This is a genomic window from Mucilaginibacter galii (assembly GCF_014635825.1).
In the GTDB taxonomy this organism is placed as follows: domain Bacteria; phylum Bacteroidota; class Bacteroidia; order Sphingobacteriales; family Sphingobacteriaceae; genus Mucilaginibacter; species Mucilaginibacter galii.
The window spans coordinates 115,344-156,219 of sequence record NZ_BMDO01000011.1; the positions used below are offsets into that span (position 1 = coordinate 115,344).

Below are 40,876 nucleotides of genomic sequence, written 5' to 3' on the forward strand. Positions count from 1 at the left end.
ATACAAAACCAGCCTGTCTTTCGATACGGCGGAACCGGTGACTTTACCCAATGCAGAGGCCAGCTTTTCGTTATCGAAAGCCGGTTGGCGAGTGCCTTGCTCGGCATTAATGTACACGTATTGCGCCAGGCTATCTTTGGATATAATGTTGCGATAAATAAACCCTTTGCCATCGGGTTTCCATACAGGCGAAACTGTCGCCTTAAATACCGTACCCTTCACGGCCGAATCCGTTAACGAGGCGTGACTGTAATTTTTCAGCATTTCATCGCGCGATGGATAATAAGCCGTTACCTTATTTTGCTGTGCCCAGGCCAGCTTACCAAAGAGGCAGAGTAAAGTCAGCATAGATAGAAACACAGCACGGCTATTTTTACAATAACTTTTCATACTTAAATTAAAGCGGTTTGATCAGGAAACTGAATTCATAATTGGTGTAGGGTAACTGGTACTGCGCCATGGGCCTCGAACGCCAGCTATCAATACCACCTACACCCATTTGCTTTAAATCGATGTTCCACTGCGTTTGAGGTCGCTTAACCAAATCGGCCGCATGCCGTTGATGCCGCTTTTCACCATCATCCAAATCACTGTCAAAGTAATGCAGCGCACTAACACTTAAAGGAACGTTAGACATTACCTGTAAACACCTGCCTTTACTATTAACTACTTTATACCAGCGCACGTCGGTTTTATTACCGGTTTCTTGCGGGGTTACGTATGGAAAGTATTGCGCATCTACCGTTTGTTTGTATAAGCCTACGTTGGCGCTAAAATTACGGTCCTGATAGTTTTCTTGCGGACCGCGGCCATAATATTCTACTGTGTTGAAACCCTGCGGTAGAATCCATTGCATACCAAAACGTGGCAACATCTCTACCTTCTTAGACGTGTCGGTAACGGTTAGCTTTTGCCGGGTTAACAATTCGCCCTTTGAGTTGAGGGTATATTCTAAAGATAACCTGGCAAATACATCAGGTAAATCGTATTCGGCTTTTATAACCGCCACATTGTTTTCAATTGCTGAAGACAAGCTTTTTAATACCGGTTTTTCTGTGGTGGTTTTCCATGCTTTAAGTTTAGTTTGCAGGCTTGCACCAAAGTCGTTATCGTTAGGAGCCCTCCAAAAGTTAGGTTTAAAGGCTGTTTTGGCATCTAAATACTGCTGCTTGTTAACTGCGTAATGAGTTAAGAAACCGGTTGCCTGATCAAAGGCTACATTTACAGTTGGCGAACTAATGGTAAGCAAACCGTTATCTTCATTTTTAGTTAAAGTCGATTGCCCTTTTACAGCGATGTTGTTTTTATACGTACCGCCCAGGCTTAACTGCTCTACCGCAATTTCGTAACCGGCAGGTACCAAAGGCTGGGCCTGTCTGGTTCTGAAAGAAAGGTTTAAAAAGGCTTCGCCTAAAGCCAGCTTTTTTATAGGCAGTATAAACGAGGCCTTTTGCTGAGGGCTTACGTTTACATTAGGTAAGCTACCCTGTTGCACCTTTTTGCCGTTAACCACTACTTCCCAATCTAATTTCACATTGCTTAGGTCGGTGAAAAACTTTTCGTTATAAATTTGCAGCGTATTGCCACTGCTAAGCGTGGTATGAATATCCTGGTAAACCTTCTTCATTTCCCAGGCATGCGGGTAAGGGGTACGGTTAGCGTAAAAAATACCCTTGGCGGCATAGTTCCAATCGGTAATGGCTTCCTTAGGTTCGTAATCGCCGCCGTAAGTGTACACGGTATCGCCTTTGGCATTTACACGCTGAAAGCACTGATCAACAAAATCCCATATAAAACCACCCTGAAAGTGCTTTTTGTTACCACGTATAACCTCCCAGTAATCGGTAAAATTACCCAGCGAGTTACCCATGGCATGCGCATACTCGCACATGATGAACGGGCGCTTAGGATCAGGGTTATTTTTTACATAAGCCAGCATACCGGCCGGCGACGGGTACATAGGGTCGATGATGTCTGAATCCCACTCCCAGATAAAGTTTTTATAATCGGCCACGGCACGCTCATACTGTATAGGGCGGCTGGGGTCGCGTTGTTTCATCCAAAGGTAACACGAGTAAAAGTTGTAGCCGTTGCCTGCCTCGTTACCCATACTCCATATTACAATAGATGCATGGTTTTTATCGCGCTCAATCATGCGCTGTACGCGCTTTAAGTGCGCCTGCATCCAGGTGGGCCGGTTGGCCATGGTTTGGGTAATATCGTAACCCATACCGTGCGATTCGATATTGGCCTCACCTACTACATAAATTCCGTACTGGTCGCACAGGTCTAACCAGGTTTCGCTGTTAGGGTAATGGCTGGTACGTACCGAGTTGATATTAAATTTCTTCATCAGCTGAATATCTTTCAGCATGGCTTCGCGGGTAATGGTTTGCCCGGTTACCGGGTCAGTTTCATGACGGTTAACCCCCTTAATAATTACCGGTTTACCGTTTACTAAAAACAGCCCGTTCTTAATTTCAATTTTACGGAAACCTACTTTTTGACGAATTACTTCTAACACTTCGCCTTTGGCATTGCGCAACCGTATAACGGCATCGTACAAATTAGGCGTTTCACCGGTCCATAGCTTGGGAGCGGCAACCGGCATGGCAAATGAAATGCTTGCCGAAGTATCAAGCTTTACAGTGCGTGAAGTGATTAAACGGGTACTATCTTTCAGCTCTATTTCGGCTGTTAGCGGCGCTGATGGCTTTTGGTTGAGTGTTAGCGTTGTTTTAAGGGTAGCATTTTTATAGAGGCTGTCCAGATCGGGAATCAGTTCTATATCGTATAAATGAACAGGATTGCGGGCAACCAGGTAACAATCGCGTGTAATACCGCTCAACCGCCACATATCCTGGTCTTCAATATAATTGGCATCGCACCAGCGCATTACACGCATTACAATCAGGTTTTTACCTTTGCTTAAGTAAGGCGACAGGTTGAACTCGGAAGGTAGCTTACTGTCTTCGCCATAACCTACGTACTTACCGTTTACCCAAACAGTTAAATTTGATTTTGCTGCGCCTACGTGTAATATCACTTCTTTACCGTCCCAGCTTTCAGGGATGGTTATCTGCCGGCGATAAATACCGGTATTGTTTACCTGCATGGGCACAAACGGCGGATTAGGCGTTTGCTTGGGCATAAGGTAGGTAAACTCAAAACCCGAGGTAGTATATATAGGAAACCCGTAACCATTCATTTCCCAGTTACCGGGTACGCTGAAATTTTTCCAGCCGGCATCATTAAAAGAAGATACCTCGAAGTTTGCAGGCAAGCCGGCTGGCGACTCGGCCCAGAAAAACTTCCAGTTACCGTTAAGGCTTTGGTAATTAACCGATTGCTTCCAGGTGTTTTTTGCAGCCTCGGCCTCGTTTGCATAAGTAAAATAAGAGGCATGCATTTTCATGCGGTTCTCCTCTATCTTTGTTTCATCGAGCCAGGCAGGAGTTTGCGCTTTCGCCGTAAAAAAACAAAGCAAAAGCAGTACGAACAGATTGCTTTTCTTAACACTATATACCCTAAACCATAATTGCATAATGGTTAAAATTAGTACTAATAAGCAATAAGTACTACAAAGATTTTGGCGTACACTAACACCATTTTAACCTTGAAACAATTTCCTGCTTATTTTTTAACAGGTGCTATACCCGTTAAAGTTGGTTTTACCTGCTTAATGCTGCCATCCGGGTTAAACTCAAGCTTATCAATACAAACCTCACGGTTATACCCTGCCGATTCGCCCATTTTTATACCATTTGGATAAGTGAACCGATGGTAAACAATGTACCATTCATCTTTACCCAGAACCTGGATTACCGAGTTATGACCGGTTGCATAAATACCAGCGCCGGCATCCTGGGTTATTACGATATTATTGGTAGGAATGGTAATTGGCCCGGTAGGCGATGTGGATGTACCATAACGCACCTTGTAGTTAGGGCTGCGGGTATCATCTTCCGACCACATGAAGTAATAGGTTCCGTTCCGGTAAATGACGTAGCATCCCTCCCTGAAAGTATTATCGGGGGTAATAATTTTAGTGGTGCCCGGCTTTAACGAAATCATATCGTCGTTAAGTTCGGCAACAGCCATATAACCGTTTCCCCAGTAAATATAGCTTTTGCCGGTTTTTGGATCGGTAAACACGGCCGGATCTATTTGCTGACCGCCTTTTGTACCTTCCGGACGTTTATCTATCAGCGGCTGTCCCGAATCTGTAAACGGACCTACAGGATCATTGGCTACGGCAACCCCTATTTTTTGTGCTGCACAGTAATAGTAGAAATATTTATACTGGCCGTTAACCAGCTTCTCGGCTATGGTTGGTGCCCAGGCATTCTTTTTGGCCCAGCTTACATCTTTAGCCAGGTCAAGTATCACGCCTTCGTCTTTCCAGTTCACCAAATCGGTTGATGAAAAGGTTTTAAAATATGTGCCCGACCAACCGGTAAAGCCATCGCTGGTTGGGTAGATATAGTATTTACCTGTCTTTTTAGAATATAGAATTTCAGGATCGGCAAAGTAGCCGTCCAATACCGGGTTGTGGTATTCTTTAACCGTTACTGCGTATGTTACAGGTGCATGGCTTTTAATGTTTATAGTGTATTTTACTGCGCCTTTAGTAAAGTTTTGCGCTGCTTTAGGTGCAATTACAACGCCGGGCAATCCTATAAACTCCGGGTCGAACTTGCTTATAACCGTACCTGGTTTAACAGGAAGCATCAGTGTTTTCAATACCGTATCCAATACGATGTTGCGTTTCTTAACTGCTGGCGATTGTACGGACTCCATAACTTCCTCGGCTGTTCCCCATTTGCTGAGCAAGGCCTCTTCCTCTTTTGATGTAATAGGCAACACCGTTCCGTGGCGGGGGTGAAAGTTCATGCTGACCTCATCATCTACCACAGTAAAATTTTCCAGGTCGGCAGTCTTGGTAAACTGGTATTTACCTTTGGTGTATAAATCATACATCAATATATAGCCTTTGCCATTGTTGAGCTTAAATACACCGGCACCTTCAACAGGGTTAGTGGTTTGCTGTACATACTTATCCTTTAGCACGTAACCTTCGGTTAACTGATCAGATACGGCTATTTTAATGCCAGCACCCGATCCTTCGGTTTTAAAGAAAAGGTAATACTTGCCATCTTTAGCAACAATGTCGCCATCAATAGTGGCGCCGTTGCCGGGGTTGAAATAAAGCTGTTTGGGCTCTGATGAAAACCCGGTAAAGTCTTTATTGGCATAGGCATAGTAGATTTTATCAGGTTCGGAGCCTGCACGCATCGACCAGTAGAGCATGTACTTACCTGCCTTAGTGTCGTATATAGTTTGAGGAGCCCAAACCCGGTTAACCGCGGCAAATTGCGGAAAGGTTTGTGGTATATTAATTTTGCTCGAATTCCAGTGAATTAAGTCATTCGATTTAAGCAGCACCATTCCCCTGTTCGAGTCCCATCCTTTGGCAGATACCATATCGGTAGCAACCATGTAAAAGCTTTTGCCATCGGCACCACGTAATATGTGCGGATCGCGCACACCACCGGTTGCGCTGATGCTTGCCGACGAAATAACGGGTTTATCATTATTAAGCGCTCTGAATCGGTATCCATCTGTACTCAATGCGAAATGAATGGCCTCTTCGTCCTTGCTGTTCCCGGTGAAATAGGTAAACAGGTAGGCGCTGTTTTTTTGTGTTGCCTTACTGTTTTGAGCCGTGGCATTAAAGCCCGTTGAAACCAGCCACAGCAAAGCAGCTTTTAGCACTATTTTTTTATTCATGACCATTACTTGTGTTGTAGCATTTGCAGCTTAATTTAAAACAATTGTAGTTACCGAACGGGGCAGCAAGCTAATAGCACCGCTAAATTTTTGCTCGGCACATGGTTTTAAGTTATCGTTTACATTGGCTGTGGTAACATAGGTACGATATTTTTTAACCGTTTTAAAATTTTTCAGTTCGGGGCTTATGTTCCTTGCCTCGTTCGTATAGTTAATTACCACCATTACCAGTTTGTCGTTACCGCCGGTAAAGGCAGCCACCATCACATCCTGCGCTACTTTAACAGGGCTAAGCCCATCGTTGCGGCTGGTGTTTATGCGTTTCATGCCCGGGCGTACAAACAGGCTGTAGTTGCCCATGGCCCACAGGTTTTTGGTGATGGTAAAACTGCCATCGGTATACTGCTCGTTGGCAGGTTTTAGGGCAAGCAGGTAATAACGGGTATCCCACTCTGCACTACCTGGTTCCCAGGCATTCCATAACTGCCAGGCGGCGGCATTACCTACGGTAATATCTTGATTGATCATTTTTGCTAAAAACAGGGCACAATCCATTTGGCTGCGCTTTTCCTTGGAGCCCTCACGAAAGCCATCGCCCAGCATAGAATACTCCGACTGCCAGTATTCAATACCATATTTACTAACCGAATCGGCCAGGTGCTGACGTACGGCAACAATACTGCTATCGCCCGAATCGGTAAAGTAGCTATGGCCGGCTATAAAGCGCGGCACGTGTTTTAATTTATTGAAGCTGTAACGGCTGGTATCGGTATAAAACTGCTGTATTTGGCTTGATGCCGACGATTTACCGCCGTACAGGTAAGTAAGCATACCCGCCTCGGTAGTTAATATTTGAGAACTAAGCTTCTTTTTTTCGAGCGAAGCATCTACCGCGGAGATTACCTTATGAATATCTGCATTACTCCAGGGGCTGCCTTCCTGGCTGGCCTGGCCGGGTTTGTTTGACCAATCCCACTGCGGCTCATTAACCGGACTAACATAATTAAAATGCAAGCCCTCTTTATCGAAGTGTTTGATTACTTCTGTTAAAAAATCGGCGTAGGCTTCGTATTTGTCGGGTTTTAAATTAGCCTTATAGTCTTTGACCGTTTTAAAGCCACGCCCGTTTTGGTTGAATTGCACCGGGGGTGTATTGGAGAAAGCAATTAAGTTTTCAACGCCGTAGGCCTTTGCTTTACGCAAAAACCACTGATAACCGGCCTGCTTGTTCCAATCATAAGTACCATCGGGGGCCAAAAAACACTCAACGCGCTTACGAAAGTCCTTTATTCCGCTGCTGTCGCCTTGCTCTGCAGTACCTCCGCCAATGTTAAACCGCCAAGCCGAGAGGCCTATACCCTTAGGGCTACCATCGGCTGCCCTTGCCTTACTAAAAAGCAGTTCGGCCATTTTCTCGCGCTTTTCAACAGGCCAGTATTTACCTATCCCTTCAGAAAACCAGCAACCCGATGCGCCAAAGTTGTGCATGGTTTGCGCCGTATTCTTGGCATCTACCGTAATAACCAGCGTATTGCCCTTTTTATTTTGCCCGCTTGAGTATAATGATAAAAGCAGTAATGCAGAGAGCGATAAGTATGATTTAAATATTTTCATTTTTGAAGCTTGACCTTATGATTTTGCAATTAAGGATTTCTTTTTCACAAAACAAGCTGCCGGAACTTGCTTCCGGACAGCTTGTACTAATTAAACTCAAAAAAACAATTCGTTTACTATGTTATTGAGGTGTTCCGCCACTTACCGATGGCCACCCCGGATTTTGATAAATAGGTGAACTGCTTGCACTACCATCGGTAGAAGTTATCACAAAATGCTGTGCAGCTATGGGATTCAAGTAATGCGCCATTATCCACTTTGCACCATTGTATGATAACGAACTGCTTCTGATTTCATTTGGCCGTAAGTATAAGCTTAATGCAGGATCGGATACGGTTGCTTTTGCATCGTTAGCGCCATAAATAATTTGATCGGCTTTGTACCAGGATTTCATTGGTCCCCATAACTTGAAGCCTTCAAAATGGTAAGGCTGAGAAATCACCTGATCCATAGCTCTCCAACGGGTTAAATCCATAAAGCGTAAGCCTTCGGCCATCATTTCACATCTGCGCTCACGTCTGATATTATACAGTGTTGGCGATATTAAATTTCCGCCGGAGTAAGCGCCCATGTCTAAAGTTTCTTTAGACATGTCGGTTGCTGCAATAGTTTTCTGAAAATCGGGGTCAACCTTAGCACGGGTTCTGATTTGTCTCCAATAGTTAGATGCCGTACCATCAATAGCTCCGGTAAGTTCGTAGCTTGCTTCAATATAATTCAAGTAAGCCTCGGTTGCCCTAAAAATAATTGAACCAGTATAAGCCTGACCATTACGAGATTGTGAGCCATCATAATTAAGTCCTTTGCGGATAGCATAGCCTGTAGAGTACTTTTGCTCATAGCTGGACAGGTAAATGTATGGAATTGGTTCCACCGGTGTTTCATGATCTCCCGTTCCAATATTGATCAACGAGTTCTTTTGTCCTGGCTCTTTCAAAAACAAGTTCAACCTGCCATCGCGGCCGCTTCTTACATCAGCAATATAATCATCACCCTTGTAACCGCTACCGGCAGCATAAATAGGCAGGCCATTGGCCATCACATAGCTTTCTACTAAGCTGCGCGTTAATCCTACCGCATAATTACCAAGTTGAGCATAAACAGGAACATTGTGTGTTACGATGGCCGGTGCATACTGACGCCATAACAGTACTTCGCTGTAACCCGACATATCCAATGCGCTAAACATATTGAAATACGGGTTTTGATTGCTGGGCGATTCGATGATACCCGTATTGTTAACCAAGGCTACATTATCGGCCACTTCTTTTGCGGCGTTCATAGATGCAGTAAGGAAAAATTGCACCTCATTATCAATACTACCCGAGGGGAACTGATAGTTAGCATTGTAAGACTTCGATTTTCCGGGCCAGTTGTTACCGTTTGGAACAAACGCTGTTCCTTTAAAGTACTTTAACCATGTACCTTCAAAGAGGCCAACTCTCGACTTCAGCAACTGCGCACACTGACGAGAGATCCGGTTTTTATTACCCACAGAGCCAGATTGCAGCAGGGTAACAGCAGAGTCTAAATCAGATAAAATGAACCTGGCTACCTCGTTACGTGGCCGCCTTTCACTCGCTTTGGTTAAAATAGTCAGGTCATCAGGAAATGCTGTTCTGATGATGGGAAAATCTCCAAGTGCCTGTAACTTACTAAAATACTCGTAAGCCCTTAAAAAGTAGATCTCCCCTACGTACTGGTTAATATTAGTGGTACTGCCTGTAATACCACCTGTACGCAATTTAGGCAAAACCTGGTCTAAAAAGTAATTGAGCTGCCTGATGTTGCTAAAGCTCCAGGCCCCACCATCAGCATCTACCCGCCATTGGCCGGGAATAAAGCGGCTGCTAAGATCGGGGGTTGCCATATTATCGGTATTGGCATCAATACCGAATGTACCAAAATTCCAGTTTTGGTGAGATGGCAATATAGCGTTATAACGTGCAATAGAATAGGCCCCAAGCTGCGACTCTTCGGTAAAAAACTTCTCCGGAATAATTTGGGAAGTAGGCGACTGATCAAGTTGCTTCTTACACGCAGTAGAAAATATAGTGATGCTTACTAATAAGCATGCTATTTGACGAATGGAAATAAATTTCATTTTGAAATATTTTAAAAGGTAGCACTTAAACCAACTGAAATTACTCGTGAAAGCGGGTAAGGACTTCCCTGACCATATTCTAAAGTTTCAGGATCAAACATTTTGGCAAGTTTGGTCCAGGTTACCAGGTTTTCTCCCGAGGCAAACAGGCGCAGTTTAGAAATACCTGCCCGCTTAGAAAGAGACAATGGCAATGAATATCCTAATTGCAGATTTTTTAGCCTTACATAAGCTGCATTTTGCAGATAACGGCTTTGTACCTGGTGATTTTTATTAGTCCCGAAGGTTGGTCGCGGATAATAACTATCAAGATTTTGGCCCAAAGGGCTATTAGCATCGGCTCTAAAGTAATCGGTATGCTGATCAAAGCCGGTTGACCACCAGATAACATCGGTAGCACCCCAAAACAGGTAACTGTCGGTCCAGTAATCTCTTTTTAAAACTCCCTGAAAGAATGCCCTGAAGTCAAAGCCTTTATAATCTAAGTTAATGTCTAAACCAACACGGTAACGCGGTGTGTTATTACCAATAATATGAACATCACCAGGGTTACTCTCGGTAGAGCTTCCATAATCCAGCTTGCCATCCTTATTATAATCGGCATACATGATATCACCAGCCGACCACTGCCCGCCTCCGGGAATAACCGATTGGCCGTTACTTAACGTTGCTAAGTGTGCATTCATTTCGGCTTGGGTTTGCGCAATGCCGACTGTTGAGAATCCCCATATTTCTCCAAGTTTCTGACCTGTTCGGTAGGTATTTAACGCGCCGTTAGGGTTAGGGTAACGGGTTACTGTTGCCTGTGCATCAGATAATAAGAACTTCACTCCATAGCCAAGTCCACCTTTCAGGCGATCATTCCAAGCTATTTCAAGTTCATAACCAACCGATTTAAGATCGGTGTTGTTTGTTGGTGGCACCCCTGTACCTAACGTTGCAGGTAGCTGCAAGGCAGGGCCTACCATGTTCAGGGTTTTTCGTGTAAACCAATCGAAAGAGCCTGATAGTTTGTTGTTAAAGAATCCAAAATCCAATCCTATGTTATAACTTTTAATTGTTTCCCAGGTAAGGCCGGTGCTAATTAAGTTTGGAGCGCTGGCGGTACTTGGTTGCAACCCGTTAACAAGCCACGAGCCGTTTGCTGCACCATAAGGAATGGTTGAATAGGTAGGGTACCAGTCATTGGTATTTTGGTTACCTAAGTTACCGTATGATCCCCTGATTTTGAAGTTGCTTACCGTATTGTTTAAGCTCTTCCAGAAATCTTCTCTCGAAATATTCCAACCTGCAGATACAGAAGGGAACCAGCCCCAGCGTTTTTCAGAACGGAAGCGTGAAGACGCATCGTAACGTAAATTACCTTCTAACAGGTATTTACCTTCATAATCATAATTCAGACGGCTAAAAAAGCCTGCCGTTGCCCATTGCTGGTACTGACCGGAAACAGACGGTGCTACCGGTTTTCCGTCGGGATCAAGCCCCGAAGTGATATTTAATACAGGAAGGTCGGCAACGATTATGCCGTTACGCAGAGCGCTTAAATCTCTGTATTTAGTCATCTCGGTTTGATAACCTAACAGTGCTTTTAAATTATGTTTACCATAACTCTTGCTGTACTCTGAATAGATATTGGCATTAAAGTAATTTTCTTTAAAAGCGTATTCGTATACATTAGATCCTCTGCCATATACGTAGGCCGTACCGTTTACATCATGGTTATAGGTTTTCTGAACATCATAGTGCCTAAAATCGTTACGGATACGGTAGTTAAATTCACCAAACGTACGCCAGCCTTTAATGGGCTCCAACACTAATTGCAGTTGATGATAGGTCCAGTCTTTTGTGGTTTTATCATTACCGCCTTCTGCCAAACCTAAGGCCGGAGAAGGTGAACTATATAAAAACCCGTTAGGATCATAAAGCGGTAAAGTTGGCCATCCCTGGCGCCCAAGGTCATTATATAAACCATCAGTCATTGCTGAAGGACGGTTAAGCTCTTCGCGTAAAAAACGGGTAGAATAATTAATGTCTAAATACTTGCTGATCTTGTTATTGATCTTGGCAGTAATGCCATACCTGTTATAACCATCGGTATTAAATTGCATCAAGCCCGACTGGTTCAAATAGTTACCTGATACATAATAAGTGGTTTTTTCTGTACCACCAGATAAGCTCATGTTGTGTTCCTGAGCAAACGAATGTTTCTTGTAAATAGTTCTATACCAGTCAATATTATCGTTACCGTTGGCATATCCATCTGCCCAAAATTGCTTATTACTTGGGTTAGGAATGATGGTTGATGTAATGCGGCCGGCTTGATAATCTTGTATACGCTGTAATTGCTCCGGTCCGAAAAAAGCACCACTGCCGCCATTTAGGCTTGCATCGTTAAAGTACAAAGCAAACGTGTAAGAATCCATCATTTTGGGTCTTACCACCGGGCTGGTGAATCGAAAGCTATTATTGTAATTTACCTGCACCTGGCCGGTTTTACCTCTTTTAGTGGTCACTAAAATTACCCCGAATGCAGCCCTTGAGCCGTAAATGGATGATGTTGAAGCATCTTTCAATACAGAGACACTTTCAATATCCTGCGGGTTTAAGGCATTCAGGTTACCCTCCATACCGTCAACCAATATAAGTGGCGCTGCAGAGGCCGAAGTACTGATACTGCCCGTTCCGCGGATGTTTATAGATGGAGAACTTTCTAAAGAACCATTGTTTTGTGCAATGTTTAATCCCGGAACCAAACCCTGTAACGCCTGGCTTACGTTTTGTACGGGGCGGTTCGCCAGATCTTTAGCCGTTACGGTTGACACCGCACCTGTAAGGTTTACTCTTTTTTGTTTACCAAAGCCCACAACCACCACCTCATTAAGGGAGTTGTCTTTAGAACTTAGGGTTACAGTAATGTTATAATCGCCGTTTTCCGAAGGTTTTAGCGTGCCCAGGCTAATTGTTTTAGGGTCGTAACCAACATAAGTAAACCTAAGGCTCGAGTTGGGCGTAACCCGTAACTGAAAGGCACCGGTAGCATCGGTTAGAGTGCCTTGTTCGGTGTCTGCAGCACGAACGCTAACGCCAATCAGGGTACCCAAGGTGTCTTTCACTATTCCGCGAACTGTAATTTGCTGCGCATGGGCATTTGTAAACGATAATACAATAAACGACATACAGAGGAGTATCCATTTGCCTTTATCAGATAAGTAATGTAAAGTTAATTTCATGTAAATTAATTAGTAGATTTTTCCGTAATAGTGGTTAATCATTAAATTGGGGGAGAGTTGAACAACTTGAAAAAGAACCAAGGAGCATCAACCTTATAAAAAGAATTTAATGCTAAGTTGGCTTTAAAGGTATTTGCATGGGCTTATGGGGGTTAGCGCAATAATTTATTACGTAAGCCCAATTTGTAATAATTTACACCAGCTTTTTAATCGGATATTGACGAATGTTTTCCTTAAATTACCCTATAAGCAACACACTTCAAGACAAGGAAATGCTAATAAGCCCATCTAAGTTGCTAAATCGAACTAAATTATTTTTTAGACTTATTGCTAATTAATTAAAAAGTAATAACCACAAGAAGACTAATGAGTTATACTATAAAAGACATCTACCTTAACCAGCTAAATATGGCTTGATACTTAATATTTAGAAATATCTTAAGCCAGCCTGTAACATGGAATATTGTGGCTAACAGTTGCTGAACATTTGCGGAAGTTTATAGGGTACAATACGATATGGCAATGGGGCTAAAAACAAAAAGCCTTCCAGTTTTCACTGAAAGGCTTTTGTATGCTCTTTTGACCGGGCTCGCGCCTGTTTGCTTGAAGAGTACTCTTTCTTAGATCTTCTATAAAATAGTTCACGAATTTCCCTTTCGGGCTATTGTATCGGTAGTAATTTAAACTTCGTATGACGAGTTGCTGGTAACATCAAAAAGTAAATCCCTGATTACTTCCAATCCGCTGTTCCAGCGTTTTAAACGATTGACTTGTTTTATATCATGCCTGTCTTTAATGGTTTGATCAGGCTGGTAATAATCCTGCATCAGGGGTTTCATTGCATCATGCACATCTATTAAGCTTCCGTTTACAATCAGACCCGGATTCGTCATGACGATATCGGCTAACGCCTTGGTCATGCTGGTTACGTAATACGGACAATCCCAATCATGCCGGTAAGGTTGATCGTCCTTAACATTTACTTTTTGCAAAGGGTGCGATAGATCTTCAATCACTTCGCTTATTGCGTCTCCAAACACATTAGCATATTCAGCAATAAAATGGGGCCACCAACGTGGATGATGAGGAAGCTCCTTAAGCAAAGTGTCGCAAACAAACACGCGTACTGGAAAATGCGGGGCCGACGGATCCATGATCACTAACGATGCCCCAAAATGACCCTCTTGTGGCGAATGCCGGCTGCAAACTACAAAATACTGATACCCTTGCGCGCCAGCCTCGTGTAACGCTATCATGCGTTGTTTAATATCTCTAAGACGATCTTCCAGAAACCCTCTTTCGAATACAACATATAAGTTGCCTGCAGACTTAACAATGCATCGCTTACTGTTTTCATCAAATACATTATCATTTGCCGGGCGGCTGGTAAAATGGTTGCCGCTGTTATACCGCAAACTCTCTGACTCGGCCGGATAGGTAGCAATGTCGGCGGTATCGCCTGCCTCGGTCTGCTTAGCCGGTTGTACCGAGCGAAACGGAACATGCATTCGTTCGCTATCCATTCGGTGAGCAAGGTTGTAAATCCGCTGTTCTGAAGGTGCTAATAGCGGATCGCCACTGATTGGGTCAAAATAAACCTCATCTGCACCTCTTCCCAAATGACACGCAATAGGACTCTGTTGCAATAATTGCGCTAACGGATGCACTGAATGCAGAAAAAAATCACGTAATGCATTGTTTGACAAGTACTCGTCTAAAGATTGATCGAACCGGAGTAACGTTTCGCTTTCATGTTGACAGATCCAGTTACGCAAAAACAGATGTACTTCAAATTCAAAATTATAATTAGTAGCCTCTGCCGTTTCCCGTGTACAAATATGTTGGTGCATAAACCTGTTTTGCTTGGATGTTCTAATTGTGTCTTTAATTTAATCGCTGATAAAAACTATTTTTCGGATTATTTATCAATAACGGCTGTTTTGAACAGGCAAGCCGTTAAAGATTATAAGCCCCAATCTCACGTATCAGTAGAAATAATTACGATACGTTCAATCATATTTAGCTGCATAATAAGTAAGAAATTAGTGATTTGGCCAAAGGATGTTTGACAGTTCCAAAATAATTAAAAAATCAGAATTTTATAAGCATTTAAAAAAATAAAAAAAATTCCTGTTTAAATTAATGCTCAGTTACATCTAAGCATGTTGCTGCTCAACAATGATGCTTTTACCATTGGGATGCGCCCATTGGTAGCCATTTTTTGAATTGAATGTTTAATGGCTTTTTAGAAATCATTTAGTTAGGTTTGGCATTTAACCGAATTTATATGCTTTGGTACGAAGATGAAATACAACGCCTTGAAAAACAACGCACTGCGTTGACTTACAAACCCAATACCTTATTTTACGGAAGTTCTTCCATCAGGCAGTGGATAAGCCTTGCCGATGATTTTAAAGGTTTACAGACGGTCAATCTTGGTTTTGGCGGTTCTACCCTGGCTGCATGTGCTTGGTTTTTTAACCGGGTAACGAATGGGTACGAGCCTGACAGACTCATTGTCTATGCCGGTGATAATGATCTGGCAGATGGCCGTCATCCTCAGGAGGTAGCAATTTCGTTTGAGTACTTAGCAAAGAGAGTAAAAGAGAGGTATAACCAACTCCCTTGTTACTTTATTTCATTGAAGCCAAGTATAGCCCGTTGGGGTCTTATTGAACAATTTAGGTATACTAATGAACTTATAGCTGCGGATATTGAAAAGAATCACCCGGATTGGCATTGGGTGGATATTTTCACACCCTTGTTAAATAACAATGGCAAACCCAATGCTGATTATTTTATTGCAGACGGTCTCCATCTTAACGAAAAAGGATATCAACTTTGGAGCAGCATTTTGCACAATGCATTAGCCTTGAAGTAACAGAATGTATAGCTTATAATTTGAAAATTTACTTGATTAACAGCATTCAAACCTATGGCTTATATGTTAGGTCTATATTTGGATCTCTATAAAAGCGAAACCAGTCATAAGCAGCATAAACTTCAACCCAAATCTCGGCAAGTGCCGGATATGCTCTTTCTACATCAATGAATCCTTATATATCCCTAGTCCAGCAAATTCGTTTATCCTTACTGCTCTCGTGACATATTAATTGTGAACCCAAGGTCAGCACTATCCAAGATTAGCTTTCATCTGATATACACTTCATGTAGCCAAAATGCAAGTGAACACTTAAAGTGATTGTTTCGTAACTTTAAAACCGTGGAGATTCTGCAGGTAAGAATGAAATAGATTCGAGATGTTTTAAAGAAAAATTTAATTATCAAGGCCTTTTTTGACTACCGCATGTTTCACTATACGAATAAGCAGATTATTGAAACTTGCGAATAAAAAAACCCCACTCGCCAGAGTGGGGTTAAATCATTGATTTTGAGGCTCCTGAGGCTGGGCTCGAACCAGCTACCCTCTGATTAACAGTCATAAACAATAACTTTTCCATGTTTATTTTTATTCTTTTATCTATTGATTTTCAATTATTTAACAATACTTAGTTTGTTGATATTTACAGATGTTTACAGTTATTTTAATGGAAAATATGCAAATAGTATGCAAATTTTAAAACTCAAAAAGCGCCTTTATTATGTTTAAAACCCACTTTTTTCGTACCTTTGAAAAATAAAGTATGCAAATTTAAGTGCAGATATGGAAAAGATAGCAAAAAAGGCGATAATTTCACTTTATCTCGATACAAGAAGAGAATTGTCAGATGGTACTTACCCGGTAAAAATTCAAGTATTTTATGGTAGACAAAAACTTTTTAACACCGGTACTTATGCATCTGCTGCTGATTTTGAAAATTCCTATAAAGCAGCTAAACCAAAAGGTGACCGTTTAAAGGAATTAAAAATAGAACTCACTTCTATTGTGGCAAGAGCCAATGAAGTGGTAGATGATTTAAAGGTCTTTACGTTTGAAAAATTCGAAAAGCAATTGTTTGCTACTAAACAATCATTAACGAATATCATTGACCACTATAAAAACTATATTGAAGAACTTGATAAAAATGATCAGACAGGTACTTCTTCCAGTTATTTATGCAGTATTAATTCTATAATAGAATTTATTAATTCCAGCCGAAAGAATCCTATAGAGGTTATTACGTTTGACATGATCACCCCGGAATTTCTTAACAAGTACGAAAACTGGATGATCGCTCAAGATAATAGTAGAACAACAGTAGGTATCTATCTGCGGGCTACACGAGCGATATTTAATCAGGCTATTGAAGCTGGAATAATCGATAAAGAAATTTATCCTTTTAAAAAATACAAAATCCCTACCGGTAAAAACACGAAGAAAGCAATTGAATCCCCCGACCTTAAAAAACTTTTCAAGGCTGATACAAGAGGAAATGACTACCAAGAAAAAGCGAAAGCCTTTTGGTTTTTCAGCTACCAGTGTAATGGGATGAATATCAGGGACATTTCCGAACTTAAGTTCAAAGATCTGCATGGCACGTATTTTTCATTTCTCAGACATAAAACGATCAGAACCACTAAAGAGGATCCGAAACCGATCATCGTACCGATGACTGACTATGTCAAGGGTGTAATGGAAAAGTATGGAAACAAAAAGGGCAGACCGAATGATTATGTATTTCCAATTTTTGTTGCAGGGATGGATGCCAAGGAACGTCATCGGGTCAATCAAAACTTTGTCCGCTTTATCAACCAACATATGAAAAAACTGGCGAATGCCAATGGCATGGATATTAAGGGAACCATGGAGGCTAGACATTCCTTTACTACTCAAGTTACTAGAAAGCAAGGGATGGAATTCGCACAGGAGGCTTTGGGTCATACTACGCTTGCAACCACCCAAAATTACTGGGCCGGATTTCAAAATGAGACCAAAAAAGAAATGGCAGATATGCTGATGAATTTTGAGGAACCGAAAACAAAAGAGAAACGGCAGGAACGAATTAGGCAACGTTAATTAGGTACCTGTGCTGATTATACAAAACTAAATTATGAGCTTAAATAAATCCCCGTTTAGACTTTTTGAAAATATAAAAGCTGTCATTACAGAAACTCAGCTCCACATAATCCGTAACGTTAACCAAGCTATGGTACTCGCCTATTTCCAAATAGGCAGAATGATTGTCGAAGACGAACAACTTGGAAGACGACGCGCCGACTATGCAAAAGAGACAATTTCACGTTTAAGCAGCGAATTAAACAACGAGTTTGGGAAGGGATATTCCGTGTCCAACCTGGAATATATGCGTAGCTTTTATTTAATTTATCAAGATCGATTTCCCCAATCGGTGCTTGGGAAAATCATGAATGATACAAAACCCCAATCACTGATTGGGATTTTAGAAAATCCATTTCATTTAAGCTGGACGCACTATATACAGTTACTTAAAATCAAGGACGAACACGAGCGGCAATTTTACGAAATCGAAGCAGCTCAGGGCAATTGGTCAGTAAGGGAATTACAGAGACAGTATAACTCTGCTTTATTTGAGCGCCTAGCTTTGAGCAAAGACAAAAAGGGCATAAAGGAACTGGCTGAGAAAGGTCAGGTCATACAAAAGCCTTCGGATGCATTGAAAAGCCACTATGTTTTGGAATTTTTAGGGCTGAAGGAAGATACTAAATATTCGGAAAGCGATCTTGAAACCGCAATCATAGACAAACTAGAGCATTTTATGCTTGAACTGGGTAAGGGTTTTTTATTTGAGGGAAGGCAAAGGAGATTTACATTTGAAGGCGACAGTTTCTTCGTTGATCTGGTTTTTTATAACAGGTTGCTAAAATGTTTCGTTCTATTTGATCTTAAAATAGGTAAACTTAACCATCAGGATATAGGACAGATGCAGATGTATGTCAACTATTACGATCGAAAAGTGAAGTTGCCAGAAGAAAACGCTACCATTGGTATCATTCTTTGCAAAGAAGAAAACAGGACGGTGATCGAATTCACTTTGCCAGAGAACAATAAGCAAATATTTTCAAAAGAATATAAAGCGGTTTTGCCAAGTAAAGACGCACTTAAAAAGCAATTAGAGTAGAAATCAGCTGCTTTTTTCAGAAAAGCCTATCCATCCTGTAACGGCACATTTGTATAATTTTTCGAAGGGTCTTTTTGCCAGGCCTTATAACGACACGATTATCGCCATTAACAATTATTACAAGAACAAACCTGCTTAAGCCAATTACGGAGTATTTAAATAAGCGATTAGGAAAGCCTGATACCCAAATTGTATTTACAAGATAAAGATTCTCGGGTGCAATACAGAAGACAGCAACAGAGCAAGCGGTATAGATAGACTGCAAAAAATATACTACATCCGTGGTTATCTGAATAGATTAGACTGCCCGTACCAACCATTCGATTATCTCGTATTTAATAGGCCTTTTCAATCGTACAGCCAGTTCATCAGGCAAATATCCGGGCACTTAAAGTTTTTAATGATTTTGAACTTTTTTAAATACCTCTTTGTTAGAGAACCAGTCAGCAATCCGGACGAATATCGCAACAGTGAGCAGTCCTTTTTAAATGATCCTAATTTCAGGGCAGCCCTCCTGGTGGCCACCCCATCATTTTTCGAGAAACTGGAGCGTGCCAATTTTGACGCGTTTCAGCTTTCGGCCAAAGAGCTGCTTACCCTGCATAAATATATCAACAGGTATTGTTTTCGGCCTACTCCTTTTGGCCTGTTTGCGTCGGTAAGGTTAGCCGAGTGGGGCCAGAAAGCAGCAGCAAATGCAATTACTTCGTTTTCAGCGTTTGTAAATGCCGACATGGCTGCTCTCCAATCCCTACAAACCTATAGTGTAAAAAACCAAGATAGGTTTGAAGTTAATCCATCCATATACCGGGTGCTGAACGAATTCAGGTTTTTTAATACGGCAATGGATGAAAGTGGAATGCACCGGGAGTACCAGCTTCAATCCATCGCCTATACCGCGCTCCTTAAAGCCCTCGTCAAATTATGTAAAAAGGCAAGGGTTCTGGAGGACATCGTTTTGCATACAGCCAAGTCCTCCGGCTGCACGAGGGACGAAGCAATCGAATATGCAGAATTCCTGATCCATGCTCAATTTCTTTTGCCCACGGGGAGACTGAATATAACAGGCGAGGATTATTTGGAGCGCCTGAGCAAAAAACCCTTAACCAACCTTACGAAAAAGATAATAATCAGGGGACTTGCTATCGTTAATCAAGAACGGTCAAAAAACCTGCCGTCACCAACCGATTTGTTTAGAAAAAAACTGGTCCTTAATGAAATTACTTCCGGCTCCAAACAGGCACAACTTAACGTTATTCTACAAAAAGCGGAAGCCTCGGAAACTCCTGACCATCAAATTTCTGAGAAACTTAAGCAGGCCATTGCTGCCCTTCACCTTATTTCGGGCACAGAAGACCTACCAGCATTGACACAATTTATCAAAGATTTCCAGCATCACTTTGAAGGCCGCATGATGCCGTTATTAACGGCCATAGATCCGGAAGCAGGAATCGGCTATCAGATGCCCGAAGGCGAAAAGAACAATTTATTGCTGGAAACCCTAAATATCCAACCTAAGTTAATCGCAGACCATTCGATGAACTGGTCTGCACTTCACGCCCTGCTTTTGGACGTTTGGCTTAAAAATAAATCCCGGGTACCCATCATCAACCTTACTATGGCAGACCTGGAGAAAATAAATCATCCCGAACCATCAAAACCGCTTACCGGCACATCAGTTCTTTTTCGACTGGTAGATGATCAAATTTTAATCGAGAGTGCCGGGGGCATTAATACGCCTGCGCTTTTAGGACGGTTTACCGTCATAGATCACCGCATTAAACTGGCGGCACAAGAGATGGCCCGCTATCTGGAAGAGCAAAACCCTGATGTGATTTTTGCAGAATTGTTACACCTGACTGATCCTCACATTGATAATGTAAATAGAAGAGCACATATTTACAGCTATGAGTTGCCCCTTACTTCCCCATCGACCCTGCCCCAATCCCATCAGATCGAAATCTCGGACTTGTATGTTACTATTGCAAATAATAGGGTGGTTCTTTTCTCAAAAAAACATCAAAAGATTGTTATTCCAAGATTAACCTCTGCTTATAACCATAACCTCAATAAACTGCCGATTTTTCGTTTTTTGGCTGATTTGCCTTATCAATATAGCCGGTATAATCTCAGCCTTGATCTAAAGCAATATTTTCCCGGCCTTTCCTTTTATCCAAGAGTTCAAATTGAAGAAACTATTATTAGCCTGGCTACCTGGATTCTGAATACTGAGCAAATAGCTTCTTTGCAAGCTCCGGATGATCAGGTGAAGCTTTCAGCTTTCTACCAAATAAGGGACGACATCAAGCTTTCCCCATATTTTACCCTATCAGAAGGAGATCAGGAACTGGTATTTGACCCATCCATCGAAAAAGACATCCTTATTTTTTGCAGATGTATAGCCCATAAAAAAGAAGTTATGCTCAAGGAGCACTTGTATCAAAAGACCATCAGGCAGTTCAATGCTTTTTTGATGCCAGCCGAAAAGCTGACCCTTCCTGTACCTATTGTTCCTTCCGATGAAAAGCTAAAGGGTAAGCGCATGTTTATACCCGGTTCTGATTGGCTTTATTTAAAAATCTATTCTCCAAAGCTGGGGGCAAATCGCTTACTCTTGCGACTCAGGCCCTTACTTAAAAAACGTTACGGCAAATACCGGATTACGCAGTGGTTTTATATCCGGTATCAGGATCCTGCACCACATATCCGTCTGCGATTGATGATCGCACCTGAAGCGATCAGCGAAGTGCTCCTCGCTTTTAAGGCTAAAATGGAGGATTCTATTGATCAGCATGTGATCCGGGAATACCAGATCAACATCTATACGAGGGAACTGGAACGATATGCGGCGGCAGGGATCGAGGTAACTGAACAGTTCTTCTCTATCAGCAGTGAATTGGTTATGCAATTTCTGTTTCAGAATAAAAAGGAAGGGGTGGTCAGTAATCACCTGTTCGCTTTATATACGCTAAGAGCAATCATCTCCGTTTTTACAGAAAACCTGGAAGATCAAATCTCCTTTGCGCTGAGCAGCTACCAACAATTTCTACCAGAATTCTCCGGGGACACTATTAAAGTTGGATTAGATAAGAAGTACCGGGAATTAGCCAGCGATATTAAATACGCTTTTAAATTAAACGATCCCGCACTATTGAGCGGATCTTCTGCTGTCGGCTTTGCATTTGTAAATAGTCTAACGGCCATCCGGCAAAAGCTGGATGGAAACGTCTTTGAAATTATGCAATACTTGCGCAGTATCATTCACATGCATTTAAACCGCATATTCGTCGATGATTCCCGCAAGCAGGAGATGGCTTGTTATTACCTGCTATACAAAAAACTCGTTTCAGATAAAGGAAGAAATAAATTTCAACAGCCTAGGGACAGATAATTAGTTATCTGTTTTCAGTTACATTGACACCGTATGAATGACAGGTCATGATAGCTGAACCATTGACTATCAATCTGTTCTTAAATATTGGATAATGGCATGCCGAAGGTAAGAATTCTACGCCAGCTGATGCTTATAGTTAAGCGTACTTGGGACGATGTTTTTTAAAAAAATCTCAATTTCATGAACTGGTTAGATTCAATTATTATTAAATTACCCAATTAATTAACCGAATTGAAAGGTTCATTAGAAGGCTAATTTACAGCGCAGGAATAGCGCAATAAACAGATCTTTTTTTCCCGTCATACAATTCTTGAGGTATTGAACTTGTCTAAAAAAGCATCTGGATAATACTAACGTGCAAGAAATTTAAAGGAAAAACTTTTGTGCGTTAGTGATTTTCTGTAAAAATTCTATTCCTGTTTCAAACACTCCTTTAAAAGATCGCCTGTCTCGGATGCGGTCAATAGCGTCATGAATGGTGAAATCCTCAGTGGTTAATCCAAGTTTGACCTTATCTTATACATTACTTATAAAAAGATTGAGATATTTTTTGCATTTGCAGGTAGCACCCGTATGCAGGAGATTCCATTATTTTAACAACCTCCGATTTAGTCAATTTCTTTTTGTTTTCCATGGAGTGCACAGTTACATCAATCAGTGAATTGTCAATTTTGGGTAAATTTAAATATTGGATAATAGTCTTAATTTTTATACCGTCTCTTAAATCTTCGTTTTCTACAAACGCGTTAATGCCCTGTTTATTTGCAAACCTAATATAAGCGGATGCCATTTTTTCGTACGCTTCTAAAAAAACATCTAAGTCAGAACTCACGTTTAGTGTTAGTTTGCGTAACGAGGGCCATTGAGATAATGGATTTCTAAAACAAAAAATAAAAATGCAATTTGGATAAAGCTCCTTTAAGTGCTCAATTAATTCAATTGGTACAAATTCTATCTCTTTAAACCCAAATCGCCTAATGTTCGAAGCCCAAGGCTTGAGGAAGTTACTTACACCACTGTTCAAAAGCTCAACGCTGCTTTTTAAGTTCCCTATAGCATTAGCATAAAATGAAAGATGTTTGTTATCTAAATAGCTATGATACATTAAATTTAAAGCCTCGTTTACTGGCTGACTTTCCATAAAACTTTTTATACAAAGCGTTAGATAATGTAAATTCCCTATTATGCCGTGTGGTTCACCCCACATCCAAACCTTATTACTAGAATTGATAATTCGTTGGAACGCTGTTGACGAAGATCTTCCTGAAACGGCGAAAAGGAAAACATGTTGCTCGTTTCTGATTTTCTCATGATATTTTAATGGATTCATATTACAGAGAGATACAGCCATAGCTCGAATTGAGCGGCACTATTTATCATTTAATTCTTTTGAGAATTGGACGTTTTTATCATTGTGATAAGAATAATTATTATCAACTTAATATTCAATGACTACTTTGATTGCTCCAAAAGTTTTTATAAGAGTTTAATTTAAGTTCCATTTCTAAGTAGTCTTGCAATATTCTGTCAAGCACCATGATATTCTAAAATACCGGCATGAACTTAGCATATCAGGTTATAATGTACTATTACCATCTGCAAAACCTTCCAAGTTACACCCAACACATCAAACGTCTTTGTTTACATAGATATCATTTTAAAAATTGAGGTCAATTTTTAAAATGATATCTATGACAGCAATTAAGGCAGCGATCTTGGCTTTTAATAATTAACAAATTGAGCATGTTGTCTTTTAGGTGCCATATAATCATTCTAAGGATATAAATAGAAAGAATGCAGTGTAAATATCAGTGTACATAATAACATGCGTCAGAGCTGTGTGATTGTTTTAAGAATTTGAGGGCGTAAGCATAATTTCGAGTTTGACCAAGAAAAAAATGCCCAAAAATGGGTTTCGTAAGTCTCAAAAGTTTTCTTTTTTCAACTTACTGTTTCGTTTTTAATTTTTGCTATTAACGTCATCCGGTTCGGTTGTAAGGTCTTTATTAATAACATAAAAAAATTTGAGTTCTATTTAAATTTAGCAATTGATGTATCCGCTCCGTGTGACAGAATATCAGCCTGCCGTTTATTTCGTATAATGGCTATTTTGAAAAGCATCACGTCTACTATGTATTTTCTGATTAGATGTGATCACCCAAAACTTAATTAAGGCCTATTTGCTAATGTATATTTGCCCTTAAAATCGGTGGTTGCCATTGTACCTTCCATTACTGGTGGCGGCGGTGGAGGCAGATCAGGGGTTATCACTGCCGGCCTCTTAATTTCCGGAGCCGGATTTAATTTAATCTGATAGTTAAAGGTACTCACACTGTTACTGGAGATCTTAAAGTATTTAATAGGTATGGCCAATTCGTAAGTATAATAGAGCTGATTATCGAACAATGCAGCTACTTGAATACCTTCGCTATTATAAATTGAAAGTGAGTTGTCAGGGACTTCTTTAATCCCAGCAACGGAGATTAGCTTTTCTCTTTTGGCAAACATTTCGTTCAACTGGTTAACATTGAAGGCTTCATGATTTTTGTTGGCGTTACTTAGAGAAAGGAATTTATTTGCCAATTCCCACATGGGCGGCCCTTCAAGTGCAGGATAAGTAACGGCTAGAAAATTTTTACTTTTTTCATCCGGCTCCCGGTTAATAATTAAAGTAATCCCGCCTCTAATAAGTTTATCAATGATTTCCTTTTGTTTAACTTTAGCCGTCAAGTAAAGGTTGTTGCTATCGTTAGACATCGTATATAATATTTCGACCGCCTTATTGTAAGCCTGAAAGTTATCATTCCACTCTGGGCTTTTACCATCAATTTTGATGTCTGCAGGTGCATAGATACTTTTTTTTTGAACTTTTGGAAGTTTTTGCCCATGCACAAAACTTACATCAAGAATTGAAGTTAACAGAATTATTTTAATTGAGTTGGATAATATTTTCATATATGACTTGTTTTTGTGAAGAGATGATTCTCCTAAATTGCATCATCCTTAAATTTCTTTTTAAAAGGTGAATTTACCTTACAGGCGTTGTAAACTATGGAATAGTTTCTGTCTTGTATTAATAAAACATTAAGCTAGATAAACGCAGTTAACTATTTATTGAATAAATAAAAAAAGTCAGAAAAGTCAATGCACCAAATGATAGTGCATTGACTTTTGAGATTAGCAACTACATAGAAAGCCATAACTACACTGCGTGCCGTTAGCGCAAGTACTGCAAACGGTACAATCTTTGTACCAGCAGCATTTATTGTTGCTGCCACCGTAACTGCTACCGTAACCACCTTTGATCGATTTCATTTGGTCTTTCGTCAGCATGCCTTCCATGCCATCAAATTTTAATTTAAGTTTTTTCATTACTTGATAGAATTTTTTGGTTGTGCTATATTTATCAGGATACAGCTTTTCCCGTCCTGTTTTACCGAAGGCAGGCAACTTCATTGTGGCCAACAATGTTTTTATTATATTTATATAAAATATTTAATGTCTCCAGGTTCGTAATTAGAGGGAAGTCTTCGTCCGTTAATGAATAGTGTAGGGGTACTCCAGCTCTCGGTCATTTTACACCATTCTCTTTGAATGTTCAACGCTTCAACAGCTAGGCCTCCATCAAATTTTGGATACTGTCTTGACCAGGAGTCATAACCTTTCTGTTTTTGCTCGTACCAATCACTTAGAGCTTTCTCAGTTACCTTATGATCATTGTTATTGCGCAGGCTCATTAAGTGCTCCGCTACATCCGGTTCATTATCCTCCTTGTAGTCCGGTGTTGCAAAAACAATCTGTAATTTTATATCGTCTCTAATATCTAGCCAGTCATGTAAGGTCTTATGCGCTTCAGCACATGGCTCACAGTACGGGTTGCTCACCATTGTGATGATATTTGCTGCTTCGCGGTTACCAATAATAAGTGAATCCGTATCTAATGGTAACGCATATTTCACTTGATTAGATAGTATCCTCTCGAACACGGAACTATCGTATTTAAATCGACGCAGTTCTCCATTAGATTTGACTGATTGCTTGACTCTCATAAGGTATGGTTTAATAAGAATCCATGTCAGTATAGGGATAGCGAGTCCAGTAATGATATTACTCAATTCGTTGACGGTTAAAGGCGTTATCTCGTAAAATTTATAAGCCAGCAAAGGGAAAAATTCAAGCCAAAGCAAAGCTTGAATTGTACAACATAAAATGCACCATTTTTTTGCTACTCGCCACTGATAGTAAATGGAGTAGAATGTATAGGGCAAACTTACAATGTTTAATATAGCCAAGATATGTAGTGTTGAAAGATGACTGCTATTAAATAGCAAAATCAGCCATGTACCTGCAAAGTAGAAAAATCCAACTTCACTCCAGCTTAAATAGTCGTTGATATTTGCAGCCTTTGACTTTAGAATAGCGTTGCAGTCCGAACTATCGCCACTGCTACTACAAATTTTTTGAATGATTGGATTAGCGGCATCAATACCTTGAATCAATAACAAAATGGATGTGATAAACCCTGCAGTTTTAATCAGAATCAACAAGGCAATTGGAATGTTGATCGTGCTTATGTAGATCTTATGGGTAAATAAGAAAGTTAGTAAGAGAGCAAGTACTGCAGCAAAAAAAAACGGCATACGTAAATTTTCTATCAATTCCCTTTGACGTTTCTGAACGTAGTTCGGCTCACCCGAGTGGTCGTCTTTTTCGGCCACCAAAACAGCTCCGCTATATAATGCTTCAAATTTCATTAAGCTCATTCTTTTTCTTGAATACTTTTCATTTGAAATGGTTACGTGCGTTTCTTCAACATTATTTACAATCACAAACTCTCCAGTTTGTGTAGACGCAATAAATGGTACCGGAGCATCCGCCAATTGATCGATTCCCAACTGGTAGGCTGCATTAGGAATGCGCCAGTTATTCAGCAAATCGCTATAGCCGAGTAGACTATCATAATGAGGATGTTTTTCTAACTCATCTTTAATCGATTGGCGTGTAACGGGAACATCTAGCTCTTTAATAAACGAACTAAGTATTGCGGTTGATAAATCGTTTTCCATATTGTGGTTCAAGTGTAAAAAATGAGTACTGAATCAAATATTCAAATGGACAAGAGTTTTTTTAATTTGCACCTAATAAGGTGATTTGAAGTCAGATATTCTGCAATGGTATTTAAACATTCACTTACGGACATCTGGTCTGTTGATAAATGGATGTCTGAGTTCACCGGAGGTTGATAAGGGCTGCTTACTCCTGTAAAATTCTTGATTTTCCCATCTAAAGCCAGCTTGTATAGGCCCTTCACATCACGCTTTTGACAAGTTTCAATGCTTGAGTCTACAAAAATTTCAATAAAACTGTCTTCGCCAATTAAATTTCTAGCTACTATTCTATCGTTGATAAAAGGTGAAATAAAAGACGCAATCACGATCGTTCCTGCATCATTAAACAGCTTGCAAATTTCCGCTACCCGCCGTATATTCTCTGTGCGGTCTTCATCAGAAAAAGACAGGTCGCTGTTTATGCCCAATCTTGTGTTATCTCCATCAAGAACATATACGCGCCTATTCTGTTCAAACAGCCATGATTCAACCTCACTTGCTAAAGTCGACTTTCCGGAACCAGACAGACCTGTTAGCCAAAGAGTAAAAGATGGATTGTCATTAAGCTCCTCCCGATCCTTTCTTGTTATTTTCCCAATCTGTTTAAATAAATGAGGTTCGTTTTGCCGCTTGATGAACATACTTTGTTTATCACGAGGCAGCAATCCAATTTTAACCTTTTGCCATAGTCGTTCGTGACCGTAATAGAGCAACATTTTAGTGAATAATTCAGTTCCCCCAATCGTCAAGCCAAAACTTAGACTACTTGTAATAAGCCAGCCTAGAATAGTTGTATCAATAGTCCCAATTATTCTCCATGAAACAGTTTTTAAGACATTTCTCTTGATAAGCGGGTCAAGTTTATAAAGTCTCAACAAAATATCTGTTAACATCTATTTAGTAAAATAAAGGGGTTCAAATGACCAATTATTTTTATTTGAAATATATCTGCGAAGAATAATCTTGTCATCATTATAGCTGAATCAGATATTATATATTACTTATAGATTAATAATTAATTACAGGTTAATGATGTAAGCATGACAATACAACACATCTCTTATTTGCATTACGATTTATAAGAAAGGACTAATGAATATATCTTTTTAATACACCTAGCGTTTTTAATCAAAAAATTGCCTACAACCGTTTGAATTTCTAATAAATAGTGCTACTAATTCATTGGAAACTTGTGTAAACAAGGTTTATATGTGCCCGTTAATTCAACTGTCTATGATCTTCGGTCATTGGTTAATCAAATATAGATTAATGGAATAATATCATCAAGATATTAATAAAAAAAATTTAAAAATTTTAGCAGCAATGATCTTAGTGGTGAGAGGGTTAAGGATTTATATAAGTATCCCATAATATAGTAATCGGATAAGATAAGTTCATTAAAATAAGACAGCAAGAAACTGTTCTTTCCATATCATCGATTACCTGGAAATTGCCCAAGGCATTGGTCAATTGCTTTACTGGTTTTATCTTAACCAATCGAAATTTATTCAATATATTTAAATTAGTTCAAAAATACGTATCAATTCGAAGCTAGAATTAATTCAATCTCGTTTGGAAATAAATTGATTATTAACTTCATTTGTTCGCTATATAGATATTTCTATATAAAACCTAATAGTACAATTCATGAAAGTAATCACTGTAGCGTCCAATCTAAACGATGTGGGTTTCAATGACTTTCTTAGAACGTCATGCGAATTCTATAATTTAGATGCAATTGTTTTGGAATATGAGGATGTTTTCTTGTCAAATAGAATCAAGGATGCTTTGCTAAATGTTTATCTGCAAAATACATCAGATGACGACGTTATTTTCTTTTCTGACGCTACTGACACTGTTTTTGTGTCTGGAGAAGAAGAGATAATAGAAAAGTATAAAGCATTTGACTCACCATTAGTTTTTTCCGCAGAAATAAATTGTTGGCCTGATAAATCGCTTGAAGCCGACTATCCGGTGCCCGACGTGCATTTTAAATACGTAAACAGTGGTGGCTTCATTGGTCAGGCAAAGTTCATCAAAGAAATCTATAATAAATACCCAATTTTTACGACGGCTGATAATCCATCCTATCTTTGGAGCAATCAGTATTATTGGAATACAATTTTTAAAACAGAAAGCGAACTTATAAGAATCGATCATAACTGTGAAATTTTTTATAACACGGCCATTTACCTTCAAGACTTTGCTTTTCACAAACAGCAATTAAACGATCCAAAAGCCGTAGAAATTCTAGTGAGAGCAGAGAAAGAAAGATTACAAAAGGATATCTCAATTATGCATGGAAGGGTCAAAAGCAATATCACCAACACTTTTCCATGTCATATTCACTTTCCGGGAACCATATCAAAAAGTTTAATGCATAGTGGGTATTTCGATGATTTAAAACCACCTAAATCTTTCAGCAGCAATGAATAAAAAGACATGGGTATCAATGCCACGAAATGTAACAAATCAGGACCTTCATGTATTTGAATCTCAATTATCTTACAAGTCCTTATACCCCAAAATAAAATTTATTAAAAATGCCTTTATAACCAATACCGGCTTGGTATGTAGTAACAAAGGATTTATTAAGGAATGCTGCCATTATGAATGGGATCAACAACCAGAAGTGTGTTTCGCACAGGCATGTGAATTTTATTACGATGCAAAGGAAGATTCGCGAAAGCTAATTCTCTTTGATGATGACGAAACGTATCTAGTTGCGCACAATCCGTGGCATCATAATTATTTTCATTGGCTGAACGAAGCGATCTATCGCTTGTGGCTAGTTAAAGAAATATCAGATCAAATGATTTTACTGTTGCCACCCAAAGAGAAGCTATCTAGCTTTGTATTGGATACGTTGGAAATTTTTAAATTCAAGGATATCATTCATATTCCTGATCAGAAAAGTGTTATGGTGCGGACATTATGTCTACCCTCGCAAAAACCAACTATGGACAGGTATAATGCGGTCGGACTACTTGATTTAAATAACATGTATTTAAATAGACTGATTCATAAAGGAATTCAGGCGAACGCTCCTAAGGACAGAGTCTACATCAGCCGCAAAAACGCACGTTGGAGAAGAATAGTAAATGAGGACAGCGTTATCGAGCTATTGACTACATTTGACTTCGTGGTTGTTGATACTGAGAAGCTTACTTTTTACCAACAGGTAGCATTGTTCTCCAATGTAAAAGTTTTAATTAGTAGTCACGGAGCGGGATTGACCAATATGCTCTTTATGCGCCCTGGTACAACAGTTTTTGAATTTCATAAGCGTAAAACTAACCCTATAAGGCATCAGAATGTATTGTTTTGGCGTATGGCTGATGCTATGGGCCATAATTATTACCATCAGATTTGTGAACCAACAGACCATAATGAGATGTTTTTCACCGCTGATATTTCAGTGGATATAGATTCCCTAGAAAGATGCCTTAACTCCATCTTTTCAATTCATAGTTAACTGTTAAGCTACATGAATTTTTCCGTCGAGCCAGAGTAAACCGGTTCCTGCTTTTCTGAAGGTTGATAAACTGTCTGTATGTGTTTCACATATTGGACCCGAAATATTTAAAGATGTATTAATCAAAACAGGTATGCCAGTTGCCTGTTCCATCATGTCGAGGAGTTTCCATACTGTCGGATTAAATTCTTTGCTAATCGTCTGAACTCTGGCTGTACCATCAATATGAGTAACTCCTTTTAACCTATCATCTAAAACCTTTGCATTAACTAACATAAAATCTGTTAATCGACAGGATTCAATATCAAAATACCGGCTACAGGCTTCAGCCTTTATAATTGGTGCCACGGGTCTAAATGCTTCACGTCCTTTAATTTGTTCACTGATGTGATGCTTTACTTCTATACTATCCGGGCGCCCGAAAATCGAGCGATGCGTTAATGCGCGAGGTCCGACCTCCGATCGGCCCTGATGCCAAAACACCGGATTGCCAGCTATCAACATATCTGCCACATGGTCAAGGTTACCTGTATCCGTTACTTCCCCGCCGTAGTTTTTACCTAAAAATGCAATCTGCTTACTCGTATAATTTTGACGCGGGTGATTAAATATATGATGTAGGACATAAAGTGCCCCACCTACCGCGAGACCAGCGTCTGTACAGAAAGGCGGAATAAACACGTCGTTTCCTGTATTATAGTAATGTCTATTCGCAACAACGTTCAGCGCAGTTCCGCCTGATACAACAATTGGATTTAAACCGGCCACACTTCTCTCTAGAACTCGTTTTATATCTTTTTCAAGCCATAATTGTGCTGTTGCAGCGATCACTTCTCTGTCAAAGTGCCCAACAACATCTTTAGCCAGGGCGATTGATTCGGAGATGGAATTGATGCGATATGGAATATCTTGTGGTCTACCCCAGCCAGCTAAACCCATAGTTTTTCCGGCGTGGCTCCAGTCACCGAAAAGTGCTCGCGTGCATTGATCATAAAGTATCCCGGCATTAAGGTGAAGAGTGCCACATGATTCGACAAAATTCCCGTTCAATTCGCATTTTAAAGATGTTTGTTCTTCAGGAGAATAACTGGCATCGTAGCTAATGCCTTGTGCGTAATCGAAGTTGCTTAGATAAAATCCAGAAGCAATATGGGCGATGTGATGCTGAACTTGATATGCTGGGAGCTTTACTCCCTTAATCCAAACTTCAAATTCTTCGAAATCAAATTTTTCCATTTCACGAGGGCCGTTCACATATTTCTTACCGCCTTTCTGCGCCATAATCGTATGGGCGTCTTGTGGGTTGATACTAATTGCGACTGCATCCAATTCTTCCACCTTCATATCTCCAAGCACATATTCGACCATTTCAAGACTGAAACCTCGGTCATGCTTTTTTTTAGTAAGGCGTTCTTTTTCGATCATGGACTCCAGCCGGTTATTTTTTATTAAACACGCAGCTGCGTCATGCCCAATGTGAAGTCCTAGTATGTTCATCGTTGATCTCAATTATTATTAATGAATAGATTTTTGGGTGAATTTTGTTAAAAGGTAATTTCTATCAAAAACTAATTTATATTCGGCTTAATGGCTATATTATTTTGAATAAGCTTTATTAACAGATTGCATCAGGAAGAATGTTTTTTTTCTTATGAATTCCAATTGTCTTACGTCCGGTTATGGTGATGCTGGCAGTCTTACTGTCGAACAATAATTGCCGGTCTGCCTGATACCCTGTATTGTGATGAAATTTTCGCATAGCGACTAACGATGGAAAACATGTTCATATTATTATTGGTGTAGGGCTAAAGTTTTTGTATACAGTGGCTTGTCCGTAATCTTGATTGACAACAGATTTGTTATTGTTCAAGTTTTCATTCATGATGCTTCTGGTATCTACAAAATGCTTAAAGGTGAGCACATCGTTGATGATGATCTCGTCTGTATGTTGATAAAAAACGGCGTGATTATCTCCTTCTAATATCCATTGTTTGTCATCTGAATGCCTAAATATGTAATTTTGATTATTTGATTTGTTTAATAATAAAATTGAGCTATTATCCTGCTGTGCCCAATCACCTGTCTCCCATCCTGGTTCTTGTAAATCATAATCAAAACGTTCATTCCGCGAATGGTATGCGTAGATATAGTTATCAGCATTTTTGCTGATGTTGTCGATGAAAAATCCTTTTGCAAAACTTTGATCATTGTATAATAGTAGTATTTCGGATAAAAAAGGAGTTTGATAATTTATATATAAATGTTTTAAGTCATGGCTTGATAAATTGTATCTCTCACTGTTTTGATGTGGGATATATTGCATAAAATTAATGTCATCCAGAAGTACCCGCTTAATCCCTATCATCTCCAGCCGATTAATAAAGTCATAATCCTCAAAACCATGTTTGTTCATACGCTCATCAAAACCTCTGACTTTAGTGAAATCGGCTTTCTTTACACAAACTTTTCCCAAAACATCGCCAGGTGGGTGATGATCAGTTTTGGTTTTGTGAAAATCGATTGGCGTAAGCACAATATCTGCGTTGTCTGTAAACAACATGTCTAAATACTGTACAAATGTTTTTCCGATATAATAATCCGCCCATAAATTACAAATAATATCTCCTGTCGCCAGTTTGAATGCAATATTTTTAGAATGGCTCGGATTCCAAGTCATTGGGTCTGTCGTTTTATAATAAGTCAGCTTGCCCATTTGAATGTAGTCAGCCATGTTGTCCTTCACCCAATGTTCTAAACCATCCCCGGAGTTATAATCAAGTAAAACATATTCAATATTTTCATAGTCAACGCCTTCTTTTATGTTTTTTGGTAACGTTTGCTTAAGCTGATGCAAGCGGTTCATGCAAACGATACAAAAGGATATTTTATACTTGCTTTGATTCATTTTAACTTCCATTCAAATTTAAATGCAACTCTATTTCTAATTAATCTAATATTATTAAAATAAATTCTTCTAGCATTAAACGCACGGCATCTTCGATATCCATCTTCTGATATATTAACCGAACTACTTCGCCAAAAAAAATCACTGATGCATTTTTATGCTTTAAGGCCAATTCTTCATCACATAATGACATCCACTCCATTAGCCAAGGTGGGAGTTCTTCGTTTCCATTCACAATATCCATGATGATTTCAGTGAGTAATTCATTATTCTCTTCAAATTTATTTCGGTAATTATCGCTTATGCTGTTTAATTGTCCAATCTCAGCTGGCTGCATTATTTCAGTCAGAGTAATTCCTCTTTGATTAACAGTTTTAATGAGCCCAATATGTAGATAGAAGGCAAATGAGATAATTGCATTATCGTCATTTACTTCATCCTTCAAAGCTTCAAGCATGAATCTGGAAATGCCAATGGAAAGTGCTGAATACCGCTGTTCCCGAGTAAAAAGACCATACTTGACACTATTCATTGCAAAAGGCTGAAATACACCTTTAACAGGCAACTTAATTACCTCATAGGGAAAGCCGATATTCTCAAAAAAGATATTGAAATGTTCATTTGCCGCTTGCGCGAGTAAATTAGCGTTTGTGCATTCTGTTAATAACCCAAGTTCAACATTATGGCTCCCTAAATGGTTAAGTTTTATCTCATAAGCTTGGAGATAGCCCATGTTCTTCACAAATGGAGCAATGCCTTCTTCTAATAAAATATGCCAATAAGCTTGATAACAAAAGAGTGATATTGAAAGCCAAACAACATCAGGGTCATGAGGCGGGCTTTGTGAGAATGCTAGTTGATTATTGGAAATCATAAATGGTAAGGTTTAAGTTAAATGTCGTCAATCCATACTTCAACGGCCATGTAGCCATGCATGTGCCATGGCTTCGTGATTATTAAAACATTGATTACATATCAATCATTGTCTTAAACCTAAGACAAATCAAGGCAAGTGCTTAAATTAATTTTATTTTAATCAAAGAGATACAGGGTATAATTGTCGAACTAATTTACTATTAATCAATGATAACAAAAGTCTTTGGCAAAAAAAAGTAGATAAAAAATAACGAATAAGACTCGAGGGGACCGATTTATTGTTCAAGCATTTTTAGTATATCTATAAATCGAACGCAGGCAATCGGCAGTCATGAGTTACCTGTCAAGCACTCGTATGATAGGATTAAGAAATAGCTAGAGTTATAGGCCGTCCGATTGCAACAATCCGCCCCAATTTTAAAATCGTTCACCAGATGTTAACCTATCGACAAAGATTGAAGCTTATATATAAGCAAGATAATAAGGCTATTTGAATTGCAATAAAACGCAATGTGTATAATGCTTTCCGGATAGTTTTTTAAAGCTATTTGAATTAGAAGACAGTGATATTGTCAACGCTGGACAAGCACTGCAGAAATCCGTCAGGATTTAACCATTTATATAAGTTAAGTATCTGCTTACAAATATTTCATTGATCTTAAACACCAGAAAAAAAAGAGCTTACTGCTGCTAGCTGGAATTTAATCTGTAATTTTAAATAATGCGTTTGTTAAATCCTTTATCATTCTTATCTAAATATTTGTTTAGCAGCTTGTTTATCCTGTACCTAAATCAGGCTACAGCTCAAATTAGCGTCACCATAAATCAGGCAATTGATTCTACTCTAAAAAGAAATTTACAGATTCGGCAAGCCATTTTAGATGTGGAATTGTCAACAGAAAACCTCAAATTGGCGAAATACAACCTTCTGCCCAATTTAAGCGCCGGGACCCAAGCATCTTTTAACTGGGGAAGGACTTTGGATGTATCTACTTATAATTATATAAATCAAAGGGTCTTTCTCAACAGTGGTAATTTAAGCACACAGTTTACTATTTTTCAAGGAGGATCACTTAGAGCGCAGATAATTCAAAATAAAATCTTGTTGGAGGCCAATGTACAAAACATAGATAAATTGAAGTATGATCTGACATTAGGGACGTTGACGGCCTTTCTTCAGATCATTGCTGCTGAGGAACTCTTACTCAAAGCCAGGCAGCAGAGTCAACTGTCACAGTTCAACATAAACAAGGTCAAGATAGAAGTACGTGCCGGAAACAAATCTTCTGCAGATTTGGCCCAGGCGGAGGCACAAAAGGCAGCTAACGATTTAACAGCAGTTACTATCCAAAACCAACTAGACGTTAGTTTGCTCGCTTTGAAGCAGCTAATGGAAATGCCTGATCTTTCTATCAATGTTGTCAAACCCACTCTTAATGACATTTCCCGTGCAGCATATGAAATTGATTCCAGCAATGTTATCAGTGAAGCTATTAAAATAAACCCCGATATAAAGATTGAAGGGTTAAAGGTGCGTAGTGCCCTGCAGAATATTGCATTGGCTAAAAGTAGCCTGTTTCCCAGTATAATCCTATTTGGTTCTGCAGGATCAAACTATTCCAGCGCACGGTCGTTAGCAACTGGTAGCCAGCAAGTCGGGGTTGATACAGTAGCTGTTGTGTCGGGTACCAATCAGGCAGTTGTCGCACCTGCTTTTCTTTCTACAATTAGAAACTATACACTATTGAAACAGTTCTCTGATAATTTTTATCAATCTGTAGGTATCACCGCGCAAATTCCCATTTTCAACCGTCATCAGTCCCGCGGTAACATTAGCAAAGCAAAAATTAATTTAGAGATAGCGAAACTGAACGAGATGATCGTTACCAATAACTTTAAAAAAGTTATGAACCAGGCATTTTTCGACTGGAGAGCGGCCCAAAAACGTCTGATTGCTGCGGAAATCAACCTTTCCGCCTTACAAAAGGTTTTGTATGTCAGCGAAAAGCGATACCGTGCCGGTTTGCTAAACAGCATTGAATATTACACTACACTCACCAATTACAACAACGCTGAATTAGGGAAGATACAGGCAACGTACGATTTGGTTTTTCGCCGCAGCATTATTGACTATTATTTGAACAGACCAATACGTCTTGAATGATCTCGCGCATTTGAAAGGGCAGGACCATGGTTTTTAGAAAATCAACTTTATATCTTTTTTTACTCGAATGAAAAATCTAACTTGCCATTGAATAAATCACATCTTATGTTATTTAACCAATAAATCTGTTGTTGATGCACTTTTTCTCCGTATACTTTTTCAATTTAGAATCAATGTCGGATTTGAGAATACTTATCATGAACTCTATCCTCAGCATGTCTTTCTTAGTCTGCTGGGTGAAATTCCCGGATCAGCGACATTAAACCTACAGTATGCTTTGCAGAAGTTTTTATTTATAGTATTTTTATTGATGGCAAACAGAATGAGTGGTACTTAAAGGTCATGTTTTTATTTTACAGCTACAACCAAAACTGCGCTTTAACATATTCAACTCAATGTTGAAGTTAAAATACAAACGACTGCTCGTTCCCTTGATGTCAGATGGACATATCGTCAGCCAATATATCTTAACCGATTGAATGAAACCTAATGTTTTTGCTTGAATAGATGAATTGATGTTCCTTTTCTTTATTAGAATATTCTAAAGTTTATGCAGTTTCCCTTTTATAAACAATTTGACCAGATGGACTGCGGCCCTGCGTGCCTGCGCATGATCTGTAAATATTACGGTCGGAGTATCTCACTTCAAAAACTGCGAACTGTTTGTCAGGTTAACAGGGAAGGTGTTTCTTTACTCGGTCTCAGCGAAGCAGCAGAGAAAATAGGTTTCCGTTCGCTTGGATTCAAAATTGATAAAGCGGAAATCCTGGACGTTGAGTTGCCATGCATTTTACATTGGAGGCAAAAGCATTTTGTTGTGCTATACCGAATTAAAAAAGGACTCTTTCACATTGCGGATCCGGGTAAGGGAATTCTAAAATTCACCGAAAAAGAGTTTGTTGCAAATTGGTTATATGGCAAAAATCAAGCAATTGGCATTGGGCTGATTATTCGCCCTACACCAGCTTTCAAAGATCAAGAAGATGAGGCGAATGATACATTGGACTGGGGTTTTCTCCTGCGATATCTTCAGTCCTATCAAAAGTTGATTGTTCAGCTATTTCTCGGTTTGTTAATCGGAAGTCTACTTCAAATTACGACCCCTTTTTTAACACAGGCTATTGTCGATGTCGGGATCAATACTCGGAATTTAAGTTTTATCAACATAATACTTTTGGCGCAAGCCATGCTCATATTTGGAAAAGTGACTATCGAGTTTATCCGGTCATGGATCTTGTTGCATATAAGCACACGAGTCAATATATCCATATTAACAGATTTCCTCATCAAGTTGATGAAGTTACCGATGAGTTTCTTTGACACAAAGATGACTGGCGATATTATGCAACGGATGAATGATCAAAAGCGTATTGAAAGTTTCCTGACCGGTTCGGCCTTGGGTACTTTGTTTTCTCTTTTTAACCTTGTCGTCTTCTCTGTGGTACTGGCTCATTATAACCTTATCATCTTTGGGGTGTTTCTAGTAAGCAGTACTCTTTACACATTGTGGATTGTTGCCTTCTTAAAGCGACGCAGAACCTTAAATTTTAAAAGCTTTGATATTTCTGCTAAAAATCAAAGTTCTATTGTACAGCTGATTAATGGAATGCAGGAAATCAAACTTAACAATTGCGAACAAAGCATGCGGTGGGACTGGGAGCATCTGCAAGCCAGACTCTTCAAATTCAATGTTAGCAATTTGAGCTTGAGCCAATACCAACAAGGCGGATCTACGCTGATCAACGAAAGCATGAATATGTTCATTACCTTTTTGAGTGCTAAAGCGGTGATTGACGGTGACTTGACTTTGGGAGGCATGATGGCAATGCAGTATATCATTGGACAATTGAATAGCCCGGTTCAGCAGCTTTTAGGTTTCATTCAAGGATTTCAGGATGCAAAGATCAGCCTCGAACGGCTCAATGAAATACACCAGTTGAACGACGAGGAACCTGCCGGACGTGAACTCAATCATGAGTTGCCTCGGGACGGCTCTATTTATCTTAATGATGTGACGTTTCGTTACCCCGGTGCGGGCAACGATCCAGTGCTTCAGGATATTTCGTTAAGAATTCCACAGGGTAAGACAACTGCTATCGTAGGGATGAGCGGCAGCGGGAAGACTACGATTTTAAAATTACTTTTGCGTTTCTATGAGCCTGAGAAGGGAGTAATTGAAGTAGGTGGCCAGTCGTTCAGTAATTATAGCTTCAAATTTTGGAGAAGTTCATGCGGCGTGGTTATGCAGGACGGTTTTATATTTTCTGACACAATTGCCCGTAACATTGCAGTAGGGGCTGACTATGCAGATCATGAGCGCCTGCAACATGCAATTCGTATAGCAAATTTGCAAGACTTTATAGATAGTTTGCCATTAGGAACAGCCACTAAAGTTGGGGCGGAAGGAAATGGGATAAGTCAAGGGCAGCGGCAGCGGATTTTAATTGCTCGTGCAGTATATAAAAATCCTCAATATCTCTTCTTTGATGAAGCGACCAATGCCTTGGATGCAAATAATGAAAGGACGATTATGGAGAATATGGGGGAATTTCTGGAAGGAAGGACGGTTATTGTTGTTGCGCACCGGCTAAGCACGGTAAGCAATGCAGACAATATCATTGTACTTGAGAAAGGTCGTATCATCGAACAAGGTACACATAATCAATTAACAGCAGCCCATGGTAAGTATTTCCAACTAGTTAGGAATCAGTTAGAATTGGGAGTATAAGTATGAAACCAACCTTTGAAAATCAATATACAGAACAGCGTCATTCCGAAGAAATAGATGATATCATCAAATCGCCGCCGAATTGGTTGATGCGCTTCGGAGCAGTTTCATTTTTAACCGTTCTATCATTGATGATTGTTGTGTCTTATTTTTTGCGTTATCCAGATATTGTCAAAACGAAATTGAAGATAGTTTCGGAAAACGCACCAAAGTCAGTAACCGCGAAGGTTGGCGGCAGATTGGAGAAGCTGCTAGTTGCAGAAAATGAAGTAGTTCGACAAGGTCAGCCATTGGCCTATCTAGAGTCTACCGGCCGACATCAGCATGTTCAAGAATTGTTCCTATTATTGGAAGAGTTGAAGTTGAAAGCGCAGCACAATAGTATTCCCGTCAACCTAAATCTTCCTCAAGATTTTAATTTAGGTGAATTGCAAATACCTTATCAAACTTTCTCTCAAAATTACCTCACTTACTGCGCTTCAATGACTCATGGTTTGTCCGGTCAAAAAGCAACCTTTTTACAGAAAGACTTATTTAATTTACATAAGCAGCAGATACAATTAATTTTTCAAAAACAGCTCCAGGAGAAAAATCTCAGGTTAGCTGCTCAAGATTATGAAATGAATCGGCAACTTTACCAAGAAAAGGCGGAAACCCCTGCGGAATTCAGAGCAGCTGAGACTCGATATTTGGCCAGCCAAAGCCCTTTGGCACAGACCGAAGCAGCTATGCTCAGTGTTACCTCCGCATACACTGCGAAGCAGAAAGATCTTTTCGAACTACAAAATCAAATGAATGATGAAAAGCTGAAATTCGTCCAATCGTTAAATAGTCTTATTAGTCAGGCTCAAGAATGGCGGGAGAAGTACGAATTGAAGGCTTCTGAAAATGGACGCATTTCTTATGCGGGAATAATTCAGGAAAATCAGCTAATTACTTTAGGGCAGGAAGTATTTTCGATCAATCCCCGACGAAGCGCTTTTTTTGGCGAGATGCCGATACCACAAGATAATATGGGCAAAGTCAGGCGGGGGCAACAAGTACTTATAAAATTGAGAAGCTATCCCTATGAAGAGTATGGCTTTATCCGCGGGAAAATAATTCAAATCAATGATGTTCCGGTCAACGACAGCATTTTTCTAAGTAAAGTCTCGTTCAAACTTAGCGGTAGAACAGATTTGAAAAGACCAATCCTACTCAAGTCTGGTATGCAAGCTGACGCTGAAATTGTGACAGAGGAGGCCTCTGTGTTGCAAAGGTTAATCCGGGGTATTTTGAAAAATATAAAATAGTTCTAATAATTCGATTTATAATACAATCTCTAAAGTAATGTTGATATTCCGGGGATGTTGACCACCTAATTCCGTGGCAAAGTGACCAGGCGATTAGCTGGCGAACGATAGCAGCGAGAGCTGTAAAAGCGTTTTCAAAGTTAGTTATTAAAAGTGGT

At 39.7% G+C, this 40,876-nt stretch carries 24 protein-coding genes (1 of these 24 running past the window's edge); 9 read left to right on the forward strand and 15 right to left on the reverse strand.

Going from position 1 to position 40,876, the window contains the following annotated elements; translation table 11 throughout:
- From IEV61_RS17600 to IEV61_RS17630, 7 genes are all read right to left on the reverse strand, one after another.
- Positions 1–390: the 5' end (the start) of a S9 family peptidase gene (locus IEV61_RS17600; protein ID WP_188418366.1), read on the reverse strand. The gene continues 1,878 nt to the left of window position 1, outside the view; 390 of the gene's 2,268 nt are visible here — the first part of the coding sequence; its start codon is at positions 388–390; its stop codon lies beyond the left edge, outside the window.
- A gap of 7 nt (positions 391–397) precedes the next feature.
- Complete coding sequence (gene lacZ, locus IEV61_RS17605; RefSeq protein WP_188418367.1) at positions 398–3,544, reverse strand: beta-galactosidase, LacZ type; 3,147 nt, start codon at positions 3,542–3,544, stop codon at positions 398–400.
- An 89-nt stretch (positions 3,545–3,633) separates the two neighbouring features.
- Positions 3,634–5,790 carry a glycoside hydrolase family 43 protein gene (locus IEV61_RS17610; protein ID WP_188418368.1) on the reverse strand — a complete coding sequence of 719 codons (2,157 nt, stop codon included), beginning with the start codon at positions 5,788–5,790 and terminating at the stop codon, positions 3,634–3,636.
- 30 nt (positions 5,791–5,820) lie between these two features.
- A complete protein-coding gene (locus IEV61_RS17615) occupies positions 5,821–7,404 on the reverse strand; it encodes a glycoside hydrolase (RefSeq protein WP_188418369.1) in 1,584 nt (527 codons plus the stop codon).
- 121 nt (positions 7,405–7,525) lie between these two features.
- Complete coding sequence (locus IEV61_RS17620; protein WP_188418370.1) at positions 7,526–9,508, reverse strand: RagB/SusD family nutrient uptake outer membrane protein; 1,983 nt, start codon at positions 9,506–9,508, stop codon at positions 7,526–7,528.
- Between the two features lie 11 nt (positions 9,509–9,519).
- Entirely contained in the window at positions 9,520–12,738 is a 3,219-nt protein-coding gene (locus tag IEV61_RS17625) for a SusC/RagA family TonB-linked outer membrane protein (protein WP_188418371.1), read from the reverse strand.
- A 680-nt stretch (positions 12,739–13,418) separates the two neighbouring features.
- On the reverse strand, positions 13,419–14,588 hold the full coding sequence (locus tag IEV61_RS17630; protein WP_188418372.1) for a hypothetical protein: 1,170 nt from the start codon (positions 14,586–14,588) through the stop codon (positions 13,419–13,421).
- Positions 14,589–15,025: 437 nt separating this feature from the next.
- Here IEV61_RS17630 and IEV61_RS17635 point away from each other — a divergent pair, with 437 nt between their 5' ends.
- The 4 genes from IEV61_RS17635 (at position 15,026) to IEV61_RS17650 (ending at position 22,167) form a co-directional block, all read left to right on the forward strand.
- Complete coding sequence (locus IEV61_RS17635; RefSeq protein ID WP_188418373.1) at positions 15,026–15,619, forward strand: GDSL-type esterase/lipase family protein; 594 nt, start codon at positions 15,026–15,028, stop codon at positions 15,617–15,619.
- A 783-nt stretch (positions 15,620–16,402) separates the two neighbouring features.
- The gene (locus IEV61_RS17640; RefSeq protein WP_188418374.1) at positions 16,403–17,695 is read left to right on the forward strand and encodes a tyrosine-type recombinase/integrase; all 1,293 of its coding nucleotides are present in this window, start codon (positions 16,403–16,405) and stop codon (positions 17,693–17,695) included.
- Positions 17,696–17,729: 34 nt separating this feature from the next.
- A complete protein-coding gene (locus IEV61_RS17645; RefSeq protein ID WP_188418375.1) occupies positions 17,730–18,776 on the forward strand; it encodes a PDDEXK nuclease domain-containing protein in 1,047 nt (348 codons plus the stop codon).
- A 400-nt stretch (positions 18,777–19,176) separates the two neighbouring features.
- A complete protein-coding gene (locus IEV61_RS17650) occupies positions 19,177–22,167 on the forward strand; it encodes a lantibiotic dehydratase (protein WP_188418376.1) in 2,991 nt (996 codons plus the stop codon).
- 526 nt (positions 22,168–22,693) lie between these two features.
- Here the strand turns inward: IEV61_RS17650 and IEV61_RS17655 are convergent.
- From IEV61_RS17655 to cysC, 5 genes are all read right to left on the reverse strand, one after another.
- Positions 22,694–23,500: a hypothetical protein gene (locus IEV61_RS17655; protein WP_188418377.1), complete on the reverse strand. Its 807-nt coding sequence runs from the start codon at positions 23,498–23,500 to the stop codon at positions 22,694–22,696.
- A gap of 839 nt (positions 23,501–24,339) precedes the next feature.
- Positions 24,340–25,125: a hypothetical protein gene (locus IEV61_RS17660; protein ID WP_188418378.1), complete on the reverse strand. Its 786-nt coding sequence runs from the start codon at positions 25,123–25,125 to the stop codon at positions 24,340–24,342.
- 222 nt (positions 25,126–25,347) lie between these two features.
- Positions 25,348–25,542 carry a hypothetical protein gene (locus IEV61_RS17665; RefSeq protein ID WP_188418379.1) on the reverse strand — a complete coding sequence of 65 codons (195 nt, stop codon included), beginning with the start codon at positions 25,540–25,542 and terminating at the stop codon, positions 25,348–25,350.
- Between the two features lie 110 nt (positions 25,543–25,652).
- Complete coding sequence (locus IEV61_RS17670) at positions 25,653–27,236, reverse strand: vitamin K epoxide reductase family protein (RefSeq protein WP_188418380.1); 1,584 nt, start codon at positions 27,234–27,236, stop codon at positions 25,653–25,655.
- A gap of 41 nt (positions 27,237–27,277) precedes the next feature.
- On the reverse strand, positions 27,278–28,171 hold the full coding sequence (cysC, locus tag IEV61_RS17675) for an adenylyl-sulfate kinase (protein ID WP_188418381.1): 894 nt from the start codon (positions 28,169–28,171) through the stop codon (positions 27,278–27,280).
- Positions 28,172–28,925: 754 nt separating this feature from the next.
- Between cysC and IEV61_RS17680 the strand changes: the two genes are divergently transcribed.
- Positions 28,926–29,714, forward strand: a complete 789-nt coding sequence (locus tag IEV61_RS17680) for a glycosyltransferase domain-containing protein (RefSeq protein ID WP_188418382.1) — start codon at positions 28,926–28,928, stop codon at positions 29,712–29,714.
- Positions 29,707–30,753: a glycosyltransferase family 61 protein gene (locus IEV61_RS17685; RefSeq protein ID WP_188418383.1), complete on the forward strand. Its 1,047-nt coding sequence runs from the start codon at positions 29,707–29,709 to the stop codon at positions 30,751–30,753. Before IEV61_RS17680 ends, IEV61_RS17685 begins: the two co-directional genes overlap by 8 nt.
- Positions 30,754–30,756: 3 nt before the next feature.
- Here the strand turns inward: IEV61_RS17685 and IEV61_RS17690 are convergent, their stop codons facing one another.
- The 3 genes from IEV61_RS17690 to IEV61_RS17700 form a co-directional block, all read right to left on the reverse strand.
- Positions 30,757–32,250 carry a carbamoyltransferase C-terminal domain-containing protein gene (locus IEV61_RS17690; RefSeq protein WP_188418384.1) on the reverse strand — a complete coding sequence of 498 codons (1,494 nt, stop codon included), beginning with the start codon at positions 32,248–32,250 and terminating at the stop codon, positions 30,757–30,759.
- 286 nt (positions 32,251–32,536) lie between these two features.
- Positions 32,537–33,670 (reverse strand): glycosyltransferase family 2 protein, encoded by a 1,134-nt coding sequence (locus IEV61_RS17695; protein ID WP_188418385.1) that lies wholly within the window; start codon positions 33,668–33,670, stop codon positions 32,537–32,539.
- Between the two features lie 28 nt (positions 33,671–33,698).
- Entirely contained in the window at positions 33,699–34,532 is an 834-nt protein-coding gene (locus tag IEV61_RS17700) for a hypothetical protein (protein ID WP_188418386.1), read from the reverse strand.
- Positions 34,533–35,255: 723 nt separating this feature from the next.
- Here IEV61_RS17700 and IEV61_RS17705 point away from each other — a divergent pair.
- The 3 genes from IEV61_RS17705 (at position 35,256) to IEV61_RS17715 (ending at position 40,718) form a co-directional block, all read left to right on the forward strand.
- On the forward strand, positions 35,256–36,698 hold the full coding sequence (locus IEV61_RS17705) for a TolC family protein (protein ID WP_188418387.1): 1,443 nt from the start codon (positions 35,256–35,258) through the stop codon (positions 36,696–36,698).
- Positions 36,699–37,248: 550 nt separating this feature from the next.
- The gene (locus IEV61_RS17710; RefSeq protein ID WP_188418388.1) at positions 37,249–39,426 is read left to right on the forward strand and encodes a peptidase domain-containing ABC transporter; all 2,178 of its coding nucleotides are present in this window, start codon (positions 37,249–37,251) and stop codon (positions 39,424–39,426) included.
- A 2-nt stretch (positions 39,427–39,428) separates the two neighbouring features.
- Positions 39,429–40,718, forward strand: a complete 1,290-nt coding sequence (locus tag IEV61_RS17715) for an HlyD family secretion protein (protein ID WP_188418389.1) — start codon at positions 39,429–39,431, stop codon at positions 40,716–40,718.
- Positions 40,719–40,876: the final 158 nt, after the last annotated feature.

Bases quoted from the DNA above. Each gene is read 5' to 3' on its own strand.
- lacZ (WP_188418367.1), bottom strand. From the start codon at position 3,544: ATGCAATTATGGTTTAGGGTATATAGTGTTAAGAAAAGCAATCTGTTC.
- IEV61_RS17610 (WP_188418368.1), bottom strand. From the start codon at position 5,790: ATGAATAAAAAAATAGTGCTAAAAGCTGCTTTGCTGTGGCTGGTTTCA.
- IEV61_RS17615 (WP_188418369.1), bottom strand. From the start codon at position 7,404: ATGAAAATATTTAAATCATACTTATCGCTCTCTGCATTACTGCTTTTA.
- IEV61_RS17620 (WP_188418370.1), bottom strand. From the start codon at position 9,508: ATGAAATTTATTTCCATTCGTCAAATAGCATGCTTATTAGTAAGCATC.
- IEV61_RS17625 (WP_188418371.1), bottom strand. From the start codon at position 12,738: ATGAAATTAACTTTACATTACTTATCTGATAAAGGCAAATGGATACTC.
- IEV61_RS17630 (WP_188418372.1), bottom strand. From the start codon at position 14,588: ATGCACCAACATATTTGTACACGGGAAACGGCAGAGGCTACTAATTAT.
- IEV61_RS17635 (WP_188418373.1), top strand. From the start codon at position 15,026: ATGCTTTGGTACGAAGATGAAATACAACGCCTTGAAAAACAACGCACT.
- IEV61_RS17640 (WP_188418374.1), top strand. From the start codon at position 16,403: ATGGAAAAGATAGCAAAAAAGGCGATAATTTCACTTTATCTCGATACA.
- IEV61_RS17645 (WP_188418375.1), top strand. From the start codon at position 17,730: ATGAGCTTAAATAAATCCCCGTTTAGACTTTTTGAAAATATAAAAGCT.
- IEV61_RS17650 (WP_188418376.1), top strand. From the start codon at position 19,177: ATGATTTTGAACTTTTTTAAATACCTCTTTGTTAGAGAACCAGTCAGC.
- IEV61_RS17655 (WP_188418377.1), bottom strand. From the start codon at position 23,500: ATGAATCCATTAAAATATCATGAGAAAATCAGAAACGAGCAACATGTT.
- IEV61_RS17660 (WP_188418378.1), bottom strand. From the start codon at position 25,125: ATGAAAATATTATCCAACTCAATTAAAATAATTCTGTTAACTTCAATT.
- IEV61_RS17665 (WP_188418379.1), bottom strand. From the start codon at position 25,542: ATGAAAAAACTTAAATTAAAATTTGATGGCATGGAAGGCATGCTGACG.
- IEV61_RS17670 (WP_188418380.1), bottom strand. From the start codon at position 27,236: ATGGAAAACGATTTATCAACCGCAATACTTAGTTCGTTTATTAAAGAG.
- cysC (WP_188418381.1), bottom strand. From the start codon at position 28,171: ATGTTAACAGATATTTTGTTGAGACTTTATAAACTTGACCCGCTTATC.
- IEV61_RS17680 (WP_188418382.1), top strand. From the start codon at position 28,926: ATGAAAGTAATCACTGTAGCGTCCAATCTAAACGATGTGGGTTTCAAT.
- IEV61_RS17685 (WP_188418383.1), top strand. From the start codon at position 29,707: ATGAATAAAAAGACATGGGTATCAATGCCACGAAATGTAACAAATCAG.
- IEV61_RS17690 (WP_188418384.1), bottom strand. From the start codon at position 32,250: ATGAACATACTAGGACTTCACATTGGGCATGACGCAGCTGCGTGTTTA.
- IEV61_RS17695 (WP_188418385.1), bottom strand. From the start codon at position 33,670: ATGGAAGTTAAAATGAATCAAAGCAAGTATAAAATATCCTTTTGTATC.
- IEV61_RS17700 (WP_188418386.1), bottom strand. From the start codon at position 34,532: ATGATTTCCAATAATCAACTAGCATTCTCACAAAGCCCGCCTCATGAC.
- IEV61_RS17705 (WP_188418387.1), top strand. From the start codon at position 35,256: ATGCGTTTGTTAAATCCTTTATCATTCTTATCTAAATATTTGTTTAGC.
- IEV61_RS17710 (WP_188418388.1), top strand. From the start codon at position 37,249: ATGCAGTTTCCCTTTTATAAACAATTTGACCAGATGGACTGCGGCCCT.
- IEV61_RS17715 (WP_188418389.1), top strand. From the start codon at position 39,429: ATGAAACCAACCTTTGAAAATCAATATACAGAACAGCGTCATTCCGAA.